This window comes from Dyadobacter psychrophilus, assembly GCF_900167945.1.
GTDB classification, from domain to species: Bacteria; Bacteroidota; Bacteroidia; order Cytophagales; family Spirosomataceae; genus Dyadobacter; species Dyadobacter psychrophilus.
In genome coordinates, this window is sequence record NZ_FUZA01000003.1 from 288,358 (window position 1) to 346,028 (window position 57,671).

At 44.3% G+C, this 57,671-nt stretch carries 49 protein-coding genes and 1 riboswitch (2 of these 50 only partly in view); of the genes, 29 read left to right on the forward strand and 20 right to left on the reverse strand.

Features of this window, described 5'->3' with window-relative positions; all coding sequences use genetic code 11:
• On the forward strand, window positions 1-33 hold the end of the coding sequence (locus tag B5X68_RS15030) for an aspartate carbamoyltransferase catalytic subunit (protein ID WP_082215567.1). Its footprint begins 888 nt before the window's first position; 33 of the gene's 921 nt are visible here — the last part of the coding sequence; its start codon lies off the left edge, out of view; it ends in the stop codon at window positions 31-33.
• Between the two features lies 1 nt (window position 34).
• On the opposite strand, the gene B5X68_RS15035 is transcribed toward B5X68_RS15030, so the two are convergent.
• A complete protein-coding gene (locus B5X68_RS15035) occupies window positions 35-748 on the reverse strand; it encodes a DNA alkylation repair protein (RefSeq protein ID WP_229208428.1) in 714 nt (237 codons plus the stop codon).
• A gap of 80 nt (window positions 749-828) precedes the next feature.
• Here B5X68_RS15035 and B5X68_RS15040 point away from each other — a divergent pair, with 80 nt between their 5' ends.
• From B5X68_RS15040 to rlmB, 3 genes are all read left to right on the forward strand, one after another.
• Complete coding sequence (locus B5X68_RS15040) at window positions 829-1,719, forward strand: SDR family oxidoreductase (protein WP_082215568.1); 891 nt, start codon at window positions 829-831, stop codon at window positions 1,717-1,719.
• 150 nt (window positions 1,720-1,869) lie between these two features.
• The gene (locus tag B5X68_RS15045; protein ID WP_082215764.1) at window positions 1,870-3,075 is read left to right on the forward strand and encodes a GWxTD domain-containing protein; all 1,206 of its coding nucleotides are present in this window, start codon (window positions 1,870-1,872) and stop codon (window positions 3,073-3,075) included.
• Complete coding sequence (rlmB, locus tag B5X68_RS15050; RefSeq protein ID WP_082215569.1) at window positions 3,051-3,821, forward strand: 23S rRNA (guanosine(2251)-2'-O)-methyltransferase RlmB; 771 nt, start codon at window positions 3,051-3,053, stop codon at window positions 3,819-3,821. The genes B5X68_RS15045 and rlmB overlap by 25 nt, the downstream gene beginning before the upstream one ends.
• Before the next feature lie 97 nt (window positions 3,822-3,918).
• Here the strand turns inward: rlmB and mnmA are convergent, their stop codons facing one another.
• The 3 genes from mnmA to fdhA all read right to left on the reverse strand — a co-directional run bounded on the left by mnmA (window position 3,919) and on the right by fdhA (window position 7,466).
• On the reverse strand, window positions 3,919-5,022 hold the full coding sequence (gene mnmA / locus B5X68_RS15055; protein WP_082215570.1) for a tRNA 2-thiouridine(34) synthase MnmA: 1,104 nt from the start codon (window positions 5,020-5,022) through the stop codon (window positions 3,919-3,921).
• Window positions 5,023-5,151: 129 nt separating this feature from the next.
• Window positions 5,152-6,195, reverse strand: a complete 1,044-nt coding sequence (locus B5X68_RS15060; RefSeq protein ID WP_082215571.1) for a hypothetical protein — start codon at window positions 6,193-6,195, stop codon at window positions 5,152-5,154.
• An 80-nt stretch (window positions 6,196-6,275) separates the two neighbouring features.
• Entirely contained in the window at window positions 6,276-7,466 is a 1,191-nt protein-coding gene (gene fdhA, locus B5X68_RS15065; protein ID WP_082215572.1) for a formaldehyde dehydrogenase, glutathione-independent, read from the reverse strand.
• A 129-nt stretch (window positions 7,467-7,595) separates the two neighbouring features.
• Between fdhA and mobA the strand changes: the two genes are divergently transcribed.
• The 6 genes from mobA (at window position 7,596) to B5X68_RS15095 (ending at window position 15,323) form a co-directional block, all read left to right on the forward strand.
• The gene (mobA, locus tag B5X68_RS15070) at window positions 7,596-8,186 is read left to right on the forward strand and encodes a molybdenum cofactor guanylyltransferase (RefSeq protein WP_082215573.1); all 591 of its coding nucleotides are present in this window, start codon (window positions 7,596-7,598) and stop codon (window positions 8,184-8,186) included.
• Window positions 8,176-9,024 carry a formate dehydrogenase accessory sulfurtransferase FdhD gene (fdhD, locus tag B5X68_RS15075; protein WP_082215574.1) on the forward strand — a complete coding sequence of 283 codons (849 nt, stop codon included), beginning with the start codon at window positions 8,176-8,178 and terminating at the stop codon, window positions 9,022-9,024. The genes mobA and fdhD overlap by 11 nt, the downstream gene beginning before the upstream one ends.
• A complete protein-coding gene (locus tag B5X68_RS15080) occupies window positions 9,021-9,389 on the forward strand; it encodes a DUF7009 family protein (RefSeq protein ID WP_082215575.1) in 369 nt (122 codons plus the stop codon). The genes fdhD and B5X68_RS15080 overlap by 4 nt, the downstream gene beginning before the upstream one ends.
• 2 nt (window positions 9,390-9,391) lie before the next feature.
• The gene (locus tag B5X68_RS15085) at window positions 9,392-11,713 is read left to right on the forward strand and encodes an FdhF/YdeP family oxidoreductase (protein WP_082215576.1); all 2,322 of its coding nucleotides are present in this window, start codon (window positions 9,392-9,394) and stop codon (window positions 11,711-11,713) included.
• A gap of 39 nt (window positions 11,714-11,752) precedes the next feature.
• Window positions 11,753-14,419, forward strand: coding sequence for a PQQ-dependent sugar dehydrogenase (locus tag B5X68_RS15090; protein ID WP_229208431.1), 2,667 nt, complete (start codon window positions 11,753-11,755; stop codon window positions 14,417-14,419).
• A gap of 133 nt (window positions 14,420-14,552) precedes the next feature.
• On the forward strand, window positions 14,553-15,323 hold the full coding sequence (locus B5X68_RS15095) for a glycerophosphodiester phosphodiesterase (RefSeq protein WP_082215577.1): 771 nt from the start codon (window positions 14,553-14,555) through the stop codon (window positions 15,321-15,323).
• Between the two features lie 86 nt (window positions 15,324-15,409).
• Here B5X68_RS15095 and metX read toward each other — a convergent pair whose 3' ends face one another.
• Window positions 15,410-16,459 carry a homoserine O-acetyltransferase MetX gene (metX, locus tag B5X68_RS15100; protein WP_082215578.1) on the reverse strand — a complete coding sequence of 350 codons (1,050 nt, stop codon included), beginning with the start codon at window positions 16,457-16,459 and terminating at the stop codon, window positions 15,410-15,412.
• A 124-nt stretch (window positions 16,460-16,583) separates the two neighbouring features.
• Window positions 16,584-16,691: riboswitch (SAM riboswitch) on the reverse strand.
• 139 nt (window positions 16,692-16,830) lie between these two features.
• On the opposite strand from metX, the gene B5X68_RS15105 reads away from it, so the two are divergent.
• From B5X68_RS15105 to B5X68_RS15115, 3 genes are all read left to right on the forward strand, one after another.
• Window positions 16,831-17,760 carry a M20/M25/M40 family metallo-hydrolase gene (locus tag B5X68_RS15105; protein ID WP_141110310.1) on the forward strand — a complete coding sequence of 310 codons (930 nt, stop codon included), beginning with the start codon at window positions 16,831-16,833 and terminating at the stop codon, window positions 17,758-17,760.
• An 11-nt stretch (window positions 17,761-17,771) separates the two neighbouring features.
• A complete protein-coding gene (treA, locus tag B5X68_RS15110; RefSeq protein WP_082215580.1) occupies window positions 17,772-19,322 on the forward strand; it encodes an alpha,alpha-trehalase TreA in 1,551 nt (516 codons plus the stop codon).
• A 130-nt stretch (window positions 19,323-19,452) separates the two neighbouring features.
• Entirely contained in the window at window positions 19,453-20,241 is a 789-nt protein-coding gene (locus B5X68_RS15115) for a PhzF family protein (RefSeq protein WP_082215581.1), read from the forward strand.
• 117 nt (window positions 20,242-20,358) lie between these two features.
• Here the strand turns inward: B5X68_RS15115 and B5X68_RS15120 are convergent, their stop codons facing one another.
• Entirely contained in the window at window positions 20,359-21,243 is an 885-nt protein-coding gene (locus B5X68_RS15120; protein ID WP_082215582.1) for a DMT family transporter, read from the reverse strand.
• 73 nt (window positions 21,244-21,316) lie between these two features.
• On the opposite strand from B5X68_RS15120, the gene B5X68_RS15125 reads away from it, so the two are divergent.
• A complete protein-coding gene (locus tag B5X68_RS15125; protein ID WP_082215583.1) occupies window positions 21,317-22,708 on the forward strand; it encodes an OmpA family protein in 1,392 nt (463 codons plus the stop codon).
• A 603-nt stretch (window positions 22,709-23,311) separates the two neighbouring features.
• Here the strand turns inward: B5X68_RS15125 and pth are convergent.
• Window positions 23,312-23,872, reverse strand: coding sequence for an aminoacyl-tRNA hydrolase (gene pth, locus B5X68_RS15130; protein ID WP_082215584.1), 561 nt, complete (start codon window positions 23,870-23,872; stop codon window positions 23,312-23,314).
• Window positions 23,873-23,938: 66 nt separating this feature from the next.
• Here pth and pyrR point away from each other — a divergent pair, with 66 nt between their 5' ends.
• Window positions 23,939-24,478: a bifunctional pyr operon transcriptional regulator/uracil phosphoribosyltransferase PyrR gene (gene pyrR / locus B5X68_RS15135; RefSeq protein ID WP_082215766.1), complete on the forward strand. Its 540-nt coding sequence runs from the start codon at window positions 23,939-23,941 to the stop codon at window positions 24,476-24,478.
• A 9-nt stretch (window positions 24,479-24,487) separates the two neighbouring features.
• On the opposite strand, the gene B5X68_RS15140 is transcribed toward pyrR, so the two are convergent.
• Window positions 24,488-26,038 carry a hypothetical protein gene (locus tag B5X68_RS15140; protein ID WP_229208432.1) on the reverse strand — a complete coding sequence of 517 codons (1,551 nt, stop codon included), beginning with the start codon at window positions 26,036-26,038 and terminating at the stop codon, window positions 24,488-24,490.
• A gap of 162 nt (window positions 26,039-26,200) precedes the next feature.
• Here B5X68_RS15140 and argS point away from each other — a divergent pair, with 162 nt between their 5' ends.
• From argS to B5X68_RS15160, 4 genes are all read left to right on the forward strand, one after another.
• Window positions 26,201-27,979, forward strand: a complete 1,779-nt coding sequence (gene argS / locus B5X68_RS15145; protein WP_082215586.1) for an arginine--tRNA ligase — start codon at window positions 26,201-26,203, stop codon at window positions 27,977-27,979.
• Window positions 27,980-28,114: 135 nt separating this feature from the next.
• Window positions 28,115-28,672: a glutathione peroxidase gene (locus B5X68_RS15150; protein WP_229208433.1), complete on the forward strand. Its 558-nt coding sequence runs from the start codon at window positions 28,115-28,117 to the stop codon at window positions 28,670-28,672.
• Between the two features lie 72 nt (window positions 28,673-28,744).
• A complete protein-coding gene (locus B5X68_RS15155; RefSeq protein WP_082215767.1) occupies window positions 28,745-29,122 on the forward strand; it encodes a DUF5618 family protein in 378 nt (125 codons plus the stop codon).
• Between the two features lie 25 nt (window positions 29,123-29,147).
• Complete coding sequence (locus B5X68_RS15160) at window positions 29,148-30,041, forward strand: 1,4-dihydroxy-2-naphthoate polyprenyltransferase (RefSeq protein ID WP_082215588.1); 894 nt, start codon at window positions 29,148-29,150, stop codon at window positions 30,039-30,041.
• A 6-nt stretch (window positions 30,042-30,047) separates the two neighbouring features.
• Here the strand turns inward: B5X68_RS15160 and B5X68_RS15165 are convergent, their stop codons facing one another.
• The 7 genes from B5X68_RS15165 to B5X68_RS15195 form a co-directional block, all read right to left on the reverse strand.
• On the reverse strand, window positions 30,048-31,829 hold the full coding sequence (locus tag B5X68_RS15165) for an SGNH/GDSL hydrolase family protein (RefSeq protein ID WP_082215589.1): 1,782 nt from the start codon (window positions 31,827-31,829) through the stop codon (window positions 30,048-30,050).
• A gap of 73 nt (window positions 31,830-31,902) precedes the next feature.
• Window positions 31,903-32,352 (reverse strand): DUF4920 domain-containing protein, encoded by a 450-nt coding sequence (locus tag B5X68_RS15170; protein ID WP_082215590.1) that lies wholly within the window; start codon window positions 32,350-32,352, stop codon window positions 31,903-31,905.
• A 28-nt stretch (window positions 32,353-32,380) separates the two neighbouring features.
• Window positions 32,381-35,833 (reverse strand): T9SS type B sorting domain-containing protein, encoded by a 3,453-nt coding sequence (locus tag B5X68_RS15175; protein ID WP_082215591.1) that lies wholly within the window; start codon window positions 35,831-35,833, stop codon window positions 32,381-32,383.
• An 18-nt stretch (window positions 35,834-35,851) separates the two neighbouring features.
• Complete coding sequence (locus B5X68_RS15180; protein ID WP_082215592.1) at window positions 35,852-36,472, reverse strand: ABC transporter ATP-binding protein; 621 nt, start codon at window positions 36,470-36,472, stop codon at window positions 35,852-35,854.
• A gap of 41 nt (window positions 36,473-36,513) precedes the next feature.
• Window positions 36,514-37,410 (reverse strand): class A beta-lactamase, subclass A2, encoded by an 897-nt coding sequence (gene bla, locus B5X68_RS15185; RefSeq protein ID WP_082215593.1) that lies wholly within the window; start codon window positions 37,408-37,410, stop codon window positions 36,514-36,516.
• 26 nt (window positions 37,411-37,436) lie between these two features.
• Window positions 37,437-38,642, reverse strand: a complete 1,206-nt coding sequence (locus tag B5X68_RS15190; protein ID WP_082215594.1) for a hemolysin family protein — start codon at window positions 38,640-38,642, stop codon at window positions 37,437-37,439.
• The gene (locus B5X68_RS15195; protein ID WP_082215595.1) at window positions 38,639-38,932 is read right to left on the reverse strand and encodes a hypothetical protein; all 294 of its coding nucleotides are present in this window, start codon (window positions 38,930-38,932) and stop codon (window positions 38,639-38,641) included. The genes B5X68_RS15190 and B5X68_RS15195 overlap by 4 nt, the downstream gene beginning before the upstream one ends.
• 184 nt (window positions 38,933-39,116) lie before the next feature.
• On the opposite strand from B5X68_RS15195, the gene fbaA reads away from it, so the two are divergent.
• Complete coding sequence (fbaA, locus tag B5X68_RS15200; RefSeq protein ID WP_082215596.1) at window positions 39,117-40,196, forward strand: class II fructose-bisphosphate aldolase; 1,080 nt, start codon at window positions 39,117-39,119, stop codon at window positions 40,194-40,196.
• Window positions 40,197-40,459: 263 nt separating this feature from the next.
• Window positions 40,460-41,458 carry a DUF6973 domain-containing protein gene (locus B5X68_RS15205; protein WP_141110311.1) on the forward strand — a complete coding sequence of 333 codons (999 nt, stop codon included), beginning with the start codon at window positions 40,460-40,462 and terminating at the stop codon, window positions 41,456-41,458.
• A gap of 426 nt (window positions 41,459-41,884) precedes the next feature.
• Here the strand turns inward: B5X68_RS15205 and B5X68_RS15215 are convergent, their stop codons facing one another.
• Window positions 41,885-42,262 (reverse strand): winged helix-turn-helix transcriptional regulator, encoded by a 378-nt coding sequence (locus tag B5X68_RS15215; protein ID WP_082215599.1) that lies wholly within the window; start codon window positions 42,260-42,262, stop codon window positions 41,885-41,887.
• Between the two features lie 94 nt (window positions 42,263-42,356).
• Here B5X68_RS15215 and B5X68_RS15220 point away from each other — a divergent pair, with 94 nt between their 5' ends.
• The 3 genes from B5X68_RS15220 to B5X68_RS15230 all read left to right on the forward strand — a co-directional run bounded on the left by B5X68_RS15220 (window position 42,357) and on the right by B5X68_RS15230 (window position 46,393).
• The gene (locus B5X68_RS15220) at window positions 42,357-42,989 is read left to right on the forward strand and encodes an NAD(P)H-dependent oxidoreductase (RefSeq protein WP_082215600.1); all 633 of its coding nucleotides are present in this window, start codon (window positions 42,357-42,359) and stop codon (window positions 42,987-42,989) included.
• Between the two features lie 24 nt (window positions 42,990-43,013).
• Window positions 43,014-43,721, forward strand: coding sequence for a DsbA family oxidoreductase (locus tag B5X68_RS15225; RefSeq protein ID WP_082215601.1), 708 nt, complete (start codon window positions 43,014-43,016; stop codon window positions 43,719-43,721).
• A 104-nt stretch (window positions 43,722-43,825) separates the two neighbouring features.
• Window positions 43,826-46,393, forward strand: a complete 2,568-nt coding sequence (locus B5X68_RS15230) for a DUF5686 and carboxypeptidase regulatory-like domain-containing protein (RefSeq protein ID WP_082215602.1) — start codon at window positions 43,826-43,828, stop codon at window positions 46,391-46,393.
• Window positions 46,394-46,395: 2 nt separating this feature from the next.
• Here the strand turns inward: B5X68_RS15230 and B5X68_RS15235 are convergent, their stop codons facing one another.
• The gene (locus B5X68_RS15235) at window positions 46,396-48,252 is read right to left on the reverse strand and encodes a M1 family metallopeptidase (RefSeq protein ID WP_082215603.1); all 1,857 of its coding nucleotides are present in this window, start codon (window positions 48,250-48,252) and stop codon (window positions 46,396-46,398) included.
• A gap of 269 nt (window positions 48,253-48,521) precedes the next feature.
• Between B5X68_RS15235 and B5X68_RS15240 the strand changes: the two genes are divergently transcribed.
• Entirely contained in the window at window positions 48,522-48,686 is a 165-nt protein-coding gene (locus B5X68_RS15240) for a DUF1328 family protein (RefSeq protein ID WP_026628251.1), read from the forward strand.
• A gap of 55 nt (window positions 48,687-48,741) precedes the next feature.
• On the opposite strand, the gene guaA is transcribed toward B5X68_RS15240, so the two are convergent.
• The gene (guaA, locus tag B5X68_RS15245; RefSeq protein WP_082215604.1) at window positions 48,742-50,271 is read right to left on the reverse strand and encodes a glutamine-hydrolyzing GMP synthase; all 1,530 of its coding nucleotides are present in this window, start codon (window positions 50,269-50,271) and stop codon (window positions 48,742-48,744) included.
• Window positions 50,272-50,449: 178 nt separating this feature from the next.
• Here guaA and B5X68_RS15250 point away from each other — a divergent pair, with 178 nt between their 5' ends.
• A complete protein-coding gene (locus tag B5X68_RS15250; RefSeq protein ID WP_026628253.1) occupies window positions 50,450-50,641 on the forward strand; it encodes a cold-shock protein in 192 nt (63 codons plus the stop codon).
• A gap of 293 nt (window positions 50,642-50,934) precedes the next feature.
• Complete coding sequence (locus B5X68_RS15255; protein WP_082215605.1) at window positions 50,935-53,391, forward strand: TonB-dependent receptor; 2,457 nt, start codon at window positions 50,935-50,937, stop codon at window positions 53,389-53,391.
• Window positions 53,392-53,524: 133 nt separating this feature from the next.
• Here B5X68_RS15255 and B5X68_RS15260 read toward each other — a convergent pair whose 3' ends face one another.
• The gene (locus B5X68_RS15260; RefSeq protein WP_082215606.1) at window positions 53,525-54,715 is read right to left on the reverse strand and encodes a phosphoglycerate kinase; all 1,191 of its coding nucleotides are present in this window, start codon (window positions 54,713-54,715) and stop codon (window positions 53,525-53,527) included.
• 266 nt (window positions 54,716-54,981) lie between these two features.
• Here B5X68_RS15260 and B5X68_RS15265 point away from each other — a divergent pair, with 266 nt between their 5' ends.
• Complete coding sequence (locus B5X68_RS15265) at window positions 54,982-56,721, forward strand: VRR-NUC domain-containing protein (RefSeq protein ID WP_082215607.1); 1,740 nt, start codon at window positions 54,982-54,984, stop codon at window positions 56,719-56,721.
• Here B5X68_RS15265 and B5X68_RS15270 read toward each other — a convergent pair.
• A complete protein-coding gene (locus tag B5X68_RS15270; RefSeq protein WP_082215608.1) occupies window positions 56,689-57,486 on the reverse strand; it encodes an endonuclease/exonuclease/phosphatase family protein in 798 nt (265 codons plus the stop codon). The two genes, B5X68_RS15265 and B5X68_RS15270, sit on opposite strands and share 33 nt — an antisense overlap.
• 97 nt (window positions 57,487-57,583) lie before the next feature.
• Here B5X68_RS15270 and B5X68_RS15275 point away from each other — a divergent pair, with 97 nt between their 5' ends.
• On the forward strand, window positions 57,584-57,671 hold the start of the coding sequence (locus tag B5X68_RS15275; RefSeq protein WP_082215609.1) for a M16 family metallopeptidase. 1,232 nt of this gene lie beyond the right edge of the window; the window shows 88 of its 1,320 coding nt (coding positions 1-88); the start codon lies at window positions 57,584-57,586; its stop codon lies off the right edge, out of view.

The following is a 57,671-nucleotide window of genomic DNA, read 5'->3' on the forward strand; positions in this document are numbered from 1 at the left end:
ATGGCGGTGCTTTATCTGCTTGCACAGCAGTAATTCAGCATCTTACCTCTTTTCTTTTTGCTCCTAACCGGCCTGCGTCCCAAACTTTTTGAATATAATCAGGCGCATAAGGCACTTTGCAAGCCGTATTACCCATATTGACCTTCACTTTCCCAATCCTGCCCCCGATGGCCATCGCCTTCTCTGCCGACGGTTTATAATAAGATCCAACTGCAATCAAAAAGCCATTCATTACATAGCGGACCTGGTTGGGCGCGTCATGAATTTCCTTTTCTACACGGTCTAGCAGCCCGTCAATTTCCTCTTTATCAATATTTTCATCAGGCGTAAGGGCCATCAGGCAACTGAATGTAGACCAACCCGCATCAGCCGTCAATTCCTTATCTGATTCAATCCATTTCCGGGCCATTTCGAACCCATATGGACTCTCGGCAGCATTCCAGGCAACAGTGTATTCACTGATCATGTGCCAGGGCGCGCGTTCAATCCATTCATCCAGCACCTCGGGCGTTAGCAAGGACGGGTTTGACATTAATCCGGCCAGATACATGGCATCCGAATTGCCCGTATTATAAAGTTCAAGTGCGAGCTGGTGGTTGTTTTTATGTTTTTTCAAAATCGGCTTCATATCACCGATCTTCACACCGTACATAGGCTCAACGCCTCCATGATTCCGGAATGTTTTCAGAGTTTGTTCGCTGCCCAGCGCCGCCAGCTGGTTCATAACTTCCTTGACCTGGTTCATCATACGCTTATTATTTTTAGTACAAAATATAACAATTTTAGATAAAACTTTACCTTTACCCGCATCCATAAAATCGATTTCTGATGATCCATACAGAAGGAATGCTTCGCGACGATGCGCTGAAAAACAAGACGATTATTTTTACGGGTGGCGGCACGGGATTGGGAAAATCAATGGCCAGCTATTTTCTAAAATTAGGCGCCAACATTGTCATTTGCAGCAGACGGCTCGAAGTGCTCGAAAAGACTGCGAAGGAATTGGAAGAAACCATCGGAGGCAACATTCTGGCCGTCGAATGCGACGTCCGCAAAACAGATCAGATTGAAAATGTGATTGCAAAAGCGATCGAGAAATTCGGAAGCGTGAACGGTTTGGTTAATAATTCCGCAGGAAATTTCATCAGCCCAACTGAAAGACTATCTTACAAAGCGGTCGATGTGGTTGTCGATATCGTCTTGCGCGGAACATACTATTTCACGCTCGCATTGGGCAAATACTGGATCGAAAACAACATTAAGGGAACGGTCCTGAACATTTCAACAACGTATGCATGGACAGGTTCGGGCTGGGTGGTTCCTTCTGCGATGGCAAAAGCGGGCGTACTGGCCATGACAAAATCGCTCGCTTTTGAATGGGCAGATCACGGCATAAGATTGAATGCAATCGCGCCAGGCCCGTTCCCCACCAAAGGAGCCTGGGAGCGGCTTTTTCCGGAAGAGCTCGCTAAAAAATTCTCCTTCGAAAGCCGCATTCCACTGGAACGTGTAGGCGATCATCAGGAGCTGGCTAATCTTGCAGCCTACTTAATGTCCGATTTTTCGGCTTATATGACGGGAGAGGTGATTACCCTGGATGGTGGCGAAGTGTTAGCGGCCGGACAGTTCAATTTCCTGAAAGAAGTTACTGACGATCAATGGGATGCGATTGAAGATCAGATCAAAAATGCCAATCGTGCGAGTAAGAAACCAGAATAAAAATTTTCTTACCGTTTTATTGGGTAATTTTACCTGTTCGTTCGTTATTTGACAAATGATGAAAACATGTACATGAGAACTACTTTAAGCTTTTATATCTGTGTTTTAACTGCCTCGGTGCTGGCTGGATGTGCGTCATCCAACAAGCCCATGAAGCAATTGCCGGAAGCCCAGGTTCGCCCAACACAGCAATCTGCGCCGATTAACGAAGAACTTTCCCTGATTGCCATCCAAAGTAAATATTTGTTAAAAGACACCACGCAGACAAAAGTTTATTTGTACGTGGACGCTTTCAAAGGTAAAAACCCAATTTCCCCCGCTGATTTTATCAAGCTTTACAACCTTAATTATGTCATTTATTCCGATTATGGAACGCGTGACCGCCTTGGTTATGGCAATGTAAAGCTGGATTCATCGAATGTTTCTCAGGTTGGCCAGAAAATTGTTGTTTCTTATGACATTAAGAGCCCCGATAAGGAGTATGGCGTTTTGCTTAGTGAAATTAGTCAGACCGGAACATTAAAAAAGGTCCTTAACGATCTGACAATCAGGTTTAAAAAACAGGGCGTGAATGAAACATACGGCGTTTACACTGCCAATAGCAGCCAGCCTTTGCAACGGCATTATATCAATTCCAATGAGCCATTTACATTGAAAAAAGCAACCGGCGGAAGTGAGCAACTGCACGTATATTACTACAATCACGATTTCGAAGCAGCGGGTTCTCCCATGAACATTGCCCCGAAAAATGTAAGCAAATCACTTGAAGTTGACAGCTCTTTCACGATCAGTTCCGGCCAGCAGCTGACATTCACGAAGGAGGGCCTGTATAACATTTTTGCAGACACTACACAGTCGGAAGGATTAGGTGTACTCGTTGTAAATGAGCGCTTTCCAAAGATGACCCGTCCGCAAAATCTGCTCGGACCATTGCTTTACATGAGCACAAACAACGAAATTAACGAGATCAAAAAAGCAGAGGATTACAAAAAAGCTTTGGATAAATACTGGCTCCAATTAATGAACGGAAATGCTCCTTTGGCGCAGCAGTCCATTCGTTCATTTTACGGTCGGGTTGAGGAAGCAAACCAGCTTTTTACTACATATAAAGAAGGGTGGAAAACCGACAAAGGCATGATTTACATTGTGTTGGGCCCACCAGACAAAGTTCAGCGCAGCAAGGACCGGGAAGTTTGGACTTACGATCAACGCGGCAATGCGCAGAACGTCAATTTTACATTCAATAGAAAAAACAATCAATTTGTGGATGATCATTATGAACTGGTTCGCTATGCCGAATACCAGCCTATTTGGTATCCAGTAGTAGAAGCATGGAGAAACGGAAGTATACGGTAAGAAAACCCGCCCCAAGACAGTCCCAGGCCGACATGGTTTTTGGTACACAGTCTGTACTGGAAACCCTTCGTTCGGGCAAAGAAATAGAACGATTATTCATTCAGAGAGAATTTGGATTAGCTGAGATTGAGAAACTTGCCAAAGAACTTGGCGTTCCTTTTCAGCGCGTCCCGGTTGAAAAGCTCAACCGTGTAACACGGAAAAATCATCAGGGCGTTATTGCTTTCGTATCTCCGATCCAGTATATGCCGCTCCATAATGTGCTTACGCAGGTTTATGAAGAGGGCAAAACGCCATTATTGCTTCTATTAGACAGAATCACCGACGTACGAAACTTCGGAGCCATAGCCCGAACGGCAGAATGTGCTGGTGTACAGGCGCTTATAGTGCCGACAAAAGGCGGAGCGCAGATCAATGCAGATGCAATGAAAACATCATCCGGCGCACTGAACTTCCTACCCGTTTGCCGCGAACCAAACTTGTATGAAACATTACAATATCTCCGTAACAGTGGCTTACAGATCATTGCCTGCACAGAAAAAACAGAAAAATCACTCTACGAAATTGACTTTTCTATCCCAACGGTAATCATTATGGGTTCCGAGGAAGACGGTATTTCAAAAGAATTTATTCAACTAGCAGATTCCGGAGCAAGGATCCCGCTGAACGGACAAGTAGAGTCGCTGAATGTTTCTGTTGCGAGTTCGATTGTGTTATACGAAGCTGTAAGGCAGCGGATAAAGTAACATTGAATTCTATGCTTATCAGCCTGAGCGGAGTCGAAGGCGCGCTACTCCTTGGTAACGCGCCTTCGACTCCGCTCAGGCTGACAAGAATTAGTATTTACTGCCGGAAACTCTTCATTATCCAGCCGCCGCCTACAACATCATCGCCTTCATAAAAAACAGCAGCTTGCCCTGGCGCAATGCCGTTGACACCATCATGGAACCTCGCCACGATTTTATCAGGTTCGATTTGCTCGATGATAGCTGGCGTTCCGTCGTGTTTGTAGCGTACTTTGGTAACGGTTTCCAAAGGTTTTTCAAGTGAAGCGTATTTTTGCAGGTTTAATTTGCTGACATACATTCCGTCCCTGAAAAGATCTGGTAAATCGCCTAAAACAACTTCATTTGTTTCTTTCCGAATCTCGGTAACAAAAGCAGGCTTACCCAAGGCAATGCCTAATCCTTTGCGCTGACCGACTGTATAAAACGGATAACCTTCATGTTTTCCAACGATCGTGCCGTCTTCAAAAACGAAATTTCCACCAGCAACTTCGGCTTCAAGCCCTGGAATTCTTCTTTTCAAAAATCCACGGTAATCATTATCCGGCACGAAGCAGATTTCATAGCTTTCTGATTTGTTGACCAAATCAATAAAACCTCTTTCCCGCGCCATTTCACGGATTTCTGATTTATGCAGATAACCTAATGGCAGTTTGGTTCGAGCAAGACTTTCCTGCGAAACGCCCCACAAAACATAACTCTGATCTTTCCAGCTGTCAATGCCTTTTGAAACATAATGACGGCCGTCGTGGAATTGCATATTGGCATAATGCCCGGTCGCGATAAATTCACAATCCAGGCGATCTGCTCGTTTCAATAGAGCATCCCATTTAATGTGCGTATTGCACAAAACGCATGGATTAGGCGTGCGCCCTTCCAGGTATTCTCCGGTAAAATGATCAATTACGTAATCGCCGAATTCGGCGCGTATGTCGAGAATATAATGAGGAAAGCCTAATTCAACCGCGATATTTCGGGCGTCGTTGATGGAGTCGAGAGAACAGCATCCGGTTTCCTTTTTGGTTCCACCGCTGCTCGCGTAATCCCAGGTTTTCATGGTCATGCCGATGACCTCATAACCTTGTTCATGTAACATAACAGCTGCAAGCGAGCTGTCGATGCCGCCACTCATGGCGACCAAAATACGTCCGTGTTTGCTCATTCCGGTAATCTGCAAAGGTTGAATGCCTTCCGATTTTGTTTAAGTTGAAAATTGGTAACAGCATTTTTCAGCCGTCAGGTTCCGCAAAGGTAACATTAATAACTCGCAGCGCCAATTTGACAAAAATCCCTAAGCATTCACCTGCCTGATCACATTCTTGATATTCAATTCAATAATGTCCGTCATACTCTCACACCGATGATATTGATTGTCTGAATAATGCCTAAAAAGCCCTTCCCGAAGCTGGTGAATGTTATCAATGGTCGAAATGTTGTCCTTAATCGACACGTCGCGGAGTTCTTTGAGGCGGTATCGCTCACTTCGTGCCTGATACATGATAGAGGATTGTTCTTCCTGCTGATATTGCAGGACCGTTTTATCTGTCAAATATTCCATTGCCAGCTCAACATAAGGACGGTTTTCTTTAAAAAATTGAGGCATATACACTTTAATATTGCCTTCATAAAACTGCTGATCGAAATCAATGGCGCGCAGGCGAAACTGGAAATCGTCAAAATCCGGGGTTATCTGCATCACGAAATTGTAGGAGCGCATGTCGCCCAGCAGCGTAATCATGCAGCGTTCGTTGAATTTTACGAATTCTTTTGCAATGCGGATGGGGTTGTAATCGGGTTCGCGCAGGCGCGTTTTTGCAAACTCGTCGCCAGGGATTCCCGCAATGTGCTCTTCGATCAGGCTGTCACCATCGACCAGATAATTGACCTGGTTCGGAGAAAAAATCTCTTCCAGTTCCAGTCCGTAAATTCTGGACGCGTCGGCTCTTTTGACATAAAAATAGTCGTAAATGTCGTTGAGCCGGTTTACAATCTTGATCCTGAACGGATTAGAGTTTCCAAATTTGCAGTAATCAATGCGGTCAATGTATTTGTGTTCGACAATGCGGAGATTACCCGAGGCTTTTAGCATCGCATAAGCCTTTTTCAGGCCGCTATGCAGCCGGTCTATTTCGTGAGGCGGATAAAGCGGACTTTCCCAAAGTGTATCCCGCCCATTTTTATCCATCACAGGAAACGACTCGTAAAAATTAAGCAGATCGTGATAGCCCACAGGCAATTTGGCATCACGCTGGTAAAAACGCAAATATTTCCGCAGCTCAGCGCTAACGGGATAAATTGGTTTCTTCTTTAAAATCTTGACATCACCTTGTTCCATACAGGAAGTTAACATTTATTCATGAAAAAAAAGGAGAAGCGCAAAACCACGCTTCTCCTTTTCCTATGATGAAAAACCTCTTAATTCATGATCATATTATGCGGATCAATGACAAACTTCTTAGCCGCGCCTTTGTCAAAATCCCTGTAACCTCTCGGCGCATCCTGCAAAGTAATCACCTCCACATTCACCGCTTTTGCAATTTTGATCTTGTCATATAAGATCGCATTCATCAGCGAGCGATGATATTTCATAACCGGACATTGCCCCGTATAGAAAGAGTGGGATTTGGCCCAACCCAGTCCGATACGAATGCTCAAACTGCCTTCCTGGGCAGCCTTATCTTTCGCACCCGGATCGCCTGTTACATATAAACCCGGAATTCCAATAGCGCCGCCCGCGCGTGTAACGGCCATTGCCGTATTTAAAACAGTTGCCGGCATTTCAGTTCCGGCGTTAGAGCCATGCCCACGCGCTTCAAAACCCACACAGTCAACAAAGCAATCCACTTCCGGAACGCCTATAATAGCTGCAATCGCCTGTTCCAATGGTGTGTCTTTGGTGAGATCAATTACTTCACAGCCAAAGCTTTTGGCCTGATCCAGCCTTTCCTGGATCATATCACCTACGATTACGACGGCAGCACCCAGCAAATGGCAGGAAGCTGCGCAAGCCAGGCCCACAGGTCCGGCCCCGGCAACGTAAACGATGGAGCCTGGTCCGACACCGGCCATTACCGCCCCGTGAAAACCGGTTGGAAAAATATCCGAAAGCAACGTTAGATCTTTAATATAAGCCATTCCCTGATCTTTATCGGGAAATTTCAGCAGGTTAAAATCGGCATAAGGCACCATTACATATTCTGCCTGACCGCCTACCCAACCACCCATATCCACATATCCATATGCAGCCCCAGGTCGTGCGGGGTTCACATTTAAGCAAATTCCCGTTTGTCCGACTTTGCAATTGCGGCATCTCCCGCAGGCAATGTTAAAAGGAACGGAAACCAGGTCACCCACTTTAATATACTCCACATCCCTACCCGCTTCAATCACAATCCCGGTGATTTCATGGCCCAGAACCAATCCGGCTGGTGCCGTTGTACGCCCGCGGACCATGTGCTGGTCACTGCCGCAAATGTTGGTTGACACAATCTTCAAAATAACACCGTGTTCGCATTTCCTGTCCCCCAAAGCCAGTTTGGGATACTCAATCTCCTGAATTTCAACCTCGCCCGGCTTGATGTAGGCAACTCCATGGTTTTGACACATAGTAATGATTGGTTAAGTTTAGAAATAATCGGTTTTGCAATATTTTTTATGGGTTAATTTCAAATTTAACAAAATTCCTCGTTTACAAGACAATTGATTAAATTAGAGGTGACATTATTGTGAAAGGTTATGGCATTATATGGTTTGGCGGTGTGTGGTGGCAAAAGTTCGCGAATGGGCTCTGATAAAAGCCAGCTGCAATATTTCGGAATTCCGCAAGCTGACCGTGTCCTGAATGTATTGTCGCCACTTTGCGAAGATGTATTTTTATCTTGCAACAGCTCACAATCCGCAAATTTCGAAAATCATAAAATTATAACGGATTTGCCTGCATACCAGGATATTGGGCCTATGGCTGCGCTGCTCTCTGCTTTTGAAATCTACCCAAATGCCGATTTTCTGATAGCTGGCTGCGACTATCCCTTTATAACCACCGAAGTTTTTCGTGGTTTTCTTTCATCCATTCAAAAAGTACCGGTTGCCGCTGCATTTTACAATGTGGAGGGAACGTACGAGCCATTACTGGCTTGGTATGCCAGGGAGGCAGCGCCCCTGCTCTTTGAACGGTTTGAAAGCGGACGATATAGTTTGCAGCATTTTCTAAGAGAAATTAATGCTGAGAAATACATTCCTGAGTCCGAAAATATAATGCTCAGTGTGGATACGCCCGAGATTTGTGAAAAGGTTCAGGCGTTACTTAATGTTCACGATGATAAATAAGCAAATGGAAATCAGTGCGATAAGGCAGCAGCGAATAAAAATAGTCACCACAGGGGAATGTCGGGATGCGGAAGACGATCTGGCGGTGGAAGAGCCGCTGGAAATTCAGCTCGGATTTACTGAATCGGGAAAAAGAATAAAAAAAAGCATTTCCGTGACAATGCGGACTCCCGGCAATGACGATGAGCTGGCGGTTGGCTTTCTGTTCACAGAAGGCATTATTACCGAAAAAAGTCAGGTTAGTGCGGTTAAAAGTGATGTTTTTGACGACAACAAAGTCATTGTGAATCTCGCTGATGATTTCGCGCCGGAGATCAATTCGCTGGAACGAAATTTCTACACAACGTCCAGCTGCGGTGTTTGCGGAAAAGCAAGCATTGATGCGATCAAAACAGTTTCGGTTTATCAAGATCAGGATAATGTGTTGCTTGCGAGCAAACAGGTGATCTTTGCATTGAAGAACAGGCTCCATGCGCAACAAAGGATTTTTGAAAGCACCGGTGGCCTTCACGCTTCCGCGCTTTTTGACTTGAATGGAAATTATATTAAACTCCGGGAAGATGTGGGCAGGCATAATGCCTTGGACAAGCTGATTGGCCATGCATTGTTGAATGACCTGCTCCCTCTTGCTGATCGAATCCTGCTTTTAAGCGGAAGAGCGAGTTTTGAACTCATTCAAAAAGCCGGAATGGCGGGGATAAAGATCGTTGTGGCGATTGGCGCGCCGTCCAGTTTGGCAGCGAAGTTGGCCGAAGAGAGTAACATTACGCTCATCGGTTTTTTGAAAAATGATAAATTCAATATTTACTCCGGCTTCGAACGGATTTCAGCATTATGAAAATACGCATTCAACGCAATTCTGTGCGTTTCAGATTAAGCCGGACCGACATTGAAAAGTTGACTTTCGAAGGTTATTTGGAAGAAGTGACGTCTTTTGGTGATGCCAGTTTTATTTATGCTGTAAAAAAATCCAATGATGTTTCGGAGCTTTCCGCAGAATATCTCAATGGTAAAATTTTGCTCCGGATTCCCGAACATTTAACCACTGGCTGGGCGGATAATAATGTTGTCGGCTATGATGGAGAAATGTCCTTTGGCAATAACGAAAGTTTGAAACTGTTAATTGAAAAAGATTTCAAATGCCTGGACAATGTTACTGAGGACCAGTCGGATAATTATGAAAACCCCGCAAAAACCTGCTAATCATGCCCAATGACCAGAGTACAATTCCGGGCGCCGAAAATCCCGAAAAGCTGACCGGGCTTCGCAAAACGGAGATCAAAAAAGTGGCCGCGGGGATTCCTGCGGTTGTTTCGAGTTTTCAGAAAGTCGTTGGCGAGGCAGGTGTGCAACGAGGAATGAAGGCCCTTTTCAACCTGAACAAAAAGGGCGGTTTCGACTGTCCTAGCTGCGCCTGGCCCGATCCGGACGATGAGCGTTCGGGCATTGCCGAATATTGTGAGAATGGTGCGCGGGCGGTTGCGGAAGAAGCGACATTGAAAAAGCTGGATGCCACGTTTTTTGCGCAAAACGCTGTAGAAGAGCTGGGTAAACTTTCAGATTTTGAGATTGGGGGAAAAGGACGGATTGCGGCACCCATGTTTTTACCAGCAGGTGGAAAGTTTTATCAGCCTATTTCCTGGAAAGCGGCCTTTGAAAAAATAGCCTTAGAACTCAACCGCTTAGCATCGCCCGATGAGGCCATTTTTTATACTTCCGGCCGCACAAGCAATGAAGCAGCGTTCCTGTATCAGCTTTTTGTTCGTGAATTCGGCACCAATAATCTGCCCGATTGCAGTAATATGTGCCATGAAAGCAGTGGCGTTGCATTGGGAGAATCGCTGGGCATTGGCAAAGGCTCGGTGAAGCTGGATGATTTTTATGAAGCTGAGGTCATTATGATCCTGGGCCAAAATCCGGGGACCAATCATCCGCGGATGCTCACTGCATTGCAAAAAGCAAAAGCGAACGGTGCGACGATTATTTCAATTAATCCCCTACCTGAAACGGGTTTGATGGGTTTCAATAACCCGCAGACCGTGCAGGGAATTCTGGGTAACAATGCGGCATTGACCGACATTTTCCTGCAAGTGAAAATCAACGGGGACCTGGCGTTGTTGAAAGCCATTGAAATTTTGCTACTAAAAGAGGAAGAAAGCAACCCGGGAATGGTGTTCGACCGGAATTTCATTGCCAATAACACCGAAGGGTACACGGATTTTATTGCTCATTTGAAAGAACAGAATGCGGAAGAGCTGGCGCGGCTGAGCGGGATTTCATTTGCCCAGATTCAGCAGGTTGCGCGTGTTCTGGCAGGGAAAAGCAAGATCATTGCCTGCTGGGCTATGGGCCTTACCCAGCACAAAAATGCAGTGGACACTATTAAGGAAATTGTAAACCTGCTTTTGCTGAAAGGCAGCATTGGTAAGCCTGGCGCAGGAACTTGCCCTGTCCGCGGCCACAGCAATGTGCAGGGCGACAGGACAATGGGGATCTTCGAAAGGCCTTCTGAAAAATTTCTTCATGCTATTGAGCGCAATTTTCATTTTACTACACCAAAAAAACACGGTTATGATGTTGTAGAGTCCATTAAAGCCATGCATCAAGGCTCTGCAAAGGTATTTTTCGCAATGGGTGGCAACTTTTTGAGTGCAACACCGGACACAAGGTTCACGGCTGAGGCGCTCAGTAAATGCCGCCTGACTGTGCACGTTTCCACAAAGCTGAACCGGAGCCATCTGGTAACGGGTGAGCAGGCATTGATCCTTCCTTGCCTCGGGAGGAGCGATATGGACATGCATAAGGACGAAAACAGGTTTATCTCCTGCGAAAATTCAATGGGCGTGGTGCAGCTTTCAAAAGGTGTTTTGCCTCCTGTTTCGGATCAATTACTAAGTGAGCCGGTGATCGTTTGCAGACTTGCTAAGGCCGTTTTGGGACGAAAAAGTCAGATTAACTGGGACATTTATGCCGAAGATTATGACATCATCCGCGCAGACATTGAACGGACGATTCCAGGTTTCGAAAACTACAATGAGCGTGTCCGGATGCCCGGCGGTTTCTATCTGCCCAATTGCAACCGGGACGGATATTTTGACACATTATCTCAAAAAGCACATTTCAATATCGGTGTTCTCCACGATCCTGGGCTGAAAGAAGATGAACTGATGATGATGACGATCCGGAGCCACGACCAGTTCAACACGACTATTTATGGCTTGAATGATCGTTACCGGGGCATTCACAACGAGCGGCGTGTTATTTTGATGCATGAAAACGACATCGCAAAACGGAAGCTGAAAAGCGGCGATATCGTGGATCTCTACAATCATTACGATGGAATTGAACGGGTTGCGTACAAATTTGTAGTTGTTCCCTACCCCATTCCCGAAGGTTGTACTGCAACTTATTTCCCGGAGACGAACGTTCTCGTGCCGATCAACAGCGTAGCCGACAAAAGCAACACACCCACTTCCAAAATGGTTATTTTGACCATTCGTAAACATTTGAATGTGCTGAGTCATTAAATTGCGGTTTATTCCTGAACTCCTGAAAATAGTAACTCTTTGAAAACCACCTTTCTGATTATTTCGGCTGCAATTGCATGCGTTATCCTGTCTGCATTTCTCCCCAAACCACCTGCAAAACCGAGCATTGCGGACGTGCCTGACAGCACGCGCTTCACCCATATGATGCTTGCGCAAGGCCTGGACGAGCCTATGCAAATGGCCATTTTGCCTGATCTGGACGTCATTATTGTGGAAAGGAAAGGAGATGTGAAATTTTACGACGCCAAAGAAAAACAGATCAAAACCATTGCGCATATCAATGTTTACAGTGGTATTGAAGACGGTTTACTAGGCGTTGCTGCGGATCCTGAGTTTGAGAAAAACCATTGGATATATCTCTATTATGGACTGGCCGGTGACCGGAATGTAAGTCAGCTCAGCCGTTATGATTTCATTGATCAGAAATTAGACCTCAATTCTAAAAAAGTGCTGCTGGAAGTGCCGACCCAACGCACTTATTGCTGTCATTCAGCAGGTTACCTGACCTTTTCCGACGGCCTGTTATATCTTTCAACGGGCGATAACACCAATGCAGAAGATATTGAAGGGCATAACCCAACTGATGAACGACCAGGCCGGCAACTGTCGGATGATCAGGGAACAACAGCCAATAGTAAAGATTACAGGGGCAAGATTCTGAGGATTAAACCTCTTTCTGACGGCACTTACGCGATTCCGGACGGTAATCTTTTCCCAAAAGACGGCTCTCTGGGCCACCCTGAAATATACGTGATGGGCTGCCGTAATCCGTTCCGCGTTTCTGTCGACCCGAAGACCAAATTTGTTTACTGGGGTGATGTAGGGCCCGATACGAACGTGCCTGCGGAAGAAGGATTTTTAAGTTATGATGAGATCAATCAGGCCAGAAAACCCGGCTTTTTTGGTTATCCTTATTTCTTAGGCGCTAATGAGGCTTTTCCAAAATATGATTTTGAAACAAAAAAAGAAGGCCCGAAACAAGACCCTGCGCGCCCGGTCAACAATTCACCGAATAATACCGGAATTAAAGAACTTCCGCCCGCTCAGCCCGCCATGATCTGGTATGGAAAGGGCGAATCGAAACGATGGCCAATGGTAGGCAAAGGCGCTGCTAGTGCCATGGCCGGGCCGGTTTATTACAGCGATCTTTACCCAAATGCCAAATATAAGCTGCCTGATTATTACAACGGAAAGTTGTTCATTTATGAATGGATCAGGAAATGGATAATGGCTGTGACATTGGATAAAGATGGAAATTACGTGAGTATGGAGCCATTTTTGCCACATTTAAAGGTTATCGCGCCTATGGATATGCAAATTGCACACGATGGGGCCATTTATATGCTCGCGTATGGCACAAATTGGTTTGCAAAAAACACCGATGCGGGACTTATCCGCGTGGAATATTCGGAAGGAAACCGCAACCCGATCGCCAACATTCAAGCTGATAAGACCATTGGCGCGGCACCGCTTACAGTAACATTATCCGCTTCGCAATCAAAGGATTATGACAAAGATGATAAGTTAACATTCAACTGGAAAGTTGCGGACAAAACATTGAAAGGAGCGGAGATCAAGCACACATTTAGTAAACCGGGCATTTACAATGTTGCACTTACAGTGTCGGACCAGGCGGGTGGTGCGGGTATTGCAACGGCGCAAATTAAAGTGGGCAACTCGCCGCCGGATGTGACCATCAATACGGCTGCAAACCGCACTTTTTACTGGGATAATGTCCCGTTTGATTATAAAGTGGTTATAAAAGATGCTGAGGACAAAGCGCCCGAGTCCAAAAATATTAAGCTTGTATTTGACTATCTGCCTATTGGAAAAGATTACGCGGCTGCGCTTTCGGGTGCAAGCCATGGGAACCTGCGTTATGCGGCCGCCGAAACATTTTACGCCTCTTTGGATTGCAAATCATGCCATACCATGGATTCCAAGTCCATAGGGCCTGCATTGAAGGAGATTTCAAAACGTTATGCGATAAAAAATGGCGCGGCAGAATTGCTTGCTGACAAAATCATCAAAGGCGGCAGCGGCAACTGGGGAACCTACCCTATGCCTCCGCATCCGGATCTGACAACATCGCAATCCCGTGAACTGGCCGGCTACATTTTATCATTAACAGGTGAAAAGCCCTCATTGGCAACGCAGGGCAACATTCAACTCGTTGAACACCTGGGACTAGGAAACGAAGGTGCATATGTGCTTGCTGCGAATTATACTGATAAGGGTGCCAACGGAATTGAACCATTGAAAGGAAGCGCTTTTGTGGTTTTGAAAAATCCGCTGGTTCAGCTTGAAGATTTTGACAAAGGCAATGTCAGTGTATCAATCGGCACAAAAAACAATGGATTTGTAACCTCCGTCCCAGCTGGAAATGGCAAGTTTGTAAGTTTCACCAACATTGATCTGAACCACATTAAAAAAATAAAATTCAGGGTACAGGAAGATGGCGAGGGGGGAACATTGGAAATCCGGCAGGGAAGTGTTGAAGGGCCGTTGCTGGCATCATTAGTGATCGATGGCGGAAAATCAAAAGACGTTAAAGCGGAATGGAATGAGCTTGGGACCGACATTAAACCGACTAACAAACAGACTGATATTTTCCTGGTTTTTAAAAACCCCGACAAGAGCAAAAAACTGCTTTTTTACATAGACTGGATGTATTTCGAAAGGTAATCAGTCCTGAAACTTAACATTAAGCTAACGCCGCTGACCAAAACAAGCTTTAATTTTCGAGTCTGCTTTGGAAAACGGTTCAGGGTAAATCCAGGTTAGCATGTTCTTTTTATATTAGTCCAAATTCAAAAAAATGAAAAAATTCTTATCCATTATTGCAGTCGGTTTGCTTAGTCTGACCGCTTTTGAAAGCATGTCTCAAAACAAGAACAAAGTCATTGCGCACCGCGGTGCGTGGAAAAATACTGGCGTAACAGAAAATTCCATCGGCGCATTGGAGCATGCGATCAAGCTGGGCTGCTATGGAAGCGAATTTGACGTGCATATGTCGGCGGATTCGGTGATTTATGTACTTCATGACCACGCAATCAAAGGAACACACATTGAAAAGACCAGTTCTCAGGAGCTTTCGCAGATCAAGCTGGAAGACGGAACTGCATTGCCGACACTGGAAGCTTACTTGAAAGCGGGTGCAAAACAAAAGAAAACGCGTTTGATCCTTGAAATAAAAACCTCTTCGATGGGTAAGGAGCGTTCGCTGGCATTAGCCACGAAATGTGTCGAAATGGTCAAAAAATTAAAGGTGGAACACATTACAGACTACATTGCATTTGATTTTGATGTTTGTAAAAAAGTGAAAGAACTGGCGCCAAAAGCACACGTTGAGTATCTGAACGGAGACAAAACGCCGGACGAAATTCAGGCTGCCGGCCTCGACGGCATTGACTATAACCAGGGCGTATTGAAGAAAAAGCCCGAATACATTGCTGCTATCCGCGACAAAAAACTCACAACCAATGTCTGGACGGTAAATGATGAAGAATCAATGAAATGGTTCCTGGAAAAAGGCGTCGATTACATTACAACTAACGAGCCGGAACTGCTTTTAAAAATTACAAAATAACATTGCAAGGAAATAAAAAGCGCCGCTTAGAGAAATCTCCAAGCGGCGTTTTTTTATGTCCTAATGCTTTTTTTCTGTTTAAATTTTCAAATCCTGGCAGTTTGCAATTTGCCATTCGTTTCTTGCCAGGCCCTGATCACTTGTGTAAGCTGTTTATACTCGATCAAAAAGCCATCATGTCCATATAATGAGTCAATTTCCTGAAAAACAGCGTCCGGAATGTGCCGGGCCAGGAATTGTTGTTCGGATAAAGGGAACAGTAAATCGGATTTGATGCCTAGCACCAAGGTTTTGGCCTTCACCAAACCCAATGCATGCACGATCCCGCCACGGTTACGACCCACGTTGTGTGAGTCCATTATCTTGGAAAGCGTCCAATACGAATATGCATTGAACCGCTTCACGAACTTATCGCCCTGATATTGCTGGTAAGAAGAAGCCCGAAAATCATCGATCTGATCGGGATTATCGCGCGCCTGCGTAAAATTATAAGTATCGTAATTTCTGTACGAAAGCAATGCGATAGACCTCGCAGCGCGCATGCCCATGCTTCCCGCTTCATCCGTGCCGTCATTAAATGTCGGGTCTGCCTCGATTGCCATCCGCTGTGATTCGTTAAAAGCAATGCCCCAGGGAGAATGCAATGCGTTGGAAGCGATTATGATGAGTTCTTCAAAAAGATCCGGCACCTCCACCGACCATTCCAGCGCCTGTTGGCCACCCAGCGAGCCGCCGATACAAAGCTTGATTTTCCTGATCTCCATTTCCTGTCTCAGCAAATCCATCGCACCGACGACGTCGCGAACGGTAATAGTCGGAAATGTTCTGTAAAAAGGTTTATGCGTCCGTGGATTAATGCTCAACGGGCCTGTCGAGCCATACGCCGATCCCAGCACATTCACACAAACGATGAAATATCTGGCAGGATCAAAAAACTTATCGTCACCTACCAGGCCATCCCACCATTCTGCGGCGTTGGAACTGCCTGTTAATGCGTGACAGATCCATACAATGTTACTATTGTCGGCATTTCGCGTTCCATAAGTGGTATAGGACAGTTCAAAGCCCGGTAATTCACCGCCCATTTCCAACGCGTAGGCGTAAGGATATTTAAATGTTCTCTGTTCCGCTTGCATAAGTGCCTGAGCACAGGATTTAATTCAAAAATTTAACAGACTGTTCCATGGAATCCACAGAGCAGATGCGAGAATAAAGCCATCCGGCTTACGGAAATTTCTAACTGTAAGTTCACGCGAATTGAGTTTATATCTCCTAATAACTTAGGTGGGAATTAGCACCTTTCTCCATTGTGGTAGCAGGTTGCCAGAGGTTCATTGAGCCCATTCTCTCGCCTCTTCTTTATAAATCAACCGCACACAAGGTGAAGCAATTGACTTGATGTTGCAATATTAAGCGCGGATGCCTGAAAATGCAAATAAAAGCGCAAATTCTATTTTGCAGGGGATGCAGGGCAGTTTATCTTTGCCCTTTAATGTTACTGCGTTCGATGAAAAATTATTTGTTCCTCCTTTGTTTTCTTTGCCAAAGTACCTTTGCCCAACTACCCTCCCCCGAAAATATTTCCAGGCATGTATACCAGCTCGCGTCCGACAAAATGCAGGGCCGCGGAACTGGCAGCAAGGAAAATCAAAAAGCTGCAAAATATGTAAAAAAACAGTTTAAGAAATACGGACTTCAACCCAAAGGAACAGACGGGTTTTATCAGCCATTTACTGCCAAAATCCGGCGGGTCGTTGTTCCCGACAGTTTACGCAAAACCAATAATGTAATCGGTTTTCTGGATAACGGGGCGGAGCATACCATCGTTATTGGCGCTCACTTTGACCACCTTGGCCTCGGCCGACAGGGAAGTTCGAAAGCCGAAAAACCAGAAGGGCAAATTCATAACGGAGCTGATGATAATGCATCGGGCGTTGCCGGATTGCTGGAACTTGCAAGATATTTTGCCCGGAACAATGTAAACGAGCCTTATAACTTCCTGTTTATCGCTTTCGGAGCAGAGGAACTGGGGCTGCTGGGATCGCGTCATTTTGTTAACAATCCTACATTATCATTGGATAAAATCAATTTCATGTCCAATATGGACATGATCGGTCGTTATGATGCAAGCCGCGGCGTGGGCATCGGCGGTTTCGGAACGAGTGGCGAATGGCCTGAAATATTTAAGGAAGTTAAAAGCGATACCCGGTTTTTTACCGATAAAGCAGGAAGCGGCGGATCGGATCACGGGTCTTTTTATGCCAAAAACATTCCGGTCCTTTTCTTTCACACAGGTGGCCACGACGACTATCACAAACCGACCGACGATCCTGAAAAAATTGATTATAAAGCCGCAGCAGGCATTTTGGGTATTCAGATTCATCTGATAGAAAATGCGATGAAATTGCCCAAACTCAAATTCACCCCAGTTCTCTAACCACCACAAGCTTGTACGGATTCATTGCTCCCGCTTTCACGTATGGTCAATCACATGTTTCTCCTGAGGACTTGTATGGAACGCTGTTTCGTGATATCCAGCACAGTCATATTTTTGAGGATTCCAAAACATTTGCGGATGCAATTCCCCTGGAAGATCCCGTCCTGATCATTGAAAGATATCATCATGAGAAAGACGAACCGGATTTCGACCTTCAAGCGTTTGTAAGCCAGTATTTTCGAATGCCTGCGCACATTGCGTCCGCTTTTCAGGCGGATACGAGCTCGTCAACGTCGGAAAACATAAAAAGACTATGGTCTGTGCTCACGCGGCAGCCCGAAAACCAGGAGCGTGGCGGATCGCTGATTCCCCTTCCGTTCCCTTATGTTGTGCCCGGCGGACGTTTCCGCGAGATATATTATTGGGACAGTTATTTTACCATGTTAGGACTGAAAGAATCCGGGAGAACGGATCTTATTGAAAGCATGGTCAACAATTTCGCTTACCTGATCGATAGCTTCGGATACATTCCTACGGCCAACCGGACTTACTATTTAACCAGATCCCAGCCACCGTTTTTCTCCTTAATGGTCCGTCTTTACAGCGATATGGCGGGAAAGAAAATCCTGAAACGCTATTTGCCCCAGCTGCAAAAAGAATATGATTACTGGATGCAGGACGATGGCCCCACGCACGAACCGTTCACAGCGCACAGGAGACTCGTAAAACTTCCCGACGGCGCATTACTAAACCGGTATTGGGACGATAAGGCGAGTCCGCGCCCGGAATCCTACCGCGAGGACGTCGAATTGAGCATTGAGGCAAAAGAGCGGTTTGAAATGGCGCCGGAAGCGGTTTTCCGACATATAAGGGCTGCGGCAGAGTCGGGATGGGATTTCAGCAGCAGATGGTTTGCGGATGAGAATGATTTTGCCAGCATTCACACCACCGACATTGTCCCGGTAGACCTGAACTGTCTGATGCATCATCTCGAAAAAGCGCTGGCAGAGGCATATCTGCTGAATGACAATACGAAAATGCATTTGTATTTTGAAGAGAAAGCCAGGGTTAGGGCCGCTGCTATCCAAACCTATTTTTGGGACGAAACGCGGAATTATTTCATGGATTATGATTTTAAAAAGCAAACCTTTACAAAAGCGGTGACGCTGGCAGGAACCTATCCATTGTTTTTTAAGCTGGCTACAAAATCGCAATCCCATTATATGCGGGCTTATATCCGGCTCAATTTTATGCGCTCGGGCGGCTTGCTAACCACCACCATAAAGACCGGGCAGCAATGGGACGCGCCGAATGGCTGGGCGCCGCTGCAATGGATCACCTACAAAGGCTTGCGCAACTATAATTTTCACCGGACAGCCAATGAACTTTGTGCGGAATGGATAGCGCTGGTGGATAAAGAGTTTAAACATTCGGGCAAAATGCTTGAAAAATATAATGTCTCGGACACGAATCTGATTGCCGGCGGAGGCGAATACGAGATCCAGGAGGGATTTGGCTGGACGAATGGTGTTTATCTCCGGATGAAGAACAAAAGGAGCTAGTTACGTATAAACCACCGTTGAAATTATTATCCGATTCTAATAATATTATTGAAAATTTCCAGAGGCAACTTCTTCTATTCGAGAATATTTTTAATACCTTGGTGTTGCTAACCCCATTTTTCAGAATTACATGAAACTATCCATATATCAGATCGATGCGTTTACTGACACACTCTTTTGTGGAAATCCTGCTGCGATTGTTCCTCTGAATGAATGGCTTTCAGACGAGACGATGCTCAACATTGCTGCTGAAAACAACCTGGCCGAAACTGCATTTTACGTTCCAACTGAAAACGGTTTTCACATTCGCTGGTTTACGCCATCAGTTGAGGTTGACCTCTGCGGGCACGCTACACTGGCAGCCGCCTATGTGATTTTCAATATCCAGAATTACGAAGGCAAGTCTATCCGATTTGATTCACGCAGCGGTGAGCTCCGTGTGGATTGTAAAGAAGATTGGCTTACATTGAATTTTCCAGTTGACCAATTCCACATCGCTGTCCCTCCACCCGCTTTGGTAGAAAGCCTTGTGGACACAACAATGCTGGAAGTTTATAAAGGAAAAACGGATTACATGGTGGTTTTGGAGTCTGAAGATGTCGTTAAGAACCTGGATTTTGACATTATCGTGCTATCGACAATTCCGGCCCGAGGCATCATAGTTACGGCTGCCGGAGAGGACGTTGATTTCGTGTCACGCTTTTTCGCGCCGCAATCCGGCATCGATGAAGATCCCGTAACCGGCTCAGCGCATACAACATTAATTCCCTACTGGGCAGAAAAACTCGACAAAACAACATTAACTGCCAGACAACTTTCAAAACGGGGCGGATATCTCAAATGCGAACTAGACGGCGACCGCGTACACATTGGCGGCCAGGCAAGGCTTTATTTGAAGGGGGAGATTTTGATTGACTGATTTTGAATGAGTGAATTAGTGAATGACTGAATGACTGAATGTTAAATGAAAAAAATACATTCACATACAGTCCCACCAGCCTATTATTCATCGCACTGCAACCCTGTCATTCATTCATTATTTCATTCTGTCATTCACTAATTTCCTGCGCTGCCCTGCATACAATCCTGCGATTACCAAAACCGTTCCTACAACCGTGTACATGGTGACTGGCTCGTCCATAAGCCACCAGGCAAAGAAAAAGCCGAACAGCGGGCATAGGAAGAGCCATAAGGAGGCTTTGACCGTGTCGATTCTTAATAAATAAAACCAGCATATCAGGCCGACTATTGATACGGCCAGACTTAACCAGAGCACCGGATACCAGAATGTACCGTCCCAGACCGTTGTTGAAAAATCGGCAAAAAGTAAAGTTGCAGGAAGCAGGAAAACGCCGCCTAAGAAAACCTGCCAGCCATTGATCAGCAAATTCGGCAACTCCCATTGTACCGTTGCATAGTAAACACTGGCGGCAGAAACGGCTATCATACTGATAAGCAACAATATAATGCCTTCAACGGTGGTAAAACTATCGACCAGTAACGGATATGTTGCAACGCCTACACCCACCATTCCGAGAATGATCCCTAACCATTCTTCCGGGCGGGGATGCCTTTTGAGCCACCAGGACGACAGCAGGACAATGATCAGTGGATTGATTGAGACGGCCAGACTGCCAATTCCGGCAGCGGTAAATTTCATGGCATACATGTAGAGACCGAGATAAAGCGTTGTATTAAGAAAACCAAAGAGCGCAAGCTGCTTCCACTCTTTTTTGTTGGGCAATCGATAAGACTTTTCCCTGCTGAGTAAATACGAAAAAGTCAGTAACAATATACCAGCGATAAAGAAGCGAACGTTTGCCAGTATTAACGGAGCAGCTGACCGGACCCCAAACTTGGTGGCGACGGATGCAGACGACCACAGAATGGAAAAGAGAAGACCAATACCAATGTTTTTCACGCTTAAACAGAATTATGATCCAAAAATACGCGATGCATTTCGGGTTCCCCCTGCACTTTTTATATTTTTGGGCATGATTGATAAAATAAATGCAAAGTGTGTTCTGGCCATTCTTCTTACCGGACTTTACTTTCCTTCCTTCTCGCAAAGCCAGTGGACTTACGACTTTAACAATGGCCTTACCCCAATTGAAAATGGAGGCCCTGCATTAAAAGTGCTCGGACAGCCTGGAAAGTACGTTAAGGAAAAAATTCCAGGTTCCGACGATCTGAGCAGGACGATTTATCAATTTGAAAAAAACAGCGGTTTACAGTTCAACAACACAGAGGCCAAGGGTTTCCTGAGCAAATCTTTTACTGTCGAGATTTATTTCAAAATGGATGAGCTCGACAGCTGGAAAAGAGTGCTCGATTTTAAAAACCGGAAAAGCGACTACGGCAGTTATATCTACGACGGCAAGCTCAATTTCTACGATTTTGCAATTGGAGAAAAAGCACCTGTGCGCGCAAATCGGTATGTACATTATGTGTACTCGCGCGATTTTGAAACCAAGGCTATTAAAATGTATATCAACGGTCAGTCCAAACTGGAATTCAAAGATCCCGGAACGGAGGGAATGCTGGATACCGACCAGGTGCTAAATTTTTTCCAGGACGACCTGATCGCGAATCATGAATCCAGTGCCGGTTCCATTGTGCTGATCCGTGTTTATGACCGCGTTATGACGCCTGTGTTTGTCAGAAGAAGTTACCAGACTATCAGCAGGGCTCCCAAAGCGCCCATTGCCGAGAAGGAAGAAGAGGAATCGGAGGAAAAGCCTGCGCCAAAAGAGACAGCCAAAAGAAACACGAATCTCGCAATCGTTACCGGACGAGTTTATGACGGCAAAAATTTGAAGCCGGTCAATGATGCCGATGTGACCGTTCGGAAGTCCAGCACAGACTCTCTGGTGGCGTCCACAAAAACGGTGAACGGGATTTATAATTTTGAACTTCGCCCGCATGAAACTTATCGCATATCGGCGCAAGCGGATGGATTTCAGCCTAAAAGCGTGTCTGTAAAAGTTTCAAACCGTTTTGAGGAAGTGAAGTCGCTGATCAGCCTTTCTGAGTCGACTTATGACGCGCCGTTATCGACCTTGTATTTTACGCAAAGCACGGATGTGCTGGAAGATGATGCATTGAGGGGGCTTGATTCCCTTGTTTCCTATTTTCAGAAGAAAGAAAACCTGCGAATTATTCTGAAAGGCCACACAGACAACACGGGGGATTTTGCTAAAAACCTTGAACTTTCGAACAAGCGTGTGGAGACGGTGAAAGGTTATTTATTGGGAAAAGGAATTACTGCAGACCGCATAGCGGGTTCGGGATATGGATCTGCGCAGCCTAGCCGCATGAATCAGTCGGAAGCATTGAAACGTTCTAACCGTCGCGTGGAAATTTGGGCTGAGCCCATAAAAAGATAAAGCCATCTCACTGAGACGGCTTTATACTGACTATTCCTAAACCCTTAACCTTTTCTTATCTTTTATATCTTTTGCAATTGATTCCGGTGTGCTAACCGAATAAACTGTATCAATGCAAGCGTATCTGAATCTCTTTTTATATAAAGTAACAATGTTTTGAATAATACTCCAATTTCCATACTAACAATTCGGAAACATTTGGCCTATATACGAAGCAAATTGTATTTCAGATTTGCTGTCAAACATTGCTTATTTTACTCATTTCGCATTTCGAACTGCTTTCGTCTTATTAACTTGTGACTGAGCGGCTAACGAAACTGCTTAAACTTTTACAAAGGTAAAAACATTAATATTATTTCCTTTGATTTATTCTATTTTTATTTCGGAGAACCGTGATACAAAGGTCCACATTAATTTTGATATTACAAGCATCCTGAAAATCAGGCAACAAAATTATATTTGGAACTAATGCTGGTTTTGAGCATCTTTTTTATTACAATATACCACATTTATAAATTTTTATTTATTAATCTTTTGATAAAAGCTCAATTTACAGAATAAATAGAATTCTTGAAATATTTATATTTTCTTTAAATAGTACAATCATTGGTTATAATTATTCATTGTTGATTGTATTCCCAAAGTACAAAACGAAAGCACCATATCGCCGGCATTGTCCAAAAATATAGGCAGTTCTTTCATTTCTTCATTGGAAAAAGGTTTTAGAACATAATCTACTTGCCTTCCACGCGGAAAATTATTTCCTATTCCAAACCGCAAACGTGGATAATTGGTCGATGCAAGCAGTTCTTCAATATTTTTCAGTCCATTGTGTCCTCCATGACTTCCTTTTGGTTTGATCCGCAAGGTTCCAAACGGAAGTTGCAGCTCATCCAGTATCACCAGCAAATTTTCCTCCTGAATTTTGTACTGGTCCATATAGTAGCGGATTGCCTTGCCACTTAGATTCATGAACGTAGTTGGTTTTATAAAATAAATATGCCTGCCTTTGTGTTTCCACTCCGCAACAAAAGCCAGCTTCTCGAAAGAAAATTTAAAATCATGCTGCGCTGCCAGCCTGTCCAGCACCATAAATCCAACGTTATGCCTGGTGAATGCGTACTCCGGACCTATATTTCCCAGCCCGGCAATCAGATATTTCATTTGTCAAAAGTTTTTGATTTCATCTTTGAGCACTTAATTTAGGCTAAAATTCAGGGAATTTACATGATACCCCAAAAACGATTAATACTTAGCAGCCCTTTACTGGAGATCATGACCAGCCGGTTGTGCCAGGAACTGATTGAGAATCACCAGGACTTTTCCAATTCTGTGGTGATGGGACTGCAACCGCGGGGAATATATTTTGCCGAGCGCATCATCGCCGAGCTTAGAGAGCGCACGGGAAAAGACATTCCGCTGGGTTACCTGGATGCTACTTTCTACCGGGACGATTTCCGCAGAAGGGAATCTCCGCTTTTGCCGAATAAAACAAACGTGCCTTTTTTAATCGAGGGAAAAAGAGTGATCCTCATCGATGACGTCCTATCGACCGGTCGCATGGTAAGGGCCGCCCTGGATGCCATGACTGCCTTTGGAAGGCCTAAAACCGTTGAGCTAATGGTGCTGATCGACCGACGCTACAACCGCGAAATCCCTATTGACCCGGATTATGTTGGCATGCAGGTTAGCACTGTGGAAAGTCAGCGCGTGCAGGTTGAATGGAAGGAACAAGGATTCGAAGCGGACCGCATCTGGATGGTGGATTAAAGCCGCATATCAGCGTGGACGTGACGCCTCTTCTTTTGTTGCTTTACCGATATCTTCTGTCTTGTAAGTAAGCTTATTAATGTAAAAAACTTCCCGGCCCTGCCCTATTGACGAGGTGCCGATGCGTTGCATGCCATAAGCAAGAAAATATTGTCCGTACCACGGGGAAAGATAGCCATCCTCATTGTTAAGCACTTTTTCTTTCTCTGATTTGGCCGTAATCTTAAATTTTTCGCTCTCTACAACCACCTTATTGCGGCTGATCACCTCCGTATGGATTTCACCTTCCTGGGGATATGCCAGCACAAAATAATCGTCCACTTGCGTGATCTGCACCATTTCCTGCAAGTCGTAGCTTGTCAGGTCTTTGATGGTAATGGTGTTATCCCACATAAACTTTCCATTTCTGTCGAACCCGCAAACAATGGCGTGTGTATAGCGATAACCCTCGAGAGAGCGTGAGATATAAGGTCTTGAAATGCCCCCGGTAATGATCGGGCTCGTGGATCTTTGATTGGGATAATAAACTTCCGCAACGAGCACAATTTCGTTCTCCGTCTGGATCAGCTCGTGAACCAGCAACCTGTAACGAAACTTGTTTTCTTTGCCCATACTTTTCCGATTGGCAATGCGCTCCATCATGCGTGCGCGGCGCTTTGGTTTCATATAATTGAAAAAATTCTGCAATTCAGAAAATTCGATAAACTGCGGCTCCCCAGGCTCATCATGCTCCACATGCGTCACGTATAAACCCTGGGAATATTGAGTGCAGCCGACAGAATAATTGCCGATCAGGTAGGAATCATCCGGATTCAATGGCACAATCTGGCCGGAAATGAAGCTGTATCTTGGATCGCTTAATGTTGTTTTCTTCAAAAGTTTGCCTTCGTAATTATACGTTTTGATCTCAAAAACGCAGTTTTTCTTACGATAAGCATAGGTTATAACATTGATATAGCCGTCAATTTCATTGATATCAACGTTATTTAGTTCTGTGTTTTTCTCAAATAACCCTGGCAGAACACGCGTTGTGTGATCAAAAAAAGAATGTACGATCACAACAGGCCGGGACCTGTAATAACCGGATACCAATGCCTTGCTGCCGATCACTTTGAACTGCTGCACATCCACACCCGACAACAAATTCCCTTTGTAGGTGTCTATGGAACCATCGTTATAATTAAGCTGCATGAAGAGAAAACGATCTGTATCCGGCTCAGCGAAAAGCCAATAACCGCTTTCTTCACCTTTATATGCCATCACCGGAATGTAACGGAAATCCAGTTTGTAAGCAGTCCGCCAGATCACTTTTAATGTTGTGTCATACTTAACAAACTGCCATTGCTCATTCCTAGTATTTGACCACTCATTGCCCCTGATAACGGATAACAAACCTTGTTCGCCCAAACTAAAAACCTCGAATTGCTCTGTAGAAGTAGGACTGGCGGGTATTTCCAGACGATCGGACTGTTGCAACTGGGCGAAGGCACCGGCAACAGGAAGTATGCACAAAAAGAGCATGCAAAAAATCCTGGGCCAATGCAAAGAATGGTTATTCATAACTTCTTCCTTCAGGGGTGTAACTCTCTTCAATATTTACCCTAATTTTGCATCAAAAAGGACAACATTGCTATTAATATTATAAATTATTTTAATCAAATAAAAACTTAGGGAAATGTCATTCGGATTTTGAAGAAGCACTTCCATTTTACCCCATCATTCATGACGATTGAAGCAATTCTGAAGGACGATATTCAAAAAGCAATCCAGAAGCATTTTGATGTAACTGTTGAAGACATCATTTTACAACCGACAAAAAAGGAATTTGAAGGATTTTACACTTTTGTTACTTTTCCGCTTACCAAATTCATCCGTAAATCACCTGTGGAAATCGGGCAGATTATAGGAAATGAGCTTGCAGAGCACTCTTCTGTGGCAGAAAAGTATAATGTTGTGCAGGGCTTTCTGAACATAAGCCTGAAAGACACCACGTGGCTGGAATTGTTTTCGAATGTGTTTAATGATCAGAATTTCGGGAGTTTTCCTTCAAACGGGCAATCGGTAATGGTGGAATTTTCTTCACCAAACACCAATAAACCACTCCATCTGGGGCATTTGAGGAATAATTTCCTTGGTGAATCCCTTGCCAAAATACTGAAAGCCAGCGGTTTTAACGTTGTAAAAACGTGTCTGGTAAATGATCGCGGAATCCATATCTGCAAGTCCATGCTGGCTTACCGCGAGCTTGGAAATGGTGAAACGCCGGAATCGAGCGGCATGAAAGGCGACCATCTGGCCGGGAAATATTATGTGCTCTTTGATAAGGAATATAAAACGCAGATTAAGGAGCTCGTTGAGCAGGGAATGCCGGAGGAAGAAGCGACAAAAAAAGCCCCGTGGATCCTGGAAGCACAGAAATTGCTTTTGCTTTGGGAAAATAGTGATCCCGAAACCGTCGCATTATGGCATAAGATGAACGGGTGGGTTTACGATGGTTTCCGCCAGACTTACGATAAGATCGGTGTTGGATTTGATAAAACGTATTATGAATCAAACACATATCTTTTAGGAAAAGACATTATTGAAGAAGGTTTACAAAATAATATCTTCTATAAAAAACCAGACAATTCGGTCTGGATCGACCTCACCGAGGAAGGACTGGACGAAAAGCTGGTTTTGCGAGGCGACGGGACTTCTGTTTATATCACGCAGGATCTGGGAACAACTGAACTGAAATACAGCGACTTTCATAATAATCGCTATTTATGGGTGGTAGGAAACGAGCAGGATTATCATTTCAAAGTCCTTTTCGCCATTCTGAGAAAACTTGGCCGACCATATGCCGACGGCTGTTATCACATTAGTTACGGAATGGTGGATCTGCCTTCCGGAAAAATGAAGTCGCGTGAAGGAACTGTAGTGGATGCAGACGACCTAGTGGATCAAATGATCCAGACGGCAGCGGACAGAACGCAGGAACTAGGGAAAATTGATGATTTTGACAGTGCAGAAGCCAAACAGCTTTATAATCAGCTCGCGTTGGGTGCTTTGAAATATTTTCTTTTAAAGGTTGACCCTAAAAAAAGAATGCTTTTCAATCCAGAGGAATCTATTGATTTTCAGGGGCATACAGGACCATTCATTCAATATACATACGCACGAATCCGTTCTATTATAAGAAAAGCGGAACAGTCACGCATCCAACCGGTGATTCCACCCGTAAGCTATATATTACATCCGGCGGAAAAGGAGCTGATCTTCGCATTATCGCAATATCCGGTTCGCGTGCAGGCAGCTGCAAATGAGTTTGCTCCATCGGTGATTTCGCTGTATGCGTTTGAGTTGGCAAAGGTCTATAATCAGTTCTATGCGGAGGTCTCTATTTTCTCCGATCCTAACCCGGATTCAGTCAAATTCAGAGTTGCATTATCAGGTGCAGTTTCTGAAACGATTCAGAAGGCTTTGGGGTTACTAGGGATAGAAGTTCCAGAGCGAATGTAGCGAGGAAACCCGGTTAGGTAAGTTTAGAACTGGAAGTCAATCAAAATGAGTCTAATGTCACGTATTTCACTTTAAATAACTATACTAACCAATAACCAGACTACAATTATGAGCTTTTTGAAAACATTATTTATTATGATTACGAGTTTAATAAGCGGCCTTTTCGCTGACAAGTCAGAAGTGGCGAAGAAACCCGATTTTGATGTTGTTGCCAAGCAATCTCTTTATGATTTTAAAGTAAAGTCGTTGGTAGGAAACAAGACGGTTGATTTGAGCAAATACAAAGGCAAAAAAGTGGTGATCCTCAATGTTGCTTCCAAATGCGGTTATACCAAGCAATATGCAGATTGGGAAAAATTCAATAAAGAACATGGAGATAAAGTAGTGGTCTTAGGTTTTCCGGCAAACAATTTTGGCGGACAAGAGCCAGGTACGAGCGAAGAAATCGCAACATTCTGCTCGGCTACGTACGGTGTAACTTTTCCAATGTTCGAAAAAGTTTCCGTTTTGGGAGAAGACCAGGCACCGATTTACAAATGGCTTACTACTAAAGACTTGAACGGCTGGAACGACAAAGTACCAACCTGGAATTTTTGCAAATATGTTGTAAATGAAAAAGGTGAATTAACTAATTTCTTTGCCTCAAAAATATTACCAACCGACCCTGAATTTTTGACTGCGGTTGGCATTTAAGAAAAGCTTTTTAACTTTCAGGCTGCAATGTTGCAGCCTGAAAAATTTTCCATCATATACACATCACTAAGCATGAAAGACATTACCGAAGCAAAGCGCTACATCTCCAACGCGAAAGAAATTTTAAGAGAAAAAGCAATTAAAGAAGACGGCTACTATAAAGACCGCAAGTATGTAAAAATGGCTGGTCACACTGCTTATTCCGGTGTTTTAGTTGCGCTTGATAGTATTTTAGGCGATAAAAAGAAAAGGACTAGAAATAGCGTAGAATGGTACCAGAAAGAACTGTCCGTTCTTGACAAAAAGATTTTGTCAGATTTTTTGGCAGCATATGATATTTTGCATTTGTCAATGAGCTATGATGGCGTTTTAAGGGCTGAAATTTCCAAGGCCGGATTAGACGTCGCAGAAAAAATAATAAACTGGGCGGAGCAAAGATCGCAAGCCTAACATTACCCGACTCTAATATAATTCAATGAATCCCTGGATTGAAGCAGCTCGCCCCCGAACATTGCCCCTTGCACTTTCATGTATATTAATGGGTTGTTTTTTGGCGGCTGCGAGCGGAACATTCAGCTGGCCGGTGGCAGGGTTGAGCGTGTTAACGACTATTTTACTACAAGTCCTATCCAATTTTGCCAATGATTACGGCGATGCGGTCAACGGAAAAGACACCGAATTGCGCGAAGGACCGCGCAGAGCCGTTCATTCCGGCCATATTCAGGCTGCTACAATGTTGAAGGCAATTATTCTGTTTTCGGTTTTAGCGCTGATTTCCGGGATTTCACTTTTGATCATCGCCTTGAAGGGCGCTCCCACTAACGTTTTCTGGGTTTTTCTTGGCGTAGGCATTGCATGCATTATTGCTGCGATCACTTACACCGCCGGGAAACGGCCTTATGGTTATGTCGGCCTGGGCGATCTGTCGGTTTTGATATTTTTTGGATGGGTTGGTGTGCTCGGAAGCAGTTATCTTCACACGCATGTCTGGGATTGGGGCCTGCTCCTACCCGCTACCAGTTGCGGACTTTTCGCTGTCGGGGTTTTGAACATTAACAATATCAGGGACATTGAATCGGATAAAGCAACGGGAAAAAATTCGATCCCCGTGCGGCTTGGGCGTGAGAAAGCAATTGCTTATCACTGGACGATATTAATCGTTGGAATGTTATGCGTTTCGGTTTATATCGCTGAGCACTTTTCGGGTTATACCAGCCTTATATTTCTCCTTAGCTTCCCGTTATTCATCAAAAATGGTTTGGCCATTTCTAGGTTAAAAAAAGCAAGCGAACTGGATCCGTACTTGAAACAAATGGCGCTTTCTACGCTGCTTTTTGTGATTTTATTCGGCATAGGAATTGTCCTATAAGCCCGATTATTTCACATACGGCTTAATCGCATCTCCCAGCAATTTGTATCCTTTCGCATTGGGATGCAGGCCGTCCGAGAAAAGTGATTCGTCTATTTTCCCATCTTTTTGCAGGAACACTTTACCCGGATCCAGGAAGTTCACACCCGTTTCTCCCGTTAACTGAGCCAGTTTCTCATTAATCACCGCCACTCTTCCCTCTTGCTGGCGCCTTGGATAAATTCCCAGCATTGTAATTTCCGCATCGGGCTGATGAAATCTGATTGCGTCGACTAGTTGCAGCCAGCCTTCTACAATTTCCGCGTCCGAATTTAGGTGCAGGTTATTAGTGCCAATGTTCACAAAAACCTGTTTAGCAGCATATCCGTCCAGTTCGCCGTGGTTAATGCGCCATAGGACATTCTCAATGCGGTCCCAGCCATAGGCCATGTTTCTTGCATTTTTACCAAAAGTATTGTCCCACGACTCCGCTCCGTTGGCACGCGGCCCTTTCGGAAGTCCGCCCCAAAAGTGCGTGATTGAGTTGCCAATAATGACTGTTGCAGGCGGATTCTTTTTGTTTAAATCTAAAATTTCAAGATGCCGCGCTTCCCAATCGTAATTATTCAGTTCCCGAAGCTGAATCACCGGATGTGTCGTAGAAGCTGTGCCTTTGTATTCGTGCAAAATCTGGCGCAAATGTTTCTCGTATCCTTCTGCATATCGCATCATGCCAAGGTCGTTGGGATGCGTCCCGTCCACCATTGTCTCAATATCCTGCCCGAAATCTGCTTTTGGAATGATAAATAATTGCTGAACGCCCTCCGATTTGAGTTGCGCAAAAGCTTCCTTCAAAGTTTCATTCACTTCACTGTAAAAATGCTTGCTCTGCGGATTTATATCCTCGTCCGTATAACCCGCATGTGAAGCCAGGACAATGGGTGTGTTCGGATGCTTTTTACGCAATGTTCTGGTCGTTGCGAGAATCCTGTTTTTCACATCCTGAATGGTGATGCCAAGTTTTGAATCCGGGCGGATTGTGAGATTAGGAAGACAATCCAGCACAAATACTTTGGCATCGATTTCCGACACAATGCTAACCACTTCCTCTTCAAGCCGGCCGTTGCCCGAAAATCCGAGGTTAATGAGCGGCTGATCCAGCTTCCGACCCAAAATCGCTGTCCACGCCATCCCCGGCCGGGATGCACACGCGCCGTGTGCGATGGACGTGCCGTAAATGACGATGGGTTTGTCAGGCCTGGTGGGGAGTGGTGTAAATTCTGTCCCTTCCGGCGTGCCTACTTCCAGCCATTTCACACTGTTATATAACGGAAGATAAAGTCTGTATTCCCGGCCCTTTTTGTGATAAGAATCATTGGGTTCGAGATTTTTGAAAGTATAAGTTATCGTATCACCAAAGGCATATTTTCCTGCGCACCAACGCCAGTCACCGTCGCTGGAGATTGCGTAAAGATCCACGCCGCTCACGCCTGTTGCAGGCATGTGCGGCAGCGCATGCTTCCCATTTACAACATAACGAACGTTTATCTCAGATGAATTGGCACGAAACCGCAACATTAAACCGGCAGACTGGTTCGACAACCCCCAAACTTGCTCTCTAACCTGCTTTTCCGCACGCGCTGGCAACCTGTCGTACGGATTTTTCACCTCCTTTGGCCACGCTTGTCCTTCTAAAACTGGTAATGTGGCGGCTTGCGGGTTCCACCAGTTTATTTTGGCAGTTTGAGCAAAAGTGAAATGGAAAGAAAGGATAAACCCAATGCAGGCGAAGGCGGTTTTGAACTTCATATAAAGGAAAATGGATACTTCTAAATATGTTCAAAAGTGCCCATTCGCCTGTTTCTTACTTTGAAGAACGGAATTATTTAATGATCACACCGTCCGCAATAAATGTCAATTCATCCTTTGGTTCAGTGATTTTTTCAATTTCCTCTTTGCTCTGGCCGGCATCTTTTGCATAATGTTGCAAATGCTCGACTGGAATTGTTTTCTTTTGAGCTTGTCCTTCAAAAACAACTGTTTTACCACTAATGTCTTTGGGAACAAAAAATGCGTAATCCTTGAACATTACCCGCATTGTTTCACCATTATCAAGCTTTACTGCCATCCAGCAGCCTTTTACCTGGCAAACCGATTCCACCTGACCGCTTACTTTGGCCGCCATTTCCGTTTTGTCGCCCATTTTTTCAGGCAGTGCGCTGGCTTCAATGGCTTTGCTTTCATTAATCTCCTTGCCAAAATGATTGGGCGTTTGCGCTTTTACGGCCAATGTGCAAGTTAAAAGCATCATTAGCATCATTGCTTTCTTCATTTCTGATATGTGTTTAAGTGTAAGATAATTATTCCAAAACCTCTACCCAGCCTTTGCAATGGTTTCCGTGAGGCGTGTCTACCACATAAAAGTACGTCCCGTTTCCAATTCCTTTGCCCCAGTCATTCTTATAATCTGCGGCTTTAAAAACCGACTTTCCCCATCTGTTGAACACTTCCAGGGACGCGGGCAAAACCGGAACTATGAATAAATCGTTCTTGCCATCGCCGTTGGGCGTGATCACATTGGCCAGCGTAAATGGCGGCGATGCCGTTATTTTCTTTGATGCCGTTAAAGCACATCCTGCACTGTTATAAGCAGTTAGTGTTATAGTATATTCACCGGGCGTTTCGTAAATATATTCATTAATCTCCGGATCTGAAACGGGATTGCCGGTTCCCAGATTCCACTCATATCGCTGTGCATTCTTTGTGTTATTAGACATTGAATAGCTAAACGGCGCATTGCAGGCTCCGCCTGACTGGCTGATTTCAAATATCGGCTCATGCGTCCTGTCAACTTTAACTGTGATCTCCCGCACTGGGCGGCAGCCGTCCGCATATGTGCCTTCAATGGTATAAGTCGTTGTTTTCGTTGGCTTGACCGTGACCGATTTACCGATGGTTTCTTCCAGTCCGTCCGTTGCCAGCCAGCGATATTTTGTTCCGTCACCTGAAACAGACAGTACAACTGTGGCTCCCGCGCAAACTTCAACATCTGGCATATCAATGAAATCGGTCTTTTTATCAACAGAAACCTTCATCTTCTCCGTAACCTTACAGCCGCTCGCATTGCTGATCTCTACAGAAAATTCGGCATCTTCCCGAACAGTGACCGAAGGCATTGCAGTCGCTGCATTATCCATGCCTGTGGCAGGCGACCATTTGTACTGTGTTCCTCCCGAAGCCCAAAGCTGCAATTTCGTGTTTTCACAAACCGTCGTATCCGCTTTGATCTTGCTATTCAGTGTTTCGACGATAATTTTCTTTTGTGCAACATCCACACGTTTGCAACTCAGCCGATTATATGCTTTCAAAGTGACCGTATATTCGCCCGGTTTTGTAAAGGTGTATTCCGACTGGTCTTCCTCACGAGAAAAAGTACTTCCGCCAACATCCCAAATGTAATCCACGCCGCCTTCACTCATATTTACAAATGATAACGACAAAGGCGCACAACCGCGCAAAACGTCCTTCGTGCTTCCTGAATACACATCAAAATCGGCTTTGAGACGGTCAATATCTATTTTGAAAGCAGCATTGTTGCAATTCTCGCTATTGTTTGTCTTCGACCAGGCCTGTGGTGTAACCGGAAAGCCGCTGCCTCCACAAGCACAAGTTGCATGGTAAATGGTCCCATTTTTGTCAAACCGGCTCGTTCCGCCGTCCACATGATCGCCCTGCACCTGGCCTGAACGGTCGCGACTTCCGAAGTAAGTGGCATACAACAATGATTTTGCCCCTTGCTCCAAAATGGCGATATAAAAATTGTTTCCATTCGTTAGTGACTGGATCGCATCATCCGTGACGACCAAATTCGTAGTTGTGCTGTTTGGGTTGTTGCCGGTGGAAGAGTTCACATTGCCGCCCCATCCAGCCAGATAAATGTTTCCGCATTCGCTCACCAAAAATGCAGTTGGTGAAATATCAGGAACTCCCCTGCCGGATCCGATGACCGTTGAAAAAATTGTTTTCGACAAAGCAGCGTCTAAGGCATGCACAAATTGACCACTCTTCGCATTTTGATATACACCCTGGCTCACCGGGTAAGGGCCATTGGTAAGGCCATAAACATATACATTGTTGCTCGCGTCCAGATCCAGCAAATAAGCGCCATCTTGGTTAGCCGTTCCCAGATAGGTTGTGCCGAGCAATTTATCATTGGCATAATGTGCCACAAATCCGTCCTCCGTTCCATTCAGGGCCTTTTGATAGGAAGAAGCAGTGATCGGTAAATTTTTGCTTTGCGTAATCCCTGCAACATAAATGTCTCCTAAGGCCGAAACTTTGAGCGAATAAGCTGCGTCCCATTCATTTCCGCCGACAAATGTGCTCCATAGCAAACTATTCAAGCCCGCATTAAATTTCAGAATCACGCCATCCTGAACGCCAGCGAATTTTGCTTGAACGGCATTTTTTAAAGGAAAATTGACTGAATTGGTCGAGGAAACAATGAGCACATTGTCATCCTTATCAATCCCGATTTCGCCCCTGAAACTATCGCCATAGTTGCGAATGGCCGCAAGGTCGGTGATGCTGACCCCGTCATTTCCATTGCCTCCGATAAAGGTTGACGCCGTCAGTTGTTTGCCGTCCGTGCTTAATTTGGATACAAAAATGTCGGAGCCGTTTTCAAGGTCCAGTCCTGAAATGGGAATCACCTTTGTCCCGCCGCCAAATGCTGTTTGAAAAGCGCCGGTCCGGGTGGGGAAATTTTTGGAAGACGTTGTGCCCAGGATCAGTAATTCCTTCTTGCTGTTAACGATCAAGCTGCTGGGAATGTCGGTGTTACCGCCTCCGAGGAATGTGGCGTAAAGGAGTTTGCTGCCGTCCGGCGTAAATTTCATGATCGAAACGTCTACCTGGCCTTCGAACTTTGTTTGAAAAGCGCCCACCGTTGCCGGGAAATTAGTTCCAAAAACCGTCCCGCCGGAATAGAGATTACCTTCGTCATCATAAGTCGCCGTATGTCCCCAGTTATCCGCAACCGAGCCGGAATAAGTGGAAAAAATCAGTTCCGGATCAATGGTAAGCTTTTCTGATTTATTATATGCCTTTGGAATATTGAATGTGGCAACATGATCAGCGGATAATAAAAATTTAGAAGACACTTCCGTCGTCCTCGCATTGATTCGCTGAAACGAATACGGCTCCGCTTCCTTGAACTCCCCAATGCTCGTTTTTACAACGATCTGACCACTTTCATTCACAGAAACCTTTTCAGCACCATTGTATTTCATCCTGATTTGCGAAGGATCAGCTTGCGGATGGACGATAAATTCGTATTTCAGTTTGAATTGATGCAAATAAACCCGCATATCAATGCCATCGTAGAGATTTTGATAAATCACCTCCTGAAAACCTTTTACGCCACCTGCCCAATTCTGTTCTTTTTCTCCAAGGAAATAGTTGAAGCCAGTCTCAATGGGCGCATTTGCAGTATACTTTACATTGGCCGAATTTCCCAGAAAATTCACCTCAACCCCATGCGCAGAAATGAATTTGCTATTGTCCCTCGCACCGGGAGAAGCCACGGGCTTTTTTCCATGATTCGCAGAAACCTGCGCGGCGTCATATAATACGTAAACGAGTGATTGTTTTTTCAAAAAAAGAAACCCACCCGGGATTTCGGTGCGGAATAATATGTCCGATTCCCATTGCCCGCGGTTTTGAATAAAATGCATTCCGGCAGCAAAGCAGTTGCCGATGATGCAGGTTAGAAACAGGAAAAGTAAAACGATTGGACGTAAATTTTTCCGCATATAGGGCTCCGCTGTTTTCTATTTGAACGCAGAAACTGAAATGATATTTTCACAAAATTCATATTCCTGTTTCACGTTTGAACCGAGCAAAACAAGCTGATTTTGTGTGTGATGAATTACATGATCAAGATACCAGTTGATGCCCAGAACGTCCAGGTTGGTCGTGGGTTCATCAAGAAAAATCACGGGAACATCGGACATAAAAGCGAGGCCCAGCTTCACGCGCTGTTTCATGCCCGAAGAAAAATGCCGGAGCGTCTTGCCGCTTGCATGTGATAATTGAATAAAATCTTCGAAATCGTTAAATGAAAGCCCATTTTTGAATGGCTTGAACTTGCTATGAAACTGGATCAGTTCGCGCAATGTGAACTCTTCGATCAGTTCAAGATAGGGCGCCGCCACAACCAGATGTTTGTACCAATGATCGACTTCGATTTCTTTGCCTGTTTTATCAATGTATTTAATTGTGCCCTCAGAAGCGGGCATGATGCCGGTTAATAATTGAAGCAATGTCGATTTCCCGCTGCCATTCGGCCCCACAAATGTGTATTGTTGTCCGGCCAACAGCTCAAAACTGGCATTGCGTACAATCCATTCCTTGACAAATTTTTTCCCTATTTTTTCAACTGATATCTTCACTTTTCAAAAACTTATAATGATGAAGGCGGCCGCGAAATCTTCTATTTTGCTGCATAATGGTCAAATGCTGCCTTGGAAACCTGCGCCATGACCAGCTCAATTGCTTTCAAGTCGGCTGTTGAATTGGAGACAAATAAAACAATCGCGAAGCTTCTGCCATCCGGCATTTTCACAATGCCCACATCATTAACAGCAGCCGTAACGCCTTTATCATTTGTTCCGGAAGTTCCCGTTTTATGCGCCACAACCGCGTCTTTTGGCAATTGACCTTTGATCCGGTTCAATCCGGTCGGCCCATCGATCATAATTTTGGAGAGAAATTCGTGGCTGGGTTTGGAAAGATTTTTTCCTTTGTAAAAAATTTCAAGCAATTGCAGCATAGCGCCCGGCTTGCACCAATTGGTATATTGAACATTCCAATCCTGCCCCATCTGCTCTTCGTTAGCAACAATAGCAATGTCCTTAACGCCCAAACTATGCACATAATCCTGAACCGGTTTTGTGCCGCCAGCGAGCTTGAAAAGAATGTCGCAGGCAATGTTATCACTCAATGAAACCATACTTGTCAAGAGGTCAGCAATGGTCAGATCGACATTTCCGTCGGGATATTTGTCTCGTAGCGGGCTGTAAGTTTTAAGCTGAACGTCTTCTTTGGTAAGGTGGTATTTCTGAGTCAGCGAAAGTTTTCCTTTATCGATCTGATCCAGAACGGCCATTGCGATTGGAAACTTAAAGGAGCTTAGCATGGGAAACTTGTGATCCGGATTCAGAATAGTCGTTTCGTTCCTTTGGAGATCCTCGATGGCAACGCCTGTGATGCCATCAACTTGCTTGGTAATGCTTTCTAACTGGCTTTTAAAATCTGTCTTTTGAGCTAATAATAAATTCGGCAAAAAGAATATCGTTATAAACAGGATGCGTAATGTCTTTATCTTCATTTGGTTGGCCAATTTTCTTTTTTCTGTTAACTCTTTTCGGTTTTCTTTTCTCTTTCTTCAATCGTTAACCTCACGAGCTCGATGCGGGTGTCCTGCATAGAAACGACCTGGAATGCATAAGGCGGAATGCTTACCGTTTCGTTCACTTCGGGCAAGTCGCCAAAATAGTCTATCAACATGCCGGCCAATGTATCGTAATCACCTTCGGGAAGCTCCCACCCATATTTTTCATTTAAATAATCCAGCTCGTGACGGGCGCTTAAAATATAGCTGTCATCATCCAGCTTACGTTCGGTCCAATCCTCGGTGGAGTCATATTCGTCCTGTATTTCACCAAAAATCTGCTCAACAACATCTTCCACACTGACCAAGCCAGAGGTTCCTCCAAATTCATCCACAACCAGTGCTAGGCTTCGTCTTTCTTCCAGGAACCGCAGCATTAAATCGCTTGCAGGCATTGCCTCCGGCACAATCAGGATCGGCGTAATGATGTTGCTAATTTCTTTTGGTTTTTTGAAAAGGGATAATGCATGGCAATAACCCAAAACCTCATCCACGGATTCGCGGTGTACGATGATTTTGGAGTGGCCGCTGGTGAGAAATGCTGTCCGCAAATCTTCAATGCTTGCATTAACATTCACCGCCGAAATTTCCGTCCTGGGAATCATACAATCCCTGATCCGTAAATCTTTGAAATCCAATGCATTGATAAACATTCGTTCTTCAATGCTGTGATCATCGAAGTCGGGATCATCAGCAGAAATCGCATCATCACGCAGCGAAGGTGACAAAATATTTTCCTTTACAAAAGGCTCAACAACCCAGTAAAGCGGTGTAATGACCCACTCGGCAAAGCGAACCGGGAACGCAGAAAGATCTAAGATTTTTGGAAAGGCGCGACCGATTTTCACCCAGCTGGAATAACTAGCCATCCAGATAACGATTAAGATCGCGAACATTCCGGCTACCAGTGCTCCTTCATGAACGCCAAGATCGATTAAAAAAACCGGATAAAACGTCGCTATGGCCCAGAAACAGCCAACCGCGACGGTCAACAACCGGATCATACGCAAGATCCTGCGCCAGTATAATGTTTGATAAACCTCTTCTGATTTTTCGTGCCGCAATGAATAGCGATCAATGGAAACATCCAGCAAAACAGATCTCACAGCCCCATAGTAACCCGCGAGGATAAAAAACACGACCGTTAAACCCAGGAATAGCATGCTCATTTTTTTGCAGATTTAACCGGCTTGGGTTTCTTTACATCAACTTTCATTTCAGGTTCTTTCTTGGCCAATAAGGACGCTTTTAATCTGCTAAACTGAAATGTAAGCAGACAAAGAATGCTTAGCAGCAGGAGCCAGTAACTTTCAAACATTGTTGTCCTGCGAAATTCCAGCACCCACACCACAAAAAAGCCGAGTGTGAGGGCAAGCAAAATCGTTCTGGTCAGTTTGGAATTCATCAATAATTCTTTGGTAATACAGTCTTGCAGGGAAACGCCTGCAAATTCAATCATTTTCAAAGATACGCAGATTGCGCTAAAACGATTATAGATAGATTAATCTTCGTCATAAAGCATAATATACCATTGATATTTCCTCCATTTTCTGTAAAATACCTAACTTGCAGGGATTCCCGCGCAGTTCATTTTTTATATCTGAATTGTAAAATTTATTCTTGAAAAAATATTCTTTATTACTATGAGCGAAACCACAAAACGCTTTGCGCCCGGTGTTGTAACCGGTGACGGAGTTAGCGAAATTTTCCGCCACGCCAACGAAAATAACTATGCCCTTCCGGCGGTTAACGTGGTAGGAACCAACTCAGTAAATGCAGTTCTTGAAACTGCCAAAGCGGTTAACAGCCCCGTTATCATTCAGTTTTCTAATGGCGGTGCAATATTTTACGCTGGAAAAAGTCTTTCCAACACCAATCAGCAGGCTGCGATCGCAGGTGGAATTTCCGGTGCGATGCATGTGCACCAAATGGCAGCACTTTACGGCATTCCCGTGATTTTGCACACAGACCATTGCGCAAAGAAGTTGCTTCCCTGGATCGACGGTCTTCTTGATGCAGGCGAGCGTTATTTCGACCAGCACGGTATCCCTTTGTACAGCTCGCACATGCTGGACCTTTCGGAAGAACCGATCGAAGAGAACATTGAAATCTCAGCAAAATTCTTCGAGCGCATGGCTAAAATCGGCATGACGCTTGAAATTGAGTTAGGTGTAACGGGTGGAGAAGAAGACGGCGTTGACAACAGCGACGTGGACAGCTCGAAACTTTATACGCAACCAGAAGAAGTTGCTTACGCTTACGAAGAGCTTTCTAAAATCTCTCCGAATTTCACTATCGCAGCAGCATTTGGTAATGTTCACGGTGTTTATAAGCCGGGAAATGTGAAATTGGAGCCGAAAATCCTTCGCAACTCGCAGCAATTTATCCAGGAGAAGTTCGGAACGGCTGAATTGCCTGTTAACTTCGTATTTCACGGAGGATCAGGCTCTTCCCGCGAAGAAATCCGCGAGGCCATCGAATACGGAGCGATCAAAATGAACATTGATACCGATATGCAATGGTCAACCTGGGAAGGACTTCTAAAATATTACAAAGAAAATGAAGGCTTCCTGCAGAGTCAATTGGGTAATCCAAATGGCCCCGATTCGCCAAACAAGAAATACTACGACCCACGCGTATGGCTACGCAAAGGCGAAGAAAGCATGATCCAACGCCTGAAACTTGCGTTTGAAGATTTGAACTGCATTAACCAGCTGGGGTGATTTGCTCTGGTTTTATCGGTAAGAAAAAGCAACCTGCGAGGGTTGCTTTTTTTGTGTTGCTTCCGGCCGTTCCGCCATCCAAACCTCTTTAATCCCCGAATAACAGGCAATTCCGACCGGCAGATCAGTCAACCGCACCGGCGAATAATTACTCTTAATCCTTCTACAAGGCCCTGCATTGATCTCACATAGATTGCGAAAGAGTTTAAGTCGATCCTATCGGGTTGACCTATAAAACTTTCAACATTAAACCTTTCGCATTTATGGGATTTACATTACAAAAAGCAGTCTGCCTTTTACCCTCCATCAACAAATTTATAATGTTGTTAGCCGCAACAATGGTATTTACAGGATGCGAACATGACACTCGTGTTCGGCAGAAGATTGAGGCTGAAAAGCAAGCAGACATGAAAGAAGTGATATACAAGAATTTAAGTGCTCAAATGCCCATTGCATATCCGGAAGAAATTTTGGATTTCAGTCCAAGTGATCTGGAATATATCGCTTTAACTGAAAATTTGAACGGCGCCTCTCACTTACGGACTATCAATGGAAATACATTTGACGAAATTGTCGAAGGCGTGCGAAAAAATTATCCCGATTTTGATAATGCAACTCCAGAAGAGTACAAACCATATTTCCCAAAACTATCAACCGAACAAATTATTGAGAATCAAGACATCGTTTTCCAATATGTTGAGAAATTGATGGGTTATGAGGTTGCGATTTCTGTGGCTGCATCCAGGAGTGGCAGAACCAAATCCAATCTTAGAACTTCTTATGGAACTTCAAATTCCTGCGACGAATGGTATTATGCAACCCATTTGAGACTAGATAAGGGTGGAATGGATAAGGCAAGAGATTTGGCAAAGTCAAAAGCAGGTGTTCTGGAAGACGAAAGACAAGATGCAAATCGTCATGCCATTTGGAATGTTTATTTGGGAAAATACGCAGCTTATCGGTACGGTTCAGTGGGCGAAGCAATGGGTGTAGTTCAAGGACTTACAGAAGCTCATGAATGCGATGTTCCGCAGAACAAAGCATTAAGTAAAGATATGGATCTATTTAATAATCTGGTTGGGCTCCTTTATTTCTCACAAATTGCCCAGAAATACAAAAAGAACATTTTTGACTATAACGTGAAAGTAACTAAAACTGATGACGAGATATACACTTACATCAAATCCCTTAACGACCGGATGGCTGCCAGTTCCGCAGAAATAAGCAATGGTCCTCTAAACATTCTTGTTAGGCTCAAATGAGAAATCTATATAAATCATTGATAGTGCTTATCATTCTTGCCAATTTTTCGTGCGAGGATAAGTTTTATAAAAAGAAGTTTGATATCCATTACCTAATTACCAATAAAACTGACACTACAATTAAACAAATCAGGATTGATGCAAGTGACGGTTTAACAAAGTGGATTTTCAAAAATGTTAGCCCCGGAGAAACAGAGACGTTAACCTTCAACATAAAAAGGGATGTGAAAGTATCAGAGGGTAGCATTGTACTTACCTCCTTTTTTAGTGATAGTGATTCTGTGTTTCTTGGACTTTCATACTTTACAAATTGGTACTATTTGGACTCTAATCCAGCCAAATACAACATTTACAAGGACAGGATTGAAGAGGCGAAGTAGAATCAAAACGGGCTTACCGGCCATTACAATGCAGAATATGAATCCGTTATAGATGCATGATCCGTTCCCTATGCGCTACGCCCCAGTTCCGCAGCACTTCAATAACCGGCTTCAATGTATGTCCGTAATCGGTTAATGTATATTCTACGACGACGGGAATCGAATCATAGACAGTTCTTTTTACCAAACAATTCGCTTCCAGATCCCGCAGCTCTTTGGATAACATTTTGTCGGTGATGCCTGGGATCTCTTTGGCTATTTGGGAGAAGCGTTTGTTGCCGAAGATCAGGGAGATAATGATCGGTAATTTCCACTTTCCACTTAAAACTTCCAATGCGTCGCGGACTGGCAGGATGCTTTTTGTGCATTCTCCATGTGTATGAGGAGTTTTTTTTGCTGCGGTCTCTAATTCTTCTGTTTCCATGACTGAACTTTTTAAACTATACTTTGGTATAGTACTTACAAATGTATAGCTTATTTATTTAAGTTTGCACATCGAAATTACTAAAATATTTGAAATGAATAACCTAATTGAAGACCTGAACTGGAGATATGCTGCCAAAAGAATGAATGGACAGGCAGTTCCGCAAGAAAAATTGAATACAATATTGGAAGCCATCAAGTTATCGCCGTCATCTGCTGGCTTGCAACCCTATAATATCGTTGTGATCAGTGATCAGGAAACGAAGAACAGGATCTTTAAGGAAGCTGCTCCGCAACCACAAATCCCGGATGCGTCGCATTTGCTTGTTTTTGCTGCCTGGGATAAAATTACGGCTGCCCAAATCACCGAGTACATGCAACTGATCGCGACGACACGCGGTATTTCCGTGGAATCGTTGGCCAAATTTCATGAGAATGTTACTAACAGCATCGAAGCCCGTTCTGACGAAGGAAATTTTAACTGGGCAGCGCGGCAGGCATACATTGCACTTGGTCATGCACTGGTTGCAGCGGCTACGGAGCACGTGGATGCAACGCCAATGGAGGGCTTTAATAGTGCAAAGCTAGACGACATTCTAGGATTGACCGAAAAAGGGTTGAAAAGTGTTGTTATTATGACACTGGGTTACCGCGATAGTGAGAATGACGGCTTGTCAAAAGCAAAAAAAGTAAGAAGGTCTAAGGAAGAACTTTTTATTTCCATCTGATAAATAATCTAACCGACTGAAATAATGAAAGTTGAGATATGGAGTGATGTTATGTGTCCGTTTTGCTACATCGGCAAGCGGAAATTTGAAAAGGCATTGGAACAATTTCCTCAGAAAGAAAAAATTCTGGTTGAATGGAAAAGTTTCCAGCTAAATCCGGCCATGAAAACGGAGCCTGGAAAAAGTATTAACGATTACCTCGCAGAAGTGAAAGGCTGGTCTCCCGATTACGCTGCCCAAATGAACGACCATGTGAGCTCGATTGCCGCCGAAGTGGGTTTGGAATACAATATGGACAAAGCGGTAGTTGCCAATTCGTTTGATGCGCACCGTTTTGTTCAATATGCAAAAACAAAGGGTAAAGGCGATAATGCGGAAGAACAATTGTTTAAAGCATACTTTACAGATGGTAAAAACACCGCGGATCATGCAACATTGCTGGATTTGGGTGCTGAAATAGGGCTGGATACAGAGGAATTGAAAGTTGTTTTGGAAAGCTCAAAATTCAGTGACGAGGTGAGAAATGACATATATGAGGCGCAGCAAGTCGGTGCCCGCGGCGTTCCGTTCTTCGTTCTGGACCGAAAATATGCCGTTTCAGGTGCGCAGCAGCCGGAAACATTTTTAGGAGCATTGGAAAAATCCTTCTCCGAATGGCAGCAAGCAAACCCTGAACCATTGGTTTCCTTAGCCGACGGTGCGAATTGCACAGTCGACGGGCAATGTGATTAATGGATAACATTATCTTGGTACGGTTATAGAGGAGAGTCAGCAAAGGCACAAATCAGAAATTTCATCTAATTTGTGCTTATTGCATAAAATGATATTCTACCTCTATGCGCGTCGCGTTGCTTCTGATAATTTTTTTTGGTTTACAGTCGCAGCTGAACGCGGGCGGGATTAAGGGTCGTATCTCGACGGCAAAAGGCGAAGCGCTCGCTTACGCGGGCGTGGCTGTTAAAGGAACCAGCAATGGGACAATGGCCAATGAAGAAGGCGAATATGAATTCGCCTTAGCACCAGGATCTTACGAAATTGTTTTTCAATTTTTAGGATTCAAGAGCATTTCCAAAAATATAACAGTCGGCTCGGATTTTACCGAAATGAATGTTGTGCTGGAAGAGCAGGCGCTGAATCTGCGTGAGGCGACTATTGGTAAGGGAAAGGAAGATCCGGCTTATAGCATTATGCGGCGGGCGATTGCCAAAGCGCGTTTTCACCAACTCCAGCTACGCGGTTATACTGCCAAAGTCTACTCTAGAAGCACCGCATTACCGACGAAAATTCCTTATCTGGTAGAAAGAAGATTAAAAAAAGAAGGCGTTCAGGAAGGGAAAGCGATTCTTAATGAGAGCGTTGCGGAGATAAGATATCGCCGACCTGCGAGTTACACGCAAAAAATCGTTTCTACACGTAACAGTCTGGATAACAGCATCCCTTCTCCTAACGAGTACATTCTGGCAAGCCTTTACAGTCCGGAAATCGCCGGCACCATTTCACCGCTCTCGCCCAAAGCATTTGCCTACTATCGATTTGAATATGAGGGTTATTTTGAAGATCAGGGGCAATTGGTCAACAAAATAAAAGTAATTCCGCGCGCTTACGGCGAGGGGGTTTTTAAAGGAAGCCTTTTTATCCTGGAAGATCGATGGGCAATTCATAGCTACGACCTGCAAACGACTACAAGTGGCCTCAATATTTCAGCAAAGCAGATTTTCAGTCCGGTTCAGAATGTGTGGATTCCGGTGAATCAGCAATTTCGCATTAACGGAAGTTACCTCGGCTTTGCAGGAGAATTTAAATACCTGGTTTCCCTGACCTACCAAAAGCTGGACGTTGATCCTGGCTTGAAAGAGGACATTGTGATCACTGATCATAAAAAAGAGAATGTAGCAAAGGATGCCAGCCGAAAAGAAAACCTGGAAAAACTGATCCAGGACCAAAAGCAATTCTCTACTAAAAACTTCCGAAAACTTACCAAAGCGTACGAGAAAGAGCAGAAAAAGGAGCGTAAGATTGAAGGCAGCAGCGACCGGTTGGTACGGCAAGATTCCATTATTATCGATTCCATGGCCAATAAGCGGGACACCACTTACTGGCAAGCGCTCCGTCCTATCCCGCTTACCAAATCAGAGGTGACCAGTTATGTGCTGCAGGATAGCATTAAAGTGGTTAAAGATTCCATCCGCGAAAAACGAAAACCCGATTCACTGGCATTCAGGCCACTGCATTTGGTAACAGGAAATACGTATGCGTTGGGTAACAGAAAGACATTTTATTTCAAAAGTCCGCTCCTTTCCATTAGTTACAACACGGTGGAAGGCAACGCGATTAACATCCTCACTGAGTGGGAAAAGAAATGGGGCAAGTCGTATCGGTTTAACATTAGCCCGCTTGTGCGCTATTCGTTTGGACGCAAACGGGTTTACGGAAACCTGACTACTAACATTGGTAACAACAAGTGGAATCTCATGTTATCAGGAGGCGAAATGGCCAGCCAGATCAATAATAACAATCCCATCCCACCGCTGCCAAACAGCATAGGTGCCAGATTTTTTGACCGGAATTTGATGAAGCTGTATCAAAAGCAATATGGGCGCGCTGAATTTTCGCTTAGCAACATTGCCGACGTCCTCAGTTTCAATGCCGGACTGGAATTTGAGCATCGGAAAGAGCTTTTCAACCAGGAAAGCGCACGTCCTATCTTTTTTTGGAGCCAATATTATTACACACCAAACCGTCCCGAGAACAGGGAATTACAGAATACCGGTTTTCCAATCCATAACGCAACAATCTTAGATTTGACCGCAACGGTAAGGCCCTGGCGGCGATATCTTATCAGAAACGGTGAAAAACGATATTTGAGAAGCAAAGGCCCATCATTTAGTATGAATTACAAAACCGGGCTTGGATTTGCAGGAGATGTTGATTATTCCATGTTACAGGGAAGCATTAGACAGAATTTGAGCCTGGGACCGCGGAGTAATCTTGAATATTATGTAAATGGAGGCGGTTTCCTAGATACAAAACAAATGTATTTCCCCGATTACAGGCATTTCATGGGGAACGAATTCTTTTTTCAATACGCCTATCCTCCCGACCAGTTTAGGATGTTGCAATATTATCGTTACAGCACATCTTCCTGGTTTTTCCAGGCACATGCGATCTGGACTTCGCAACGTTTCGCACTCACCCGTATAGAAGCATTGCGGATTACCGGCATCTCGGAAACACTGCAATTGCATTATTTGAGAGTGCCAACAATCCGCAACTATACCGAAGCTGTTTATGGCATCGACGACATTCTGCGCATCATCCGTCTGGAGGCAGTCGCCCAGTTTCACGGAAGCCACTTTAAAGGAATGGGCTGGCGCGTGGGAACTTCCATCAAGTTTGGACGATAAGCTTACCGGACTTTTTCCGCCTTAAATCGCGGCATTTCCCTTGAAATCGACGGATAGGTGTTGTTGTCAGGGTTAATGTCGGCCATTCTTTGGCTTGGATCTATTACAATCCTTTCAATGTCGGCCAGATTTCTGTCAATTGAGAAAGAATATTCAGGATATGTCCAGCCCCAGTCGTTCAAATAAGTGGTTTTTGAATATAATGTTTCGCTTTTTTCGCCGCGCATGAGTTCAAGAGGAATATTGAAATTCTCCTGACTTCCATCTTTATAGCTTACCACCACGTCCAGGGGCATCGGCATTTGTCCTATTTTTTCCAAAACAACTGTGGTTTTGGCTGCATTCGCGACTACTTCTTTAATACCGTAATCAATGGTTTTGGTTGTTCCTACAAAGTCCTCCCAATACCAATCCAGTTCCAGACCAGACTCTTTTTCCATGATCCGTTTCAGATCATTAGGATTTGGATGTTTAAATTTCCACTCATTGAAATAACGCTTCATGCCGCTTTCTAACTTTTGCTTTCCAATGATATAACCAAGCTGATTAAGGAAGACTGCGCCTTTGGAATAACTCGCGATGCTGTATGCGCGGTTTGTGTTATAATGGTCGGCATGGGTTGTCAAGGGTTCTTCTATTCCCGATTTGGCCAGATTCCGGTAACTGGTTGTGCTTCCCCGCTGCGCATCGAGCCTGTTGGGGAACAGCTCTGCCATCACAATATTTTGCGCATAGGTTGTAAACCCTTCGTCCATCCAGGCGTATTTCGATTCATTTGTCCCTAAAATTTGCTGAAACCAACTGTGAATGGATTCGTGGACTGTTACGCCAATCAAACCGCCGAGATTCTGACGGCCCGTGATCAATGTTGCCATAGCATATTCCATTCCGCCGTCACCACCCTGGATCACCGAATATTGCTTGTAAGGATAACGACCGAATTTCTCGTTCATGATCTTGAAGCAACGCACAGCAAGTGGTTCCATTTCCTTCCAGACATTCGCTAATGTGTCTGTCTGATAAAAAAAGTGCATATCCAGATTGTCGTCCACCTTAACCACGTCATGCTTGTAATCGCGGTCAGCTGCCCACATGAAATCGTGCACTTCGGGTGCGATGAAATGCCAGGTAAGTTTTTCGCCCGGCTTGTGCTTTACTTCGTTTTTAGAATAGCCATGACCAATTTTTTCGGGATTTTGAAGATAGCCGCTTGCAGCCACTACATAAGAAGCGTCAATGGTCAGTTTTACATCAAAATCGCCCCATACACCGTAAAATTCTCTTCCTATATAAGGGTTAGCATGCCAGCCTTCGTAATCGTATTCGCTCATTTTGGGATACCACTGCGCCATGGAATAGTCGATTCCCTCTGAATTATCGCGACCGGTTCGACGGATCTGAACAGGAACCTGGGCTTCAAATTCCATTTCAAATGTATGCTGGGTTTTAGGAAGGATCTTTTCGGTTAATGTTACTTCCAGGATCGTCCCTACCACTTCATATTTAACAGCTTTGCCATTATGTTTTAATGAAAGCACTTTTTCGTAACCAATTTCGGAAGGCGTCAATTTGGATATACGGTCTTTAACACGCGGGTCCGGATCGCTGATTGTCCTGGAACGAACGTCCATCTGGCTACCTGGCTGGAACGCATTGAGGAATAAGTGGTAAAAGACTTTTTGGAGTGTGTCCGGAGAATTGTTGCTGTAAACCAGCTTTTGTTTTCCTTTATATTGATGTTTCGTGGCGTCGAAATCAACCTCCATCTGATATTTCGCTCGCTGCTGCCAACGATCACTTTGTGCTGAAACCTGCAAACTGAAAGCAGTCATTAACAACACGACAAAATTCAACTTCATTCGTACTATTTTAGGTTCGTTATATTGCAAAATAAATGCTTTTGTTCGGTTATATCAGGATTGACAACGCACTGAACGTTATAATATTCGGACATAGCATAGAAAAAACTCTAAAAATGGGCATCATTCTCCCCATAAAATCGATGATTATTCTTCGATTTTAAATCAAATTCCTTTACAAACCGAAGTTTTACGGCTGAGCGGCTTTTGGCACATAATTGGTAAAACAGTTTTCATATTTCATTAAGAACTTAAACCATTTGTCAATTATGCTTAGATGGACCGTAATATTTCTGATAGTGGCTATTATAGCCGGAGTGCTTGGTTTCGGCGGAATTGCTGCCGGAGCGGCTGGAATTGCTAAAATTCTATTCTTTGTATTCCTGGTATTATTCGTGTTAAGCCTGATCAGCCGTGGAGTCGGGCGATCCTGACGCTAACGGAACAATATTAAAAAAGCGGACGTTGTCCGCTTTTTTTGTTTTTATGCTATTCCCATTCAATGGTTGCCGGCGGCTTCGACGAAATGTCGTAAACAACACGGTTAACGCCTTTCACTTTATTAATAATGTCATTGGAGACTTCGGCAAGAAATTCATAAGGCAAATGTGCCCAGTCTGCCGTCATTCCATCCACAGAAGTTACAGCGCGAAGGGCGACTACGCTTTCATATGTCCGCTCATCCCCCATTACACCAACACTCTGAACAGGCAAAAGCATTGCTCCTGCTTGCCAAACATCCTTGTATAGATTCCATTTGCGAAGTCCTCCGATAAAAATCGAATCCACTTCCTGCAAGATCGCCACTTTCTCAGGAGTGATCTCTCCCAAAATACGAATGGCAAGCCCAGGTCCGGGGAAAGGATGACGTCCCAATATTTTTTCGTCAATGCCAAGTGTCCGGCCAACAGCCCTTACTTCGTCTTTAAATAATGTATTAAGCGGCTCAACGATTTTGAGCTTCATAAAATCAGGCAAACCACCCACATTATGGTGCGACTTGATCGTTGCAGAAGGCCCGTTAATAGAAACTGACTCAATCACATCAGGATAGATTGTTCCCTGACCCAGCCATTTCACTTCTTCTATTAAGTGTGCTTCCTGATCGAAAATATCAATGAAGGATTTTCCAATTGCCTTACGTTTCGCTTCCGGTTCTGACAAACCATCCAAAGAGTTGTAAAAATGTGATTTTGAATCAACACCTTTAATATTAAGACCCATATCCTGGTAAGAATGAAGCACTTCTTCAAACTCATCTTTGCGCAAAAGGCCGTTATCTACGAATATGCAATACAAATTCGACCCGATCGCCTGATGCACCAGCGTAGCAGCAACTGTGGAGTCAACACCACCCGAAAGCGCCATTACAACCTTATCGTTGCCCAGTTTCTTGCGCAGATTGGCAATGGTTTGCTCTACAAAAGATTCGGCTGTCCAGTCCTGCTTGCAGCCGCAAATTTTGGCTACGAAATTATACATCAGCTTTTTGCCTTCAGTTGTATGCGTAACTTCCGGGTGAAACTGAATGCCGTATGTAAGTTCATTTTCAATTTTGAACGCCGCGACTTTCACCGATTCCGTGGAAGCGATTACGTGAAAGTTGTTCGGAGCGCGGACGATTGTGTCGCCGTGAGACATCCAAACCTGGGACGACTCCGATAAACCGGCAAGCAAGGAAGAATCCGTGTCGTCGATAACCAGACGCGCACGGCCATATTCACGATGCTGCGAAGGTTTTACATCGCCCCCCAGTTCCTGTGCCATCAGCTGGGCACCGTAGCAAACGCCCAAAACCGGCACTACTTTGCGAAACTGGTCCAAATCTATACGCGGTGCATCGGCGTCCCGAACGGAACATGGGCTTCCGGAAAGAATAACGCCTTTGATGTTGGGAGTGAGATCGGGGAAATTATTGTAAGGATGGATTTCACAATAAACATTAAGCTCACGAACGCGACGTGCTATTAACTGCGTGTATTGCGAACCAAAATCTAAAATCAGAATTTGTTCAGTCATATAAATGCTATCTAAAACGCAAATGTAGGGGAATTGACCCAAATCAAAAAACCGGATTCAATCATTGCACAAGGGGCTCAAAGCCTTCTTGCTGCCAAAATTTTAATTTTTTCAATGTAAATTTGTACAAACGCTGCCATCTGTCTATCTTTACGTAAATTTTCAATATATAATTAATATGAATCAAGGAACAGTTAAATTCTTTAATGACTCAAAAGGTTATGGGTTTATTAAAGACACAGAAACAGGACAGGACTATTTTGTACACATCTCCGGTCTTGTTGACGAAGTTCGCGAAAATGACGACGTTACTTTTGACCTTCAGGAAGGACGTAAAGGGCTTAACGCGATCAATGTTAAGCTTGCCTGATAGGGACTTAATATAAAATGCAAAAAGCCGCTTCTCACGAAGCGGCTTTTTTTGTGCCCAAATGTCATTCACAACGGCATTTTACCATTTAAACTTTTTTTCAAGCCACGTGCAACTTTCTTTGTTCCCTTTGTATCTATCAAACGGAAGTCAGGCACACACGATCCGCTTATGTAACATAAAAACCACTTGTGTAATCTAAGGTTCTATGTTATACAAAGTACTTACTTTTACAATGTACCGGCGAGGAACTTAACGCACCGGAGCCGGACATTGAACATAATCTATTAGCCATGAAATTTTTATTTAACCTAACTGTAGCTTTGCTACTGGCTGGAACTTTTGTGCAAGCGCAAAACACTCCCGGCCCTGCGGGCAAAGGAAAAGTATCCGGAGCAATTCTGGACGAAAAGGCCCAACCCTTTCCGTTTGTCAATGTTCTACTATTAAAGGCAAGCGATTCCACATTGGTGAAAGGCCTTGCAGCCGACGAAAGCGGCAAATTTCTATTCGATCAAGTTCCGAGCGGAAAATTCATGACGCTGGTTTCAATGGTCGGCTACCAAAAAAGTTACAGTGCAACTTTCACCGTTAATGACGACGTTGTAGCGCTTTCCACAATTACCTTGAAAACCGACACCCAGGCATTAAACGAGGTGACGGTTGTTGCGAAAAAACCTTTCATCGAACAACAAATTGACCGTACAGTCATTAATGTTGAAAACAGCATTGTTTCCGCAGGTGCCACGGCACTCGAAGTGTTGGAACGCGCACCAGGCGTAACGGTTGACCAGCAAAATGAGCAACTCAAATTACGCGGAAAAGAAGGCGTAATTGTACAGATTGATGGAAAACAGACCTTTTTATCCCAACAGGAACTCATCACGCTTCTCCGCAACACGCCCAGCGATAACATTGAAAAAATTGAGCTGATCACCAATCCATCTGCCAAATACGACGCGGCCGGAAACTCCGGGATCATTAATATAAAGATGAAACGTAATAAGAATTATGGCACAAACGGGAACATTAACCTCGGCGCCGCTTACGCAAAATATGGCCGCTCCAACGCCACGGCAACCATTAACCACCGCGCCGGCAAACTTAGCACATTCATCAGCGGAGGCACTTTTTTCAACAAAGGATTCAACAATAACGACATCTACAGAAAGATTCCTTTCGAAGATAAGGTGACCATTTTTGATCAGAAAACTGAGCGGACCAACAAGTCACAATATTATAATGTCCGGGCTGGTGTTGATTATTTTGCCACCGACAAAACAACTGTTGGTGTGTTGGTTTCAGGGTTTTATAACAATTGGAACAATCCGTTTGGACAAACAAACACAAGAATCCTGAACGAGGACCTGAGCCTGCAACGCACTTTCAGAACCGACGTTTTCAATGGTGGAAAAATGAACAATGTGAGTGCAAATGCCAATTTAAAGCATCAATTCAATGATAAGGGTAAAGAACTGACATTTGATGTGGATTATGTCAATTATAGCGGCAGCAAAAAGAGCAATCTGGATACACGCTATTTCAATCCCCAAGGTCAGGAGGAAGGAAGCAGCCGGGAAACGGTTAGAAACAATATGCCTTCGGACATTAACATTGGGGTTGCAAAATTGGATTATGCGCAGCCACTGGGCAAAGGAAAGTTTGAAACGGGTTTGAAAACGAGCTTTGTGGCATCCGATAATGATATGGTTTTTGAAACAAAAGTCGATGAATGGGTGCTTGACCCAACTCGCTCAAACCGCTTCAAATACACTGAAAATGTGAATGCGGCCTATGTAAATTACAACGGAAGCATCACTAAAAAGCTAAAATATCAGCTAGGTCTTCGAGGCGAGCATACGCATTCAATCGGTAACTCCCTGACATTGAATGAGAAACGCGACAGAAATTATGTAAACCTGTTCCCCAGTGTTTTTCTCTCACAACAACTGGATACAAACAATGTGCTGAATCTTTCTTACAGCCGCCGCATTGACCGTCCTAATTATCAGTCGCTTAACCCATTCGAATTTTACCTGGATCCGTATACATTCCAAAAAGGAAACCCGAATCTTAAACCGCAGTACACCAATTCATTCCAACTCGTACACGTATACAAAAACACGATTAACACAACGCTTGCTTACAGCCGGATCAAGGATATGATCGCTGATGAGCTTCCGCAACAGATCGCTTCCGAAAACAAAACATTTGTAACATCAGATAACCTGGACAATCAGGATAATGTGAGTTTGACCGTTTCCTTCCCAATTAAATTCACGAAATGGTGGAATCTGCAAGCAAACTTTACCGGAGTTTACAATGCATACAATTCAATTTACCTCGATCAGCAGCTCGAAATCAAGCAGGCTTCCTGGAATATGTATGCCAGTAATCAAATTACTTTGGGGAAAGGATGGTCCGCTGAGGTCTCCGGATGGTATAACAGTAGAGCATTTTACGGATTGTATGCCGCAAACCCGATGGGAATGGTGAATGCAGGTTTGCAAAAGAACATTTTAAACAAAAAAGGAACGATCCGTCTGAATGTAAATGACATTTTCTGGACCAACCGGTTTAACGGAACTGCGATTTACAAAGACATCGATTTCAAAGTGAAGTCCGAGTGGCCGAGCCGCCAGTTCAGACTTACATTTACTTACAATTTTGGTAATCAAAATGTAAAAGGCGCCCGCCAGCGCAACACGGGATCTGATGAGCTTCAGAAACGTGCAAACAGCGGAGGTTAAATTGGAATTCCGGCCAATCGAGGCCCGTGTTCATAAATTAGTTAGGTTTGTTATGCAGAAAAACCATCCCGCGCTATGCGAGATGGTTTTCTTATTTTTTAACCAAACTGTTCTTTAAAATATCACTAAAAGCCTAAGCTTCCAATGCAGCAACGCCTGGAAGCACTTTGCCTTCCATATATTCAAGCAATGCACCGCCACCGGTTGACACATAACTTACACGGTCTCCATAACCTGCATTGTTGATCGCAGAAGCTGAGTCACCGCCGCCGATCAATGAGAATGCATCATTTTCTTCTGTAACGGCAACCACTGATTCAGCAATTGCATTTGTTCCCTGTGCAAAATTCGGGAATTCAAAAACGCCCATCGGACCATTCCAAAGAACCGTTTTCGAATTTTTGATTATTTCAGAGAAAATTTTAATTGTCTCAGGACCAATGTCCAATCCCTGCCAATCGTCAGGAATTTCGCCAGCCTTAACTGTTTTGCGCTCCGCATCATTGCTGAATTTATCGGCAATAACCGTATCCACAGGCAGTATCAGGTTAACTCCTTTTTCTTTTGCTTTTTTAACCAATTCAAGCGTAAGATCCTGCTTGTCAGCTTCTAATAGTGACTGACCAATGCTCCCGCCTTGCGCTTTTGAAAATGTATAAGACATTCCGCCACCGATGATCAGGTTATCCACCGTGTCAATCAATCGCTCGATGATCAAAATTTTATCCGAGATTTTGGCTCCGCCCATGATCGCTGTAAATGGTCTTTCAGAATGTTCCAAAAGTCTTTCAGCGTTATCAAGCTCAGCCTGCATTACATAACCACAAACCTTATCCTGGAAAAACTTACCGATCACAGCCGTTGAAGCGTGTGCGCGGTGTGCTGTTCCAAATGCATCCATTACCCACACATCACCCAGTTTGGACAGCTTTTCTGCAAATGCTTCGTCACCTTTTTCTTCTTCTTTATAAAAACGAAGATTTTCCAACAATAAAACTTCACCTGCGTTCAAAGAAGCTGCAAGTTCAGTGGCACTTTGTCCAATGCTGTCATCGGCAAACTTCACAGTGCGGCCAAGGATTAGCGATAATGGATTTACAAGGTGTTTAAGGGAATATTTTTCAGTTGGTCCGTCCTTAGGGCGTCCCAAATGCGACATCAGAATGACAGAACCTCCATCATTAAGAATTTTACTGATAGTTGGGATTGTTGCTTTGATCCGGGTGTCGTCCGTGATCTCAAATTTGTCATTAAGCGGAACATTAAAGTCCACGCGGACTAAGGCTTTTTTGCCTGAAAAATCGTACGAATCTAATGTTGTCATGGGCAGGTAAAATTGTTTTCCATAGTCAGCAAATGTAATCCAATTTCTTTATTATATACTATGATATCAGGAAATTGCGGCATTTGTAATAGGTATAATGCAATTTATACTATCAATTTTTCTAAAATTTAAGCATTTACGAAATTTCAATCCTTTTCACAGAACTTGCACATAATGGCAAAAAGTGGGCGGGAATTATTCCTCAAAAGGCTTTAATTTGGTAACTTTAATTTTAAATTGAATCGCAACAATCCGTTTTTATCGAAGTGCTTCCGAATCCTTACGTGCAGAATATCGAGTTTCCGACGGATCTTCCACCCAAATATTATCACGAGTATTTCAGCTACGTTCTGGAATTTGTCAGGAAGCGTTATGCCCATGTTTTGAATGAAAATGAGCTGCGTTTTTTGAATGATTACGACTCGCTTTCTGAGGATGCGCAATGCTTGTTTATCCGTTTCAGCAACCGCAGCAAATCATTTTTCAGGGTAAACAACCTCTCCTATTCCGAAATAAATGACCTGCCGGCTGTGTTAAATGAGCTTTTGGAAAAAGATTTCATTGAGTCGCTTTGTGACGCGCATGAAGTTCGTTTCGCGGAAATTATGGAGCTTTTCACCAAGCCGGAACATTTGCTCTTTACAAAGTTGCTTGAACCGGACATTATGCCTTCGAAAAGCATCAAAAAGCCCGATCTGGTCCGCTGGCTGATGCATGAATATGATTTCAAAACACTTTGCGAGATCATTACTGCGCACGAACCGGTTGTAAAAGTGTCCTACGAAGCGGAAGTGATGGTGATGAAATTTCTGTTTTTCGGCAACAGAAATGCCGATATGACCGAGTTTGTGATCCGCGATCTGGGCCACGTGCGTTTTAATTCCTTTGACGAACAACATCTGGCCATTCAGTTCGACACCCGGAAAGATGTGGACGATACATTAATGGTGTCGCTGATGAAGGAAACTTTCGACGAGCTTAAGACCGATCTGCCGCCAGAGGATATTTTCGACTGGTTTATGAACTGGCACGTTGGCAGCGGAACTGGATTAAGCCCGAAAGCCATTCCATCATTCAACATGTTCATTCTCAGAGTAAGCGCCTGGCTTGAACGGAAGAAAATGCTGTCGCAGGCGCTGAGTATTTACCAGCTTACCAATGATGCCCCGGCGCGAGAACGACGTGTTCGTTTGCTTTATAACCTGGGTGAAATTGATGAAGCGCTGGCGCTTTGTGAGGAAATAGCAGAAAATCCGCAAAATGCGGACGAGCGCTATTTCAGCATGGATTTTTACGAAAGGATCAAAAATAAAAAGAGCCGGATCATCAAGCGCACGACGCAGGCGCTAAAAGCTGCGGAAGCCATTGAAGTGCCGATCATGTATCGTTACCAGGTGGAATTGGGTGCCATACATTATTATAGAGAACGCGGTTATCAAGCATTTTTCAGTGAAAATGAGCCTTGGCGGACGTTATTCGGGCTGCTGTTTTGGGACGCGATTTATGACACCAACGTGCAGACCATCCACAATCCACTGCAACGTGTCCCCACCGATTTTTTCCTTCCCGATTTTTATTTTAAAAGAGCCGATCGACTTAAAGAAAGGTTGCAAGCAGCGCATTCCAAAGAAATTATCGAAGAGCTGGTGACGCAGACTTACATGGAAAAATACGGCATTACCAATGTCCTCGTGCCCTGGTATGAGGGCGCTTTGGAAAAAGTGCTCGTATTAATTTCACTTTTAAGCCCAGAGCAGATCCACTTAGTCATGATGGAAATTGCCTTAAACTTGCGGGAAAACACACGCGGCTTCCCCGATTTGCTGGTTTGGAATGAAACGGAATATGCATTTATTGAAATCAAATCACCAACGGATCACCTGTCGTCCAGGCAGTTACACTGGCAGCATTTCTTCAAAGAGCACAATGTGCAAAGCCGCATTGTCCGCGTGAAATGGCTGAAAGACGAAGTTTCAATCGATCTCGAAACTGGCGACAACGGGTAAGTGATCGGAAGCGTATTTTTCATCAATCACCTTTGTATCAGCACCTTTCAATTTACTTCCTTTCTTAAACATGATGAAGTCAATTGTTTTATTGGGCATTTCAACGGGAATCGTGGGCTTGCAATCGGAGCAGGTTCGGGTAAAATATTTATCGGAATAAGCGATAACCGGGCTCTCGGGAACAGCATTAAAATCACCTGCTAAGATCATCGGAAGTTCTGTCTTACCCAGCTTTTCCATGATCGTTTCTGCTTGCAGGAGACGGTTAGGCTCTTTCAAGCCCAAATGCGTGCTGGCGAAAATGATCTTTTGCTTGTTGGGCAATGTAACAGTAATTGCAGCGACTGTGCGGTTTTCTTCGGGTTTGTCGGCATGGATCGGCAATGCATATCTTACAGAATCTTCAATCTGATATTTGCTCAAAACAGCAACGCCATAATCTCCCCCCTGGTGGTCGATGGCTTTGGAAAAATAGAATTTCATGCCGGTTAATGCCGCCAATTGCTGCGCCTGGTTTTTTCCTTTGCCTGAACGTTCCGTGTTAACATCCACTTCCTGCAATGCTACAAAATCGGGTTTCTCGGCAATAATGACCTTTGCGATGGCTTCTACATCAATTTTGTCCCCGGCGGACGGCGGGTTACAATGGTGAATGTTGTAAGTCATCACCTTAAACTTGAATTTCTTAACGGGTTTATCCGGCCCCGCTTGTGCAAATACAGCGACAGCAAGCAGGATAAGCAGACTAAAAAGGCTATTTTTCATAAAGAATTTAAGGATTAGGATATGGAAGACCCAAAAGTAGTGGATAGATTTAAATCCAATCGCTATCATTACACATCAATTAACTAAGCTTAATCAAATGATAAAGAAAATACTGCTAACCGCCGCGCTCATGGCCGGTTTCGGGATGTCCTTCGCGCAAACTAAACCGGAGGATGTGAAAACTT

Coding starts and splice junctions, on each gene's coding strand:
- B5X68_RS15035 (WP_229208428.1), bottom strand. CDS start 748: ATGATGAACCAGGTCAAGGAAGTTATGAACCAGCTGGCGGCGCTGGGC.
- B5X68_RS15040 (WP_082215568.1), top strand. CDS start 829: ATGATCCATACAGAAGGAATGCTTCGCGACGATGCGCTGAAAAACAAG.
- B5X68_RS15045 (WP_082215764.1), top strand. CDS start 1,870: ATGAAGCAATTGCCGGAAGCCCAGGTTCGCCCAACACAGCAATCTGCG.
- rlmB (WP_082215569.1), top strand. CDS start 3,051: ATGGAGAAACGGAAGTATACGGTAAGAAAACCCGCCCCAAGACAGTCC.
- mnmA (WP_082215570.1), bottom strand. CDS start 5,022: ATGAGCAAACACGGACGTATTTTGGTCGCCATGAGTGGCGGCATCGAC.
- B5X68_RS15060 (WP_082215571.1), bottom strand. CDS start 6,195: ATGGAACAAGGTGATGTCAAGATTTTAAAGAAGAAACCAATTTATCCC.
- fdhA (WP_082215572.1), bottom strand. CDS start 7,466: ATGTGTCAAAACCATGGAGTTGCCTACATCAAGCCGGGCGAGGTTGAA.
- mobA (WP_082215573.1), top strand. CDS start 7,596: ATGGCATTATATGGTTTGGCGGTGTGTGGTGGCAAAAGTTCGCGAATG.
- fdhD (WP_082215574.1), top strand. CDS start 8,176: ATGATAAATAAGCAAATGGAAATCAGTGCGATAAGGCAGCAGCGAATA.
- B5X68_RS15080 (WP_082215575.1), top strand. CDS start 9,021: ATGAAAATACGCATTCAACGCAATTCTGTGCGTTTCAGATTAAGCCGG.
- B5X68_RS15085 (WP_082215576.1), top strand. CDS start 9,392: ATGCCCAATGACCAGAGTACAATTCCGGGCGCCGAAAATCCCGAAAAG.
- B5X68_RS15095 (WP_082215577.1), top strand. CDS start 14,553: ATGAAAAAATTCTTATCCATTATTGCAGTCGGTTTGCTTAGTCTGACC.
- metX (WP_082215578.1), bottom strand. CDS start 16,459: ATGCAAGCGGAACAGAGAACATTTAAATATCCTTACGCCTACGCGTTG.
- B5X68_RS15105 (WP_141110310.1), top strand. CDS start 16,831: ATGAAAAATTATTTGTTCCTCCTTTGTTTTCTTTGCCAAAGTACCTTT.
- B5X68_RS15115 (WP_082215581.1), top strand. CDS start 19,453: ATGAAACTATCCATATATCAGATCGATGCGTTTACTGACACACTCTTT.
- B5X68_RS15125 (WP_082215583.1), top strand. CDS start 21,317: ATGATTGATAAAATAAATGCAAAGTGTGTTCTGGCCATTCTTCTTACC.
- pth (WP_082215584.1), bottom strand. CDS start 23,872: ATGAAATATCTGATTGCCGGGCTGGGAAATATAGGTCCGGAGTACGCA.
- B5X68_RS15140 (WP_229208432.1), bottom strand. CDS start 26,038: ATGAATAACCATTCTTTGCATTGGCCCAGGATTTTTTGCATGCTCTTT.
- argS (WP_082215586.1), top strand. CDS start 26,201: ATGACGATTGAAGCAATTCTGAAGGACGATATTCAAAAAGCAATCCAG.
- B5X68_RS15150 (WP_229208433.1), top strand. CDS start 28,115: ATGATTACGAGTTTAATAAGCGGCCTTTTCGCTGACAAGTCAGAAGTG.
- B5X68_RS15155 (WP_082215767.1), top strand. CDS start 28,745: ATGAAAGACATTACCGAAGCAAAGCGCTACATCTCCAACGCGAAAGAA.
- B5X68_RS15160 (WP_082215588.1), top strand. CDS start 29,148: ATGAATCCCTGGATTGAAGCAGCTCGCCCCCGAACATTGCCCCTTGCA.
- B5X68_RS15165 (WP_082215589.1), bottom strand. CDS start 31,829: ATGAAGTTCAAAACCGCCTTCGCCTGCATTGGGTTTATCCTTTCTTTC.
- B5X68_RS15170 (WP_082215590.1), bottom strand. CDS start 32,352: ATGAAGAAAGCAATGATGCTAATGATGCTTTTAACTTGCACATTGGCC.
- B5X68_RS15175 (WP_082215591.1), bottom strand. CDS start 35,833: ATGCGGAAAAATTTACGTCCAATCGTTTTACTTTTCCTGTTTCTAACC.
- bla (WP_082215593.1), bottom strand. CDS start 37,410: ATGAAGATAAAGACATTACGCATCCTGTTTATAACGATATTCTTTTTG.
- B5X68_RS15190 (WP_082215594.1), bottom strand. CDS start 38,642: ATGAGCATGCTATTCCTGGGTTTAACGGTCGTGTTTTTTATCCTCGCG.
- B5X68_RS15195 (WP_082215595.1), bottom strand. CDS start 38,932: ATGATTGAATTTGCAGGCGTTTCCCTGCAAGACTGTATTACCAAAGAA.
- fbaA (WP_082215596.1), top strand. CDS start 39,117: ATGAGCGAAACCACAAAACGCTTTGCGCCCGGTGTTGTAACCGGTGAC.
- B5X68_RS15205 (WP_141110311.1), top strand. CDS start 40,460: ATGGGATTTACATTACAAAAAGCAGTCTGCCTTTTACCCTCCATCAAC.
- B5X68_RS15215 (WP_082215599.1), bottom strand. CDS start 42,262: ATGGAAACAGAAGAATTAGAGACCGCAGCAAAAAAAACTCCTCATACA.
- B5X68_RS15220 (WP_082215600.1), top strand. CDS start 42,357: ATGAATAACCTAATTGAAGACCTGAACTGGAGATATGCTGCCAAAAGA.
- B5X68_RS15225 (WP_082215601.1), top strand. CDS start 43,014: ATGAAAGTTGAGATATGGAGTGATGTTATGTGTCCGTTTTGCTACATC.
- B5X68_RS15230 (WP_082215602.1), top strand. CDS start 43,826: ATGCGCGTCGCGTTGCTTCTGATAATTTTTTTTGGTTTACAGTCGCAG.
- B5X68_RS15235 (WP_082215603.1), bottom strand. CDS start 48,252: ATGAAGTTGAATTTTGTCGTGTTGTTAATGACTGCTTTCAGTTTGCAG.
- B5X68_RS15240 (WP_026628251.1), top strand. CDS start 48,522: ATGCTTAGATGGACCGTAATATTTCTGATAGTGGCTATTATAGCCGGA.
- guaA (WP_082215604.1), bottom strand. CDS start 50,271: ATGACTGAACAAATTCTGATTTTAGATTTTGGTTCGCAATACACGCAG.
- B5X68_RS15250 (WP_026628253.1), top strand. CDS start 50,450: ATGAATCAAGGAACAGTTAAATTCTTTAATGACTCAAAAGGTTATGGG.
- B5X68_RS15255 (WP_082215605.1), top strand. CDS start 50,935: ATGAAATTTTTATTTAACCTAACTGTAGCTTTGCTACTGGCTGGAACT.
- B5X68_RS15260 (WP_082215606.1), bottom strand. CDS start 54,715: ATGACAACATTAGATTCGTACGATTTTTCAGGCAAAAAAGCCTTAGTC.
- B5X68_RS15270 (WP_082215608.1), bottom strand. CDS start 57,486: ATGAAAAATAGCCTTTTTAGTCTGCTTATCCTGCTTGCTGTCGCTGTA.